The sequence below is a fragment of the Paenibacillus sp. MB22_1 genome, assembly GCF_047200555.1.
GTDB classification, from domain to species: Bacteria; Bacillota; Bacilli; order Paenibacillales; family Paenibacillaceae; genus Fontibacillus; species Fontibacillus phoenicis.
This window is the reverse complement of record NZ_JBLADV010000002.1, coordinates 2,000,528-2,058,198: the sequence shown is the minus strand read 5'-3', so window position 1 is coordinate 2,058,198 and position 57,671 is coordinate 2,000,528. Positions and strand designations below refer to the sequence as shown.

Annotated in this window: 52 protein-coding genes and 1 pseudogene (2 of these 53 running past the window's edge); 10 read left to right on the top strand and 43 right to left on the bottom strand. The window is 54.6% G+C overall.

The window, feature by feature from the left end; translation table 11 throughout:
• The 5 genes from queG to ACL02P_RS21225 all read right to left on the bottom strand — a co-directional run.
• Positions 1–505, bottom strand: the start of a protein-coding gene (queG, locus tag ACL02P_RS21245; protein ID WP_412838029.1) for a tRNA epoxyqueuosine(34) reductase QueG. It extends 686 nt beyond the left edge of the window; the window shows 505 of its 1,191 coding nt (coding positions 1–505); the start codon lies at positions 503–505; its stop codon lies beyond the left edge, outside the window.
• A gap of 53 nt (positions 506–558) precedes the next feature.
• A complete protein-coding gene (rnhA, locus tag ACL02P_RS21240) occupies positions 559–999 on the bottom strand; it encodes a ribonuclease HI (RefSeq protein ID WP_009227070.1) in 441 nt (146 codons plus the stop codon).
• Positions 1,000–1,023: 24 nt separating this feature from the next.
• Complete coding sequence (gene lepB / locus ACL02P_RS21235; RefSeq protein WP_009227069.1) at positions 1,024–1,635, bottom strand: signal peptidase I; 612 nt, start codon at positions 1,633–1,635, stop codon at positions 1,024–1,026.
• Between the two features lie 116 nt (positions 1,636–1,751).
• Positions 1,752–2,192: a GNAT family N-acetyltransferase gene (locus tag ACL02P_RS21230; protein ID WP_028539405.1), complete on the bottom strand. Its 441-nt coding sequence runs from the start codon at positions 2,190–2,192 to the stop codon at positions 1,752–1,754.
• 324 nt (positions 2,193–2,516) lie between these two features.
• A complete protein-coding gene (locus ACL02P_RS21225) occupies positions 2,517–3,986 on the bottom strand; it encodes an IS1380-like element ISPaen1 family transposase (protein WP_009225442.1) in 1,470 nt (489 codons plus the stop codon).
• Positions 3,987–4,394: 408 nt separating this feature from the next.
• Here ACL02P_RS21225 and ACL02P_RS21220 point away from each other — a divergent pair, with 408 nt between their 5' ends.
• On the top strand, positions 4,395–5,009 hold the full coding sequence (locus tag ACL02P_RS21220; protein WP_028539404.1) for a superoxide dismutase: 615 nt from the start codon (positions 4,395–4,397) through the stop codon (positions 5,007–5,009).
• A 35-nt stretch (positions 5,010–5,044) separates the two neighbouring features.
• A complete protein-coding gene (locus ACL02P_RS21215) occupies positions 5,045–5,257 on the top strand; it encodes a hypothetical protein (protein ID WP_333557488.1) in 213 nt (70 codons plus the stop codon).
• A 934-nt stretch (positions 5,258–6,191) separates the two neighbouring features.
• Here the strand turns inward: ACL02P_RS21215 and mutY are convergent.
• Together mutY and acpS are read right to left on the bottom strand one after the other, a co-directional pair.
• A complete protein-coding gene (gene mutY, locus ACL02P_RS21210; protein ID WP_260071315.1) occupies positions 6,192–7,421 on the bottom strand; it encodes an A/G-specific adenine glycosylase in 1,230 nt (409 codons plus the stop codon).
• Positions 7,422–7,433: 12 nt separating this feature from the next.
• Positions 7,434–7,841 carry a holo-ACP synthase gene (gene acpS, locus ACL02P_RS21205; RefSeq protein WP_260071314.1) on the bottom strand — a complete coding sequence of 136 codons (408 nt, stop codon included), beginning with the start codon at positions 7,839–7,841 and terminating at the stop codon, positions 7,434–7,436.
• Positions 7,842–8,119: 278 nt separating this feature from the next.
• On the opposite strand from acpS, the gene ACL02P_RS21200 reads away from it, so the two are divergent.
• Positions 8,120–9,025, top strand: a complete 906-nt coding sequence (locus tag ACL02P_RS21200) for an AraC family transcriptional regulator (protein WP_009227063.1) — start codon at positions 8,120–8,122, stop codon at positions 9,023–9,025.
• 81 nt (positions 9,026–9,106) lie between these two features.
• On the opposite strand, the gene ACL02P_RS21195 is transcribed toward ACL02P_RS21200, so the two are convergent.
• From ACL02P_RS21195 to ACL02P_RS21180, 4 genes are read right to left on the bottom strand one after another with little or no spacing between them, the layout of a single operon-like run.
• Positions 9,107–10,303 carry an ABC transporter permease gene (locus ACL02P_RS21195; protein WP_260071313.1) on the bottom strand — a complete coding sequence of 399 codons (1,197 nt, stop codon included), beginning with the start codon at positions 10,301–10,303 and terminating at the stop codon, positions 9,107–9,109.
• A complete protein-coding gene (locus tag ACL02P_RS21190) occupies positions 10,300–10,989 on the bottom strand; it encodes an ABC transporter ATP-binding protein (protein ID WP_009227061.1) in 690 nt (229 codons plus the stop codon). Before ACL02P_RS21190 ends, ACL02P_RS21195 begins: the two co-directional genes overlap by 4 nt.
• Entirely contained in the window at positions 10,986–12,053 is a 1,068-nt protein-coding gene (locus ACL02P_RS21185) for an efflux RND transporter periplasmic adaptor subunit (RefSeq protein WP_260071312.1), read from the bottom strand. The genes ACL02P_RS21190 and ACL02P_RS21185 overlap by 4 nt, the downstream gene beginning before the upstream one ends.
• 29 nt (positions 12,054–12,082) lie before the next feature.
• A complete protein-coding gene (locus ACL02P_RS21180; protein WP_157273559.1) occupies positions 12,083–12,718 on the bottom strand; it encodes a YIP1 family protein in 636 nt (211 codons plus the stop codon).
• A 615-nt stretch (positions 12,719–13,333) separates the two neighbouring features.
• Between ACL02P_RS21180 and ACL02P_RS21175 the strand changes: the two genes are divergently transcribed.
• Entirely contained in the window at positions 13,334–14,251 is a 918-nt protein-coding gene (locus tag ACL02P_RS21175; RefSeq protein WP_412838028.1) for a transposase, read from the top strand.
• Positions 14,252–14,930: 679 nt separating this feature from the next.
• On the opposite strand, the gene nadE is transcribed toward ACL02P_RS21175, so the two are convergent.
• The 3 genes from nadE to ACL02P_RS21160 form a co-directional block, all read right to left on the bottom strand.
• Positions 14,931–15,740: an ammonia-dependent NAD(+) synthetase gene (nadE, locus tag ACL02P_RS21170; RefSeq protein WP_009227057.1), complete on the bottom strand. Its 810-nt coding sequence runs from the start codon at positions 15,738–15,740 to the stop codon at positions 14,931–14,933.
• 283 nt (positions 15,741–16,023) lie between these two features.
• Positions 16,024–16,458 (bottom strand): BrxA/BrxB family bacilliredoxin, encoded by a 435-nt coding sequence (locus ACL02P_RS21165; RefSeq protein ID WP_009227056.1) that lies wholly within the window; start codon positions 16,456–16,458, stop codon positions 16,024–16,026.
• A gap of 143 nt (positions 16,459–16,601) precedes the next feature.
• Positions 16,602–18,299, bottom strand: coding sequence for a two-component system sensor histidine kinase NtrB (locus ACL02P_RS21160; protein ID WP_412838027.1), 1,698 nt, complete (start codon positions 18,297–18,299; stop codon positions 16,602–16,604).
• Positions 18,300–18,428: 129 nt separating this feature from the next.
• On the opposite strand from ACL02P_RS21160, the gene ACL02P_RS21155 reads away from it, so the two are divergent.
• On the top strand, positions 18,429–19,697 hold the full coding sequence (locus ACL02P_RS21155) for an NAD(P)/FAD-dependent oxidoreductase (RefSeq protein ID WP_009224096.1): 1,269 nt from the start codon (positions 18,429–18,431) through the stop codon (positions 19,695–19,697).
• A gap of 117 nt (positions 19,698–19,814) precedes the next feature.
• Here ACL02P_RS21155 and ACL02P_RS21150 read toward each other — a convergent pair whose 3' ends face one another.
• From ACL02P_RS21150 to ACL02P_RS21100, 11 genes and pseudogenes are all read right to left on the bottom strand, one after another.
• Entirely contained in the window at positions 19,815–20,843 is a 1,029-nt protein-coding gene (locus ACL02P_RS21150) for a LacI family DNA-binding transcriptional regulator (protein ID WP_412838026.1), read from the bottom strand.
• Positions 20,844–21,075: 232 nt separating this feature from the next.
• The gene (locus ACL02P_RS21145; protein WP_080836672.1) at positions 21,076–22,422 is read right to left on the bottom strand and encodes an ISLre2-like element ISTco1 family transposase; all 1,347 of its coding nucleotides are present in this window, start codon (positions 22,420–22,422) and stop codon (positions 21,076–21,078) included.
• Between the two features lie 88 nt (positions 22,423–22,510).
• Complete coding sequence (iolB, locus tag ACL02P_RS21140) at positions 22,511–23,371, bottom strand: 5-deoxy-glucuronate isomerase (protein WP_412838025.1); 861 nt, start codon at positions 23,369–23,371, stop codon at positions 22,511–22,513.
• A gap of 4 nt (positions 23,372–23,375) precedes the next feature.
• The gene (gene iolG / locus ACL02P_RS21135) at positions 23,376–24,425 is read right to left on the bottom strand and encodes an inositol 2-dehydrogenase (protein WP_260071800.1); all 1,050 of its coding nucleotides are present in this window, start codon (positions 24,423–24,425) and stop codon (positions 23,376–23,378) included.
• Positions 24,426–24,454: 29 nt separating this feature from the next.
• Complete coding sequence (locus ACL02P_RS21130; protein WP_260071801.1) at positions 24,455–25,906, bottom strand: CoA-acylating methylmalonate-semialdehyde dehydrogenase; 1,452 nt, start codon at positions 25,904–25,906, stop codon at positions 24,455–24,457.
• Positions 25,907–25,954: 48 nt separating this feature from the next.
• Positions 25,955–26,971 (bottom strand): 5-dehydro-2-deoxygluconokinase, encoded by a 1,017-nt coding sequence (gene iolC / locus ACL02P_RS21125; RefSeq protein WP_009224091.1) that lies wholly within the window; start codon positions 26,969–26,971, stop codon positions 25,955–25,957.
• On the bottom strand, positions 26,968–27,885 hold the full coding sequence (gene iolE, locus ACL02P_RS21120) for a myo-inosose-2 dehydratase (RefSeq protein WP_412838024.1): 918 nt from the start codon (positions 27,883–27,885) through the stop codon (positions 26,968–26,970). The genes iolC and iolE overlap by 4 nt, the downstream gene beginning before the upstream one ends.
• Positions 27,886–27,913: 28 nt before the next feature.
• Positions 27,914–29,778: pseudogene (iolD, locus tag ACL02P_RS21115) on the bottom strand (3D-(3,5/4)-trihydroxycyclohexane-1,2-dione acylhydrolase (decyclizing)).
• A gap of 338 nt (positions 29,779–30,116) precedes the next feature.
• The gene (locus ACL02P_RS21110; RefSeq protein WP_412838023.1) at positions 30,117–31,457 is read right to left on the bottom strand and encodes an ABC transporter permease; all 1,341 of its coding nucleotides are present in this window, start codon (positions 31,455–31,457) and stop codon (positions 30,117–30,119) included.
• 58 nt (positions 31,458–31,515) lie between these two features.
• Positions 31,516–32,235: an ABC transporter ATP-binding protein gene (locus ACL02P_RS21105; RefSeq protein WP_016313578.1), complete on the bottom strand. Its 720-nt coding sequence runs from the start codon at positions 32,233–32,235 to the stop codon at positions 31,516–31,518.
• A 99-nt stretch (positions 32,236–32,334) separates the two neighbouring features.
• The gene (locus ACL02P_RS21100; protein ID WP_412838022.1) at positions 32,335–33,684 is read right to left on the bottom strand and encodes an MFS transporter; all 1,350 of its coding nucleotides are present in this window, start codon (positions 33,682–33,684) and stop codon (positions 32,335–32,337) included.
• Between the two features lie 266 nt (positions 33,685–33,950).
• Here ACL02P_RS21100 and ACL02P_RS21095 point away from each other — a divergent pair, with 266 nt between their 5' ends.
• Positions 33,951–34,418 carry a MarR family winged helix-turn-helix transcriptional regulator gene (locus ACL02P_RS21095; protein WP_009224086.1) on the top strand — a complete coding sequence of 156 codons (468 nt, stop codon included), beginning with the start codon at positions 33,951–33,953 and terminating at the stop codon, positions 34,416–34,418.
• Between the two features lie 168 nt (positions 34,419–34,586).
• Here the strand turns inward: ACL02P_RS21095 and ACL02P_RS21090 are convergent, their stop codons facing one another.
• The 7 genes from ACL02P_RS21090 to ACL02P_RS21060 all read right to left on the bottom strand — a co-directional run bounded on the left by ACL02P_RS21090 (position 34,587) and on the right by ACL02P_RS21060 (position 40,784).
• Positions 34,587–34,760, bottom strand: coding sequence for a hypothetical protein (locus ACL02P_RS21090; protein WP_412838021.1), 174 nt, complete (start codon positions 34,758–34,760; stop codon positions 34,587–34,589).
• Positions 34,761–34,785: 25 nt separating this feature from the next.
• On the bottom strand, positions 34,786–35,127 hold the full coding sequence (locus tag ACL02P_RS21085) for a hypothetical protein (RefSeq protein WP_009224084.1): 342 nt from the start codon (positions 35,125–35,127) through the stop codon (positions 34,786–34,788).
• A 157-nt stretch (positions 35,128–35,284) separates the two neighbouring features.
• Complete coding sequence (locus tag ACL02P_RS21080; protein WP_412838020.1) at positions 35,285–36,808, bottom strand: MDR family MFS transporter; 1,524 nt, start codon at positions 36,806–36,808, stop codon at positions 35,285–35,287.
• Positions 36,809–36,994: 186 nt separating this feature from the next.
• On the bottom strand, positions 36,995–38,656 hold the full coding sequence (locus tag ACL02P_RS21075; RefSeq protein ID WP_339301319.1) for an energy-coupling factor transporter ATPase: 1,662 nt from the start codon (positions 38,654–38,656) through the stop codon (positions 36,995–36,997).
• Between the two features lies 1 nt (position 38,657).
• A complete protein-coding gene (locus tag ACL02P_RS21070) occupies positions 38,658–39,263 on the bottom strand; it encodes an ECF transporter S component (protein WP_009224081.1) in 606 nt (201 codons plus the stop codon).
• Positions 39,264–39,414: 151 nt separating this feature from the next.
• The gene (locus ACL02P_RS21065; RefSeq protein ID WP_260071540.1) at positions 39,415–40,176 is read right to left on the bottom strand and encodes an energy-coupling factor transporter transmembrane component T family protein; all 762 of its coding nucleotides are present in this window, start codon (positions 40,174–40,176) and stop codon (positions 39,415–39,417) included.
• A gap of 2 nt (positions 40,177–40,178) precedes the next feature.
• Positions 40,179–40,784, bottom strand: coding sequence for a GNAT family N-acetyltransferase (locus tag ACL02P_RS21060; protein WP_009224079.1), 606 nt, complete (start codon positions 40,782–40,784; stop codon positions 40,179–40,181).
• Between the two features lie 158 nt (positions 40,785–40,942).
• On the opposite strand from ACL02P_RS21060, the gene ACL02P_RS21055 reads away from it, so the two are divergent.
• Positions 40,943–41,896 carry an alpha/beta hydrolase gene (locus ACL02P_RS21055; RefSeq protein WP_009224078.1) on the top strand — a complete coding sequence of 318 codons (954 nt, stop codon included), beginning with the start codon at positions 40,943–40,945 and terminating at the stop codon, positions 41,894–41,896.
• Here the strand turns inward: ACL02P_RS21055 and ACL02P_RS21050 are convergent.
• On the bottom strand, positions 41,878–42,078 hold the full coding sequence (locus tag ACL02P_RS21050; RefSeq protein ID WP_036644485.1) for an aspartyl-phosphate phosphatase Spo0E family protein: 201 nt from the start codon (positions 42,076–42,078) through the stop codon (positions 41,878–41,880). The two genes, ACL02P_RS21055 and ACL02P_RS21050, sit on opposite strands and share 19 nt — an antisense overlap.
• 222 nt (positions 42,079–42,300) lie before the next feature.
• On the opposite strand from ACL02P_RS21050, the gene ACL02P_RS21045 reads away from it, so the two are divergent.
• Positions 42,301–42,792 carry a GAF domain-containing protein gene (locus tag ACL02P_RS21045; protein ID WP_009224076.1) on the top strand — a complete coding sequence of 164 codons (492 nt, stop codon included), beginning with the start codon at positions 42,301–42,303 and terminating at the stop codon, positions 42,790–42,792.
• 370 nt (positions 42,793–43,162) lie between these two features.
• Here the strand turns inward: ACL02P_RS21045 and ACL02P_RS21040 are convergent, their stop codons facing one another.
• The gene (locus ACL02P_RS21040; RefSeq protein ID WP_260071541.1) at positions 43,163–45,250 is read right to left on the bottom strand and encodes an endonuclease MutS2; all 2,088 of its coding nucleotides are present in this window, start codon (positions 45,248–45,250) and stop codon (positions 43,163–43,165) included.
• Between the two features lie 564 nt (positions 45,251–45,814).
• Positions 45,815–47,161: an ISLre2-like element ISTco1 family transposase gene (locus ACL02P_RS21035; protein ID WP_412837013.1), complete on the bottom strand. Its 1,347-nt coding sequence runs from the start codon at positions 47,159–47,161 to the stop codon at positions 45,815–45,817.
• Positions 47,162–47,441: 280 nt separating this feature from the next.
• Between ACL02P_RS21035 and ACL02P_RS21030 the strand changes: the two genes are divergently transcribed.
• Positions 47,442–49,313, top strand: coding sequence for an LTA synthase family protein (locus ACL02P_RS21030; protein ID WP_260071542.1), 1,872 nt, complete (start codon positions 47,442–47,444; stop codon positions 49,311–49,313).
• A gap of 80 nt (positions 49,314–49,393) precedes the next feature.
• On the opposite strand, the gene ACL02P_RS21025 is transcribed toward ACL02P_RS21030, so the two are convergent.
• On the bottom strand, positions 49,394–50,830 hold the full coding sequence (locus ACL02P_RS21025) for an MATE family efflux transporter (protein ID WP_260071543.1): 1,437 nt from the start codon (positions 50,828–50,830) through the stop codon (positions 49,394–49,396).
• 148 nt (positions 50,831–50,978) lie between these two features.
• Here ACL02P_RS21025 and ACL02P_RS21020 point away from each other — a divergent pair, with 148 nt between their 5' ends.
• A complete protein-coding gene (locus tag ACL02P_RS21020; RefSeq protein WP_009224072.1) occupies positions 50,979–51,884 on the top strand; it encodes an AraC family transcriptional regulator in 906 nt (301 codons plus the stop codon).
• A 94-nt stretch (positions 51,885–51,978) separates the two neighbouring features.
• Here the strand turns inward: ACL02P_RS21020 and ACL02P_RS21015 are convergent, their stop codons facing one another.
• The 7 genes from ACL02P_RS21015 to ACL02P_RS20985 all read right to left on the bottom strand — a co-directional run.
• The gene (locus ACL02P_RS21015) at positions 51,979–52,998 is read right to left on the bottom strand and encodes a phosphodiester glycosidase family protein (RefSeq protein ID WP_397376637.1); all 1,020 of its coding nucleotides are present in this window, start codon (positions 52,996–52,998) and stop codon (positions 51,979–51,981) included.
• A gap of 268 nt (positions 52,999–53,266) precedes the next feature.
• Positions 53,267–53,674, bottom strand: coding sequence for a rhodanese-like domain-containing protein (locus tag ACL02P_RS21010; protein WP_232282242.1), 408 nt, complete (start codon positions 53,672–53,674; stop codon positions 53,267–53,269).
• Positions 53,675–53,679: 5 nt separating this feature from the next.
• On the bottom strand, positions 53,680–54,000 hold the full coding sequence (locus tag ACL02P_RS21005) for a rhodanese-like domain-containing protein (protein ID WP_036644481.1): 321 nt from the start codon (positions 53,998–54,000) through the stop codon (positions 53,680–53,682).
• 12 nt (positions 54,001–54,012) lie between these two features.
• A complete protein-coding gene (locus tag ACL02P_RS21000; RefSeq protein WP_036644478.1) occupies positions 54,013–54,285 on the bottom strand; it encodes a metal-sensitive transcriptional regulator in 273 nt (90 codons plus the stop codon).
• 95 nt (positions 54,286–54,380) lie between these two features.
• The gene (locus ACL02P_RS20995) at positions 54,381–54,668 is read right to left on the bottom strand and encodes a hypothetical protein (RefSeq protein ID WP_260071544.1); all 288 of its coding nucleotides are present in this window, start codon (positions 54,666–54,668) and stop codon (positions 54,381–54,383) included.
• Positions 54,669–54,899: 231 nt separating this feature from the next.
• Entirely contained in the window at positions 54,900–56,192 is a 1,293-nt protein-coding gene (gene ltrA, locus ACL02P_RS20990) for a group II intron reverse transcriptase/maturase (protein WP_009226730.1), read from the bottom strand.
• Positions 56,193–56,791: 599 nt separating this feature from the next.
• On the bottom strand, positions 56,792–57,671 hold the 3' portion of the coding sequence (locus ACL02P_RS20985) for an ABC transporter permease (protein WP_260071545.1). The gene runs 404 nt beyond the window's last position; 880 of the gene's 1,284 nt are visible here — the last part of the coding sequence; its start codon lies beyond the right edge, outside the window — the gene reads right to left on this strand; the stop codon is at positions 56,792–56,794.

Genomic DNA, 57,671 nt, shown 5'->3' with positions numbered 1-57,671 from the left:
TCCCCTTAAAGCCGATCCCTGCACGATCCGCCACCGCCCGGTCCACCAGGGCGCCGGTGTCGACCATGCTCTCGATCCGTGCTACGGGGACGCGCTCGCGGATGAAGGCTTCCAGCTTCGCCATCGCCTCGCGAAGCACCTGATGATAGTCCCGCCCCCAAGCAGAGCGGGCCAAGATGCCCCGCCGCTCGCCGGGCGCTGACTTCGGGGGATTCTCCAGCTTCGACGGATAGGCTACCGCGATGGATATCAATGAAGCCGGCTCCGTAAGCGACAATTCCGGGTACACCCGCTTGTCGAGATCCGGCTCCTCAAAGCCGGATTCATAGCCTTTATCGCGCCGGTCCTGCAAAATCGCCTTCAGCGACAAGAACGGATCCGCGCTGGCAAAGCCGATATCGTCGATCCCGAACTCCGCAGCTGCTTCCTGAATCTCCCGCTTCAGCTGCGCCCAGCGATTGTCTCCTTCCGGTAAACGCGTCATGCCGGTTTCCGCCATAGACATGTGTCCCCCTCCTTCCTGTTCATGTTGCCATAATGGTTGTCTGTTGTATTTTTTTACGAAGATAAACGCTTAATCGCTTCCCGTGCTAACTGGTCGCAATAATTGTTCAGCTCGTTGTCGCTATGTCCTTTGACCTTGATGTACTCCACCTTGTGAATGCCCATGAGCCGCCACAGCTCTTCCCAAAGATCGCGGTTCTCGACGGGCTGGTTCTTGCTGTTCTTCCAACCGTTCTTTAGCCAGCCGCGAATCCAGTTCTGCTGAAAGCAGTTGACCACGTAAGCGGAGTCGCTGTATACCTTAACTTGACAAGGCTCCTTTAATTGACTAAGCGCCGAAATGACCGCCTGGATTTCCATGCGGTTGTTGGTGGTCATTTTTTCGCCGCCGGACAGGTCCTTCCGATGCCCGTTAAACATCAGCACCGCGCCCCATCCCCCTGGACCGGGATTCCCGGAGCAAGCCCCGTCCGTATAAATCGTCACTTCCTTCACTGTTCATCCTCCCAAGCAAACGGCTTATAAACTACGGATCTTCGTAATCGGCCAAAAAACGAATTCGGCGCGGCCAACGATCCATTTCTCCTTCACGCTGCCAAAATAACGGCTGTCTTTGCTTCGTCCGGCGTGGCGGTTATCGCCCATCACGAAATAATGTTCGGCCTCCAGCTTCAGCTCCGGCATGTCGCCGTCCTCGATTACCGAGTCGGTGTATGGCTCGTCCAACGGCTGCCCGTTAATGAACAGTTGGCCGTCTCGCACTTCAACCGTATCCCCGGGAACCGCCACGATTCGCTTCACCAGAAAAGGCTTCCGGTCGGCATCCACACTAGGATCCTTCAGCACGACGATCTCACCGCGCTTCGGATGATGAAACCGATACACCAGCCTATCCACGAACAGCCGCTCCTGCTCTTCCAGGGTAGGCTGCATCGATTGTCCCTTCACCATGGATAAGTTAAAAACAAATAGGTTTAACAGCAGCATAATGACAAAGGCGATAACGATCGTCTTCAGCATCTCCCACAGTTCTGCGGCCCACCGCGGTTGCGTGGCTTCCGCTTGCAGCTCGTTAGCAGAGCGTTCGGGATCTGACGCTGCCTTTTGCTCCGAATCCATGACCGGTTCCATCCTGCACCTCATCAAAATTAAACAATCTATATAAATAGAAAAGCACATCCTTCACCCATTTGCAACGGATGGAAGATATGCTTCAACATTTCCCATTTCTGTCTTGGGAAGTTTCATCAATTGGATCCCGTCAGCGTCCGGGCTGCGATACCAAGCTTCTGGAAGGCTTCCAAAAACTTGCCTGCCCCATAGCCCATCGCCTCGTAGAGCGGCATGATCGCTTTATTGTGTTCATCTCCGGCGACCATAATCCGACGGACATTCCGCTGCTGGAACCGTTGTTCCATTGCGGTTACAAGGCTGCGTCCAACGCCGCGCCGGCGGTAATCAGGATGTACGGCCATGCGGTAGATACACCCCGTGTTCTGATCGATCGTCCCGATCAATACCCCTTTGATCTCTTCCTCGACTTCTGCAACCATAATCAGCTCAGAATCCCAAGAAAGTTGTCTGGCAAACGCGCACTTGGTGTCTTCGTAGCAATCCTCCGATAAGGCCAACTGCAATAGCTCCATCACTTGATTTACATCACTCAACTGAAAGGAACGAATAAGCATGCTAAGATCTCCCTTTTCTTCACGCAAGATAGGCCGATGTAAAACATAACCCCCCTGATTTACATCAACCGAATATTTGATTCCAGACAAAAACGAGAAAAAAACAGCTTTCTTGTCCATTAAACATGAAATCGGAATGTGGATAACTCAGGCCTGTGGATAACCCGCCATCGCACTACGGAATGCCTGTTTCAATGCGTTTTTGGAGCCGGGCTTTTAAGTCTTCTTACGTTCTGATGTGATCCTGCGTTTTTTTGCACAACCCAAAGAAGACCTGATTTTTACAGGTCGAAATGCCGTTATGGCCAGGGATGAATCGAACCGTTAGGCCGCATGTAGAGTCGGAATGAAGCTTATGGCCAATGCTCTGAGCTTTTGCTGCATCGCATCGACGATTCCAGCGAGCGTCGGATTCGGCGCAAGCCGGATATGCTGGTAGCGACCGGAGCCGACCACATTGCCGGGTACCCGGATCACCGCTCGGCGAATCGTTTGGACTTCGCACCGCTGCAAGGTTTCCGGCATCAGCGTCTGTTTGAACCAGACCATCACGTTGTAGGCAATGGCCTTGATCCAGCTGAACAGCAGGTTGCGGAGCATGGAATGTTGGCTGTTTTGTTCCACCGCATAACCTTCTTTCAATTCATCGATGCGATTCTCGATGTTGGCACGCTTGTTGTACGAGCGAAGCAGCATGAGCGGCTTGAGATCGGTATTGGTGACAATGGCTTGGAAGGAATAGGTCGTGAGAGCCATCGTCAATTGGCCATCGGTTGTACGCTCGGTTTCGTGGGCTTCCCGGTAGATGACACAGCGCCTGGCTTTCTCCCAGTTGGTAAGGAGAATCGGGATGTCGGCAGCAGCCCAACGATCATCCTCGTCTGCGAACGTAATGTGCTCTTCCTTTTCGTTCAGCGTCTCCCAAAAGGCGGGATGCTGCTGCAGATAAGCGATGGCCTTCTTGACGGTCGCTTTCTTCGGGAGCTTGAAGATGTACTGCCAGCCGCGTTCTTCGGCGTACGCCATGACAGCTTCGTCGGCAAAACCGCAGTCGGCCCGGATGCCTTCGACGATCCATTCCGGCGGCAGCATCGCTTCGACTTCTTTAACGAACGAGAGCAAATCCTTCATGCCGTTCATGTTGCCGGGATTCAGTTGCAAGTGGATCAGCTCGCCGCTTCCGGCGATGAAAGCAACCCGGATCTTGTACGAGGGACGTCCGTGGTAACGCGGATTGTAGCCGTTTGTCGCGCCTTCCTGCTCCCCGAACAGCGTGATGACCGTGTCGTCGATGTCGATCCAGACCAGGCGCTTTTCGCCCGTCCGCGCCTTATGTGCCAGCAAATCCCGGTTTAACGCGACAAGCTGAATCAGATGGCTCCAGGTGAGTTTGCCCAGGAAATTGCGAAAGGTGCTTTCGTCAGGAAAACGCTCGATGCCGGTAACGATCTGGTAACCAGGGTCCGACTGCAGGGCATTCATATGTGAAAAACGTGTGTGGCCGAGTAGCGCGCAGTCCAGCAGGTGATCGACGAGCTTTTCGGCCGTGTAGACACAGTTGGCTGTTTGTTCCAGATGAACGTGACTCTCGATAAGGGTGTCCAGACCGATGAGTTCCTTGAACCTGGCAAGGAACTGGAAGTTCCCGGCTTCCGTGACGGTGTTGTTGTCGAATGTGACCGGTCTCAACTTCTTCATGATCTGCTTGATTCGGCGACGCTCCGCAAGAATTTCAATTCGGCGTTCGCGGCGTGATTTTCGTTCTGGCGCATGGTTCGTTGCTTGTGGTACCATGTTGCTAGGGACACTTCCTCTCGTTGGTTATTCGTGGTGGTTTAACCTTTGACAAGAGGCTTGCAGTGTCCTGTTTATTTTGCAAAAAAATTGGCAACTTTTTATGACGAAAATGCCTTGTCACAACGTGAATCTCTCAGATTTTGGCTAGGCTACATTCCGAATTCATGTTAAACCATAGATATCTCCAGAATACATCAATTTTCTTCTGAAAGCGCTTTAAATTAAGCGGTTACAATTATGAACTTTTACAAACACCCCTGTCCTGACTCGAATTTATGCATATATTTTTATGTGCTGCCAATAATAGGATTGTTATGCGGGTGTTAACGGCGAGGAGGCGATGCCTTCGCTTAACACTCGGATGACAAAGCGGGATTGAATTATTAACGGGAGGTAAGAACAACCATGGCACATGAATTGCCTGCTTTGCCTTATCCGGCAAATGCACTGGAACCTTATATCGATGAACAAACGATGATCATCCACCATGATCGGCACCATAACACGTATGTCACCAACTTGAACGCCGCGTTGGAAAGCGCGCCGGAACTGCAGAGCAAAAGCGTGGAGGAGCTGATCTCCAACCTGGATGCCGTTCCCGAAAGCATCCGCACGGCGGTACGCAACAACGGCGGCGGTCATGCCAACCACAGCTTGTTCTGGAAGGTCATCGGCCCGGGCGGCGGCGGTGCGCCAACCGGTGCAGTCGCTGCCGCGATTGACAGCGATCTCGGCGGCTTCGATAAATTCAAAGAGGACTTCACAAAGGCGGCGACCACCCGTTTCGGCAGCGGCTGGGCATGGCTGGTCGTTGGCAAGGATGGCAAGCTTGCCGTCACTAGTACGCCCAACCAAGACAGCCCGCTCTTCGAAGGCTTAACGCCGATTCTTGGCCTGGACGTATGGGAGCACGCGTATTATTTGAAATATCAAAACAAACGACCGGATTACATCGCGGCGTTCTGGAACGTTATCAACTGGGACGAAGTGAACCGTCGGTATGAGGCTGCGAAAAAATAACGCTGCGTTCACGACAAACGAAGGAGGATACATCTATGGCAGAGCAAAAGCGTAAATTGACGAATGACCCGGGGGAGCTTCTCGCCGCTAAACACGCGGAGGACGCGCATAAGCAGCAATTCACGAATTTCGCCCACAGCGTCACCGGCGGCGGAGCCACCCCCGACCTCGGCAAAGTCTCGGACGAGGAGCACCGCGAACCCGACACCCAGAACCATATGAAATCTGTGGAGAACCGTATGATGTAATTGCAAAAAAAGGAAGGCGCATGAGATGCGCCTTCCTTTTGTTGTGGTGTGGCGGCCGGATAGCGGTAAAAAGTACCGCTATTTTGTTCACGGATGGGGCTGTGCCGCAAATAGCGGTAATTTAGGGCCTTATCAGACCCGATTAGCGCCTCAACAATCGTTGGCGCTCGCAATAAGGCCAATTTTTACCGCTATTTACTCCCGGGGACGTGCTTCGCCGCAAATAGCGGTAATTTAGGGCCTTATCAGACCCGATTAGCGGCTCAACAAGCGTTGGTGCTCGCAATAAGGCCAATTTTTACCGCTATTTACTCCCGGGGACGTGCTTCGCCGCAAATAGCGGTAATTTAGGGCCTTATCGGGCCAGATTAGCGCCTCAACAAGCGTTGGCGCTCGCAATAAGGCCAATTTTTACCGCTATTTACTCCCGGGGACGTGCTTCGCCGCAAATAGCGGTAATTTAGGGCCTTATCGGGCCAGATTAGCGCCTCAACAATCGTTGGCGCTCGCAATAAGGCCAATTTTTTACCGCTATCCTTCTACGAAGACGTCGGCTAGAAGTAGACTTATTGACTTTTGGAGCTATCCTCCTAACGCACCCATCGTGCAAACAAGTTCCCCCTACCTCAAACCGCGCACTTCTATAAAATTAGTTAGTCTCTTACCCTTGTTTCACCGTGCTGTCCAGTCCCTTTAGCGCTCCACATGAACGTTCCATCCTGCACACCTTACAAACAAGCCGCCCAGTGTAATGGACTTCCTCGGCTAGGGGGTGGCCATATGTGAGGGGACTAGCCTACTGGGCAGTATAACGGTAAAAAGTACCGCTATTTTGCTTATGGGGATTGATCTATCCCTTTGATTCAGAACAATATTAACTTATTGCGTGTATCGCGTGCTGTTAGGCACCCTGCTTCCTGAAGGCTTCGGCGCATTAAGCGCCAAAGTACCCATTCAGAATACGCAGGAACACGTTCGGGAACGCCAGGTTATCCATATCTTCCCGAGTGATCCACCGGTACTCGGCTGCGGTGTCATCGGCGGCGGCCCCGGCGTCCGAGGCCTGTGGCCGGGCCGCCGAGTCGGCGCCGCCCGCCGCGTCATACGCCGCGGCGGTCTCGGCCACGGCCGCGGGCCCTACGCCGCGGCCGGCCGCCTCCATTGGAATCTCCGCGTCAAAACGAAACACGCGGAGATTCCAATGGATATGGCTGAACGTGTGCTCCGCGTTCAGCAACGCCCCGCCCGGCCGGGCGGGCACCCCGGCGGCGGCCAGTGCCGCCGCCAGCCGGTCCATCGCCGGGCCGTCGGGGAGGCCGGCGCCTTCGCCCGGCACGGCGTCGGCGGGGATGTGGGGCAGCTCCCACATCCGTGCGAGCAGCCCCGTGTCCGGCCGCCGGCGCACGAGCACGCGGCCGGCCAGCGCCCCGCCGCCTTCGACGAGGGCGGCGAGCCGGTACTCCGGCCGCGGCGGCTTCGCCTTGCTCTTGACCGGCAGGCGCTCCTCCGCGCCTTCGAGCCGGCCGGCGCAGCGGGCCATCACCGGACAGATCAGGCATTGCGGCGACTTAGGCGTGCAGACAAGCGCGCCCAGCTCCATCAAAGCCTGATTAAAATCGGAGGCCCGCCCTTCCGGGATCAGCTCCGCGGCCAGCTCCTCCATGAGGGTGCGTGTCCCAGCCTTCGCGACGTCTTCCTCGATGAGGAAGTAGCGCGACAGCACCCGCATGACGTTACCGTCCACCGCCGGTTCCGGGCGGTTAAAAGCAATGCTCAAGATCGCCCCGGTCGTATACGGGCCAACCCCCTTCAAGGCGGATACCTCCGCCTTGGTATCCGGCACGATCCCTCCGTGCCGCTCCATCACCTGCTTGGCCGCGGCCTGCAGATTGCGGGCCCGCGAATAATAGCCAAGGCCCTCCCAGCATTTCAGCACCTCTTCCTCCGGCGCCTCTGCCAGATCCCGAATCGTCGGAAACCGCTCGATAAACCGCTGAAAATACGGAATCACCGTATCCACACGCGTCTGTTGCAGCATAATTTCCGACACCCAAATATAATAAGGATCGCGATGCCTGCGCCAAGGCAAGTCCCGCTTCGACCGCTCATACCAACTAAGCAGTTCTGTACTGAAAAATACCCGTGTTTCCCTGTTTCCCCGCATCCTGCTCTCCTTCTATTCCACGCGTTCCACCACGGCAAAGGCCGAAGCCAGTTGCCGCTCATGCGTAATGCTAAGATGTATGGTATACCCGCTGCCCTCCGGTCGGCCGACACCAGACAGACCAAGTCGTTCCCAGGCTCCCGGCGTCAGCGTCACAAACGGTTTCCCGTGCGCATCGGGCAAAATCTCGATATCAGTAAAGCTTAGCACCTGACCGATGCCACAGCCAAACGCCTTGCTGACTGCTTCCTTCGCCGCAAACCGCCCCGCCAAGAACTCCGCCGGTCGGGCAGCTTGTCCAGGCAGCTCCAGCTCCGCCACGGTTAAGATCCGCCGGCGCAGCCGTTCGCCGATCGACTTGTTTAACAAGCGCTCCATGCGCTGGATTTCGACGATGTCATGTCCGATTCCGAAAATCAACAGGCAGCCCTTCTTCCTTCAAAAACTTCTCTCCATGCGCTCCGTCCGAGTCAAGCCCATAAACGTTCGCTTCCCCCATTGTAGCAGGGAACGGGGGGAGGCGCGAGTCTTGCCACAGGGATTGACAAATCACCGGCCAAACGGGAGACAAGCGGCACTGCTCCTCCCCTTCCCCTATGCTATACTGAAGCTAGCTTATCTTCCCAACCGCAAGAATGATCAAGAAGCCAATTTTTAGGTCCGCTATACTTGAACCATAGACCGGTCTGGAGGCAGTTATGAATCAAATCAACACCATTCAAAAAAGCATCGATTATATCGAAGAACGGCTAGGCGAGGGGCTCACGTTGGCTGAGGTGGCCAAGGCGATGTTTTACTCGGAATACCATTTTCATCGCACGTTCCTGTTTTTCGTCGGCGAGACGATGACGTCTTATATCCGAAAGCGCAGATTGTCTCTAGCAGCCGAACTCCTGGCACATTCAGATCTGAAGATAGTCGACATCGCGCTGCGCTGCGGCTTTGGTTCCCATGAGGCCTTTACCCGGGCCTTCCGGAAAATGTACGGAATCCTGCCTACGGAATGCCGCCGCCGCGGCCGCCCGCCATACCTGGTACCCAGGGCCAATCCGCTTCGAGATTTCGTTGCTCAAATTACTTATGATTGGGGAGAGTATGTCATGCAATACCGTATTGAACAGATTCCAGCTAAGCGCATCCTGGGTTTCGCAATCCAAACAACCACGGAGGATGGACAAAATCACAAGGACATTCCAGCGTTCTGGCAAAAATATATGCATGAACAATGGGGCTCCCGCGTCCCCGGCAAACTCCATCCAAATGTTGAACTCGGCGTCTGCACCGCCCTCGATGAAGACGGCACGTTCCGCTATATCATCGGCTTTGAAGTCGACGAAACAACCGAGGTTCAGGAAGGACTCACCGAGTATCGGGTCCCAGCGCAAACCTATGCGATCTTCACCACTCCGCCAGCAGGTGAAGCCGATTTCTCCTCGTCCATTCAGCAGACATGGGACGAAATCTTTACGAGCTGGTTCCCGACGTCCGGCTACGAGCAAGTGGCTGCGCCCGATTTTGAATGGTATGATGAACGCTGCTGGCCGAAGGAAGGTAAACAGATCGACATTTATATCCCGGTTCAGCCATCCGGAGCAAAGGCGTAACCCCGTTGCCCCCAACATCATAGTAACCCGCAACAAAAAGAAACAACCCGGCTCCACCCAACGGAGAACCGGGTTGTTTTGTTATTCGTAACGCAGCGATTCGATAGGGTGCAGCTTGGAGGCTTTGTTGGCTGGGTACAAGCCGAAGAAAATACCCACCGCAGCCGAAAATCCAAAGGCCAGCAAAATCGCCCAAATCGAGATGACAAACGGCCACCCCGAGATCAAAGCGAACACCCAGGCCGCCAATAACCCTAACAGGGCGCCAATCGTGCCCCCGATAAACGAGAGGATGACCGCTTCGATCATAAACTGGAGCATGATCGTCCCCGGCGTCGCGCCAATCGCTTTGCGGATCCCGATTTCCCGGGTCCGTTCCGTGACGGAGACCAGCATGATGTTCATGACCCCGATCCCCCCGACAAGCAGGGAGATGCCGGCGATAGAACCGATGATCGTTTGCAGGATGGAGAACGTGCTTTTTATCATTTGTTCCGCATCCCTTGCCGATTCCGTGACATAAGCATCCTTGCTTACGTTTTTCCGGTCCGCAAGCCAGGACTTGACCGTCTCCACCGTTTCATCCATTCTCTCCGGCGATGTGGGCAGAATCTCGAGCATACTTAAGCGATCGCTTGCCCCTTCCCCGTCCAGCATAGCCGTAATCGGTGTGTAAGCGGAGTAACGCTCTCCGCCAAAGCTGCTCATGAGGCTCTCCTGCGCCTTGTACACCCCAACAATCCGGAACATCCCTCCGGATAATTGGATTTTCCGGCCGATTGCCCCTTGCGGGGAACCAAACGCTTTATTGGCATATTTGGCCTCAACTACAAGGATTTTTTGACGCGCCCGCTCCTCTTGTGAGTTAAAAAACCTGCCCGCCACCACATCGATTTTCTGCATTTTAGGCGAATCCGAGGTCGTCCCAGTGATACTAAATTGCAGCTCTTCCTTCTTAAGCTTACCGGTCATCCCATAGGAAGACGACGACGAAACGTAACGGACCCCCGGGAGCTTACGAATCTCTGCCAATTCACGCTGCCGGAAATAGGTATTGTCCTCGGGTTCTCCGTTGTTATAGTTCGGATAGATCAGAAAATACCCATCCTCATAGTTAGAAATCTCCGACATAATCGAGCTTTGTCCAGCCTGGCCAATAGACACAACCGTGACCACCGCAGCGACGCCAAAAACGATGCCGATCATCGTCAGGAAGGAACGCAGCTTGTTCATTCGGAGATTGTCCAGGGCAACAAGGATGCTCTCCCAAATGCTCATCCGCCAACACTCCCTTTACGCTTGTCGCTTAGGATCCGTCCGTCCCCAAACGTGATGATCCGGTCGGCATGCTCGGCGATGTCCGGTTCGTGGGTAACGAGCACGATCGTCGTCCCTTCGGCGTGAATTTCTTTGAACAAATCCATGATTTCATAGGACGATTTCGTATCTAGGTTCCCGGTAGGCTCATCGGCCAGCAAGATCGGTGCGTTCATCGTCAGCGCCCGGGCGATCGCCACCCGCTGTTTCTGACCGCCGGAAAGCTCGTTTGGGCGGTGCTTAACCCGTTCAGCCAGCCCAACCCTGCGAAGCAGCTCAAGTGCCCGCTCGTTGCGCTTCTCCCGGGGGATGCCGGCGTACATCATCGGCAGCGTGACGTTTTGCAGCACGGTTTGCCGGCCCAGCAGATTAAAGCTCTGGAAAACGAACCCGATTTTCCGGTTCCGTACGCGTGCCAACTCCTCCTCGCTCAGCGACTCTACCGGAGCTCCGTCCAGCTCATAGCTGCCGGAGGTCGGGACGTCCAGGCAGCCGATAATGTTCATCAGCGTTGATTTGCCCGAGCCTGATGAGCCCATGATGGCCACGAACTCGCCTTTCTCGATGTGCAGATCAATGGGGGTCAAAGCCTGTACCTCAAGGGGACCGTTTTTGTATATTTTGGTGATGCCTTTGAGTGTAATCATTTCACCTTCACCTTAGCGCCATCCTGCAGCTTGTCGCCGCCTTCCACCACGACCAGATCGCCTGCGGCCGCCCCGGAGACCAATTCAATTTGATCCTCGCCTTCCTTCCCCGTTGTAACCGGCACCTTAACGGCAACACCGTCCTGAACCTTAAAGACGTATGCCTGCTCACCGTCGTACTGAACCGCGTCGATTGGCGCAAGAAGCCGCTCCTTATCGGGAATCTCCATCTCTACCGTGACGTTATACCCCGGACGAAGCTCCGGCGATACTTGATTCAGGCTGACTTCCATTTCCACCGACGTATCCTTGGATGTTGGATCGGTCACCCCCGCCGTAGGAGCCAAATACGAGATACTGCCCTCATAACTGTCCGAAAAAGCCTCACCGGTAACCACGGCCTTCATCCCTTGCTCCGCCTTGCCTGCATCCAGCTCATTCAGGTATGCACTTACTTTAAGCCGGCTCACATCGGCAATCGTTGCGATTTCGCTGCCTTCGGCCAGCATTTGACCTGCGTTTACCGCAAGTGAGGTGACAACGCCGTCGGCTGGGGCTAGCACCTGCTGATTGGCGAGCTGCTTCTCCAGGGATTGGATCGTCAGCTGACTGGAACGAATACGCAAATCATAGGTGGTAAGGTCCAACTCCTCCGGTTCGAGGTCCGGGTTTTCGAGACGCGCTTGCTTGAAGCTTTCAAAATGCTGCTTTTTGGCCGCCAGTCGTTCCGCTTCGGTCAATTGCAGATTAATCCGTTCCTTCTCCAGTTGCTCCCGCACTTGCTCCATGCTCAGCGTAAGGAGAACCTGTCCTTTCTTGACCGTATCGCCTGACTTCACCTTTACCGCTTCCACCAATCCGCTTGCCGGAGCGTACACCGAAGTCGTCTGTCCCGGCTCCAGCTTGCCGTTCGTGTAGATTTGCTCGACGATTTTGCCCATCTCTACGGCGGTAACCTTCACTTCAGTTGCCCGATTCAACCCAATCAGGTTGGCAACGACCAACGCGATGACCGCCAAACCGACGATGGCGCCCCAAAACCATTTTTTCTTCAACAAGTCCATCACCTATCCTGTTATGTATAATTCCGGACTTAAACCAGCAACAGCGATCCCAGCGATAACACGAGCCATGCTACAATAATCCAACCTGCCACCGTTTTGTAAGGCCGTTTCATCATGACCGAAGAGCCGATAATATACAGTACGAGCCCCCAAATCGAAAATGGATTGATCAAGGATAAGAACTGGTACATTGGGCTGGACTTATCGGAGATAAAGGCCCCCAAGCTCAGCGAAACATCCGTGACGGACTGCACGTCCATCGTCATGATCATAATTCCCGTGATCAAGCTGCCTAACAGCCCCGGCAGAGCGGAATAAGCAGCGATGGAAACAAACTGCATGTATTTGCCTTCACCGCGCACGACTAAATTCAGCAGCAACAACAGCAGGCCTGTCACGAAAATCGTGATAATCGGCATCACTACGCCCATCACGTAAGCAGACGTCTTCGCTGTCGCCATAAACGTCGCCTGCATCGCGGCATCCAACTGTTGACTTTGGATCTGCCGTTGAAATTCCTTCTCCAGCACCGGCATCTGCATGTAGATCACGACAACGGAGACAAGGATCATCACCGCAAGCGCAAAGAGCCAAGCGGTCTTACTCTCCCGCACCCGCCTAAACGTTTCCACCGGAGCTGTAAAAATCGTAAATACGTTTTTCATAGAAACTCCCTCCTCCTCCTCCTCAAATCTCCCAACATCATTCCATTTCATATAAAATGTAAGACTAGAATTATGTTATATATACGAACAAAGTCGCAAAGAGATTCAAGTTAGGCCCAATTTACAACTCATGCTAGAGCTCGTGAACACCACATCCATAGGAAGCTCGCTAGGTTTCCCTGCCATTATACCCTCCTGTCCCATTTCCGCCACAGACTAGGATCACTGCTGGACCTAAGCCCAAGCTCACTCAAATTGTAAAAGATCGGCGTCCCTTTACGTCCCCTGGCGTCCCTTGGCTTCCCCTGCCCCTTGGGCCCTTCTCGCGCGCCACTCTTTTCGCCATTATCCCTTTTGCTCAGAACGGGGGATCGGGGAAGGAGATCTTCTTGCTGCTCCACTTTGCACAATTATCCCTTTTGCTCAGAATTGAGAGATCCATGGACGGGAGTGAAATGAGGTCCCCGGGGAGCTGATCTTTCCTTTTCCATAAAGATAAGAATGACTTTCTGGGATTTTTTTCTTGTAAATAGAACGTATGTTTGGTATAATGAAAAAAAGAGAACATACGTGCGCATTTATTGAGTTAGAGGATTTGAATTGGAGGAATCGGACATGGAGTTAGGTATGAATTCGGAGCTGCTTCAACCTGTCAGCAGCCGTTTTCAAAGTGAGGCGGACTGCATTGAGGCGATCATCACTATGAAGTGGCCAAACGGATTTGTTTGCCCGCGCTGCGCTTATAGCGAGTGCACCCGCCTGTCCTCCCGACGCCTTCCTTTGTTTGAGTGCGGACGATGCGGCTATCAGGCATCGCCTTTGGTCGGCACGATTTTTGAAAGAACCCATCTGCCCCTTGTGAAGTGGTTTCGAGCCCTCGAATTGTTCCTGCTTCCCGACGGCATCTCGGCGCTGCGGTTGAGTCAGGTCATTGAAGTTACCTACAAGACCGCTTGGCTCATGCTGCACAAAATCCGTCATACCCTCGGCGAATGCGATGCCCGGGAACTGCTCTCTGGAGACGTGAAGGTAAACTGCGATCAGTATGCGTATGATTCGTCGCGTTATCATCCGGCTGCTCAGCCATATGCCACCGCGGTTGTAGCCGGCTGCACGGTCACGGAATATGGCGAGCCGGAGCGGGTGAAGATCCAGCTGATATCGCATAAAAGAGGACAACGTGCCGACCGGCATGATCTCGCCGCGTTCATCCATGATCATATCGATGTCCATACCTCCACCGTTCAGTCGTTCCATTTGGCTTATCGGCTGTATTTGCCTTTGCGTAAAGAAGTAAGAGCGGCGTGGAACTCGCTTAAGCGCACGTATATTGCCTTGGGGCTAACACATTTGCAGGCGTATTTGAATGAATACACCGTCCGCCGCCATCTGCGCATGTCCCCTTCCGAGGAAGAAATGCGTCATAATATGCTTCAGATGTGCGTGTCCATTCCAGCGATCCCTTACCGCCAATTAATCGCAAGTCATCAGAACGCACACCATAAGAAGCCGTTCTTTGCAGCAGCCGCGTAAATCGAAGTGTTAATCGAGCCGCTAATCAAGCTACTAATCGAGATACTAAGAGGCTACTAAGAGGCAATGATAGAAGTGCTAATCGGAATGCTGAAAAACACAAATTAGGAGCCTCCCACCTGACTTTCGTAGCTCAGCTGATCGACCATTCACATGATATCCATACTAATGCGCATTGTGGGGATGTATCCGTACAAGGCGGTGTTGACGTAGTTTATCCATATAATACGTGTTGACGTAGTTTTTATCCGTATAAGGCAATTTGCAATAAGGCTTATTTGCGATAAGGCGTGTTTGCGAAATATGTCCGTACCGGGGTTTTGTCGCAAATTATATCCTGCCCATCGAAGTTCTCGCAGCATCTTTTTTGCTATTGGACGTGTTCCCTTCCTTCTTATTTCCCACGAGCTGATTCAACGGGATAATCATCAAAAAGGGGGCGGCAGAGAGACGATGAACGATGAACGATGAACACTGTTCCCCCTGTCGCATATAACCGTACTTATCGTTTTTCTTGCAACATCTTACTTCTACCGTGCATATTTGCTTCTTTCTCTCACTCACTGCCTGATGCAACGGGATAATCATAGAAAGAGAGCGGAAAAAGTACTATGTTACCCTAGAAAAAAGCGGGCTCCGGGCAGCTTGCCCGGGCCCGCGTCTATCATCTATGTGTTAATTAAATGCCCGGGATTGGGCTGCGCTTGTGCTCGGTTTTGCGGTAGAAGGCCTCCAGGCGCTCTTGGACGGCCGGATCGATCTGCTTGCCTTCCAGATAATCGCTGTTATCTTCGTAGCTGATTCCGAGCTCCTTCTCGTCTGTTTGCCCTTCCCACAGGCCGGCGGTTGGCGCCTTGTCGATCACGCTTTGCGGCACGCCGAGGCGGACGGCAAGCTGGCGAACCTGGCGTTTGTTCAGCGAGCTGAGCGGCGTAACGTCAACGGCTCCATCGCCCCATTTGGTGTAAAAGCCGGTAATCGCCTCGGACGCATGGTCGGTGCCCACAACGAGCAGGTTCAGCTCAAAAGCCAGCGCATATTGCATGACCATCCGCGTCCGCGCTTTCACGTTACCTTTGCCTTGCGGGCTGAGGTGACGGGATTGCCCGATATTTTTCAAGCCGTGCTCGACTTCGAGGGCAATTTCGTCTACGGCTTCCTCAATATTCGTCTCTACCGTATGCTTAAGTCCAAACGCCTTGGCCACCTCGTAGCTGTGCTCGATGTCCTCCTGCTTCCCGTATGGCTGGAACACGCCCAACGTCATGTACGGTTGGCCGGTTTCCTGCGTCAGCTCGTCCGTCGCCCGTTTACACAAGCCGGTGGTTACTGCGCTGTCAATCCCGCCGCTGATCGCGATTAATAGGCCGGTCGTGCGCGCCGCTTTGACCTGCTCCTTCAAAAAGTCGACCCGCCGGCGAATTTCCTCATCCACGTCAATGACGGGTTTAACCCCAAACCGCTTAATGATTTCCTGCTGCAAACTCATCTAAATCCCTCCACATCCAAGATATAACACCTTATGTAAGTAGTATGCCCTAAATCGAAAAACGCCCCGAACCATCCAGACAGGCTGGATGGCGGGGCGAAAGCAACTGTCAGATCAGCGGCCATTCGTCGGCTGCAGATTGCGTCGCTGGATCAGCTTAAGGATCGTCTGTCGCCAGGTCGGCAGGCAGATTAGATGCTGCTTCATCCGCTGGCGGAACGGCTGGCTGCTACAAGGTCAGCTGGCTGATCCGCTGCTGCTATCAATCGGAGATCGCTACAGCTTACCGGCAGAAGCGGTCAAACGCGCTGGTCAGATCAGCGGCGATTTCTTCAGCCGAACGGTCTTCAATTTGGTGGCGTTCGATGAAATGGACGAGCTCGCCGTCCTTCATCAATGCGATCGAAGGCGAAGAAGGCGGATACGGTGCGAAGTATTCGCGTGCTTTCGCCGTTGCTTCTTTATCTTGACCCGCAAACACGGTAAACAGGTGGTCCGGTGTCACGTCATGCTGCAACGCCTTCGCTACGCCCGGGCGGCATTGTCCCGCTGCGCATCCGCAGACGGAATTGACAACGACCAGCGCAGTCCCTTTCGCGTTTGGCAGCTTCTCTTCTACTTCCTCCGGCGTACGCAGCTCTTGAATCCCCAGCACGGTTAATTCGTCTCTCATCGGTTGTACCATGTCTCTCATATATTGGTCAAATGACATCGACATTACCCATCACTCCTTATGCATAATCACATGGCTCTATTTTGAGCTCTCGCAATCGCCTCGCTCTTAGCCAGATTAATTTAATTATACATTCATAGGGAAGGAAAGCAACTCTGCCTATCGACGTCAAATGGCCCAACCCCGGCTTAGGAGAGTGGAAAAAGAACGGTAAAAGTTGTGCCTTGACCCTCTGTCGAATCGACGGTAATTTTGCCACCGTGGCGTTCGACGATGCTAAGGCATAACGCCAGCCCCAGCCCTGTTCCCTTCGCTTTTGTCGTGAAAAATGGCTCGAACAGCTTCTCACGTTGCCCGGAAGGAATCCCGGGTCCTGTATCGCTGACCACCAGCAGTCCACCCTGATCGGTCACTCTGGTCTCAAGCGTAAGCTGCCCTTTCTCAGCCATCGCCTCCATCGCATTACGCGACAGATTTAAGATCAGCTGTTTAATCTCCTTGGCATTCAGCAACAATTCCGGCATGGAATCATCCAGCTTGACCTCGATCGTTTGGCCGCGAAGGTTCGCATCTGCCCAAAGCAACGGCGTCAGCTCCTTGATGATGTCGTGGAGATGGCATTTCTCACTTTCAACTGGACGATTCTGCGCCAGGGAAAGAAAATCATTGATGATGCCATTGGCCCGATCGAGCTCCTCCATCACGATCCGGTAATAATGATCAAGCGTTGGCGGGCTCTTCTCCCGCATGAGCTGCAGAAAGCCCCGCACCACCGCCATCGGATTGCGGATTTCGTGCGTGATCCCGGCAGCCATCTGACCCACCAGACTCAGCCGCTCCACATGGTTCAGCTCCATCCGCAGCGTTTCCAGTTCGGTGATATCCTGAACGATAGCTACCGCACCGATCACTTCGTTGGATTTGCTTTTTTGAATCGGAGACGTACTGGTAAAATAAATATGATTATCCGCTTTGATTAAGTCGGTCACTTTCGTTTGCCCTTCGAGCGACTGCTCGACTCGGGAGGCGATGGACTCAATCGGCACGCCGCTGAGCACATCGCTCAACCGGCGCAGCAGCAGATCCTCGCGTCGCGATTCGTTCGGCTCTTTTTGGTACGTCCGATAGAGTTGGAGAAACGTTTCATTTATCGATATAATATAACCTTGTTGATCCAGCAGTACGATACCTAGCGGAGCGGCGTCCATCATTTGCTGAAGCTTCTCCGCTTCGCGGAAGTATTCGCGCGACAGCTGCATCACTTGGCCGCGCAGCTTCTCCTTCTCCAAGGTGCTTTCGATCATGTAAACGAACAAGCTGCCGACCAGCATCGTCACTAACACATTAATGAATCCATTCGTTATAGCGTTGAGGTCTGAATGGAATGATCGGCTTCCGGTCAAAAATGGAGACATACCTATCATCGTCTCCCCGCCCATAAAGTAGAGAGAGAGGATGGCTACTTTGCCCTGGCGACCGGTTCTTTTGAAATAGCGGGAAGTGAGCAGAACAAAAGGATACAGGAGAATTCCCGTCTCCATGATAAACCCGATAAGGGTGTAATTTACTGCAAACAGAGGATGAAGGATGATCTGCAGCAGAGCCAAAGTAACCCCGTCCCGGAGCCGACCATACAGCATGAGAGCAAACAGGGGCAATATCCCGAAATTTAAAGGGGAAACTTCCCATAACCGCGAGGCAAAAATATCGCAAAGCAACATGCTGGTGAAGCAGGTATACATTAAGCCTACGGCATAGGGATGTCCCTCGGCGCTACGGTTGTTGTGAGGCCAGCAGCAATTTGTTTTCTCAAACGTCAACGGAAACAGAAAAGCAGGCAAACTGGCGATCAGCACTTGAAGCAGGATCTCTTTAACAACATCCACGTTCTCCCTCCTCTGGCGGAAGAATACAAAAATACGACTCTAGTTTCGATTAAATCATAGCCGACAAAGTTTTACAATAATTCATGGTTTATAAAATAGTAAGAATAGTACAAATAGAGAGGATATTACATGAAAAAAGCAGATGTCATCGTCATCGGCGGCGGCCCCTCCGGGCTGATGGCCGCCATTGCGGCAAGTGAGCAGGGTTCTAAAGTTCTTTTATTGGACAAGGGAGACAAGTTAGGACGTAAATTGGGCATCTCCGGCGGCGGAAGATGTAATGTCACCAATGCCAAGGAGCTGGACGAGCTCATCCAGTTTATCCCCGGAAACGGCCGTTTCCTCTACAGCGCTTTAACCACGTTCGGCAATAAGGATATTATCGCTTTCTTTGAAGGACTCGGGATTAGGCTCAAAGAAGAAGACAACGGGAGGATGTTCCCTGTCTCCGATAAAGCCAAGACCGTGGTAGATGCGCTGATCAACAAAGTACGCTCCCAAGGTGTTCAAATCCGGGTAAATAGCCCCGTAGCGGAAGTTCTTTACGACAATGGTCGAACCGTCGGCGTCAAGCTGAAAACCGGAGAAGTGCTGGAGAGCCATGCGGTGATTGTCGCTGTTGGAGGGAAATCCGTCCCGCAAACCGGGTCGACCGGTGACGGATATGCCTGGGCAGAGAAAGCCGGCCACACGATTACTGAACTTTTTCCAACAGAAGTTCCGCTCACTTCGAATGAACCTTTTATTCAAAGCAAGGAGCTGCAAGGGCTGTCCTTAAGAAACGTATCCCTTTCCGTATGGAATCCTAAGGGGAAGAAGCTGATCGAGCATCATGGCGACATGCTGTTTACGCACTTCGGGATTTCAGGACCAATTGCTTTACGGTGCAGTCAGTTCGTTGTCAAAGCTCTAAAGCAGTTCGGCACGGGGAATATTGAAGTTTCCGTTGACTTTACTCCCGATAAAAGCAAGGATGAAGTCTACAACGAAACGCTGAAGCTTGCTGAACAAGATCCCAAAAAGTCAATTAAAAACGTATTAAGAGCGTATTTGCCTGAGAAAATCATTCCAATCCTGCTGCAAAAAGCCGAATTAGATCCTCACCTGACTTACGCTCACATTCCGAAGCAAAAGTGGCTGCAATTCGCCCAGTTGGTTAAGCGTTTCCCGATTCGGGTCTACGGTACGTTATCGATTGAAGAAGCTTTTGTAACGGGCGGCGGCGTGAATATAAAGGAAATCGATCCTAAAACAATGCAATCGAAGCTGATGCCAGGACTTTATTTCTGCGGCGAAATTCTGGACGTACACGGCTATACCGGCGGATACAACATTACTGCTGCTTTCGCCACGGGGTATACCGCCGGCCGCAACGCAGCGCTGAGTATAGGGCGTTAACCGACCGGAACAACGAAAAAGGGACGCTGCGGGGTTTATCCCGCCTGCGTCCCGTTTGCCATCATTTAGACAGTTGTTCATCTAATCTTTCTGCCAGTTCGATGCGGCGAGCCGGCCTCAACGGCCGGCAGCTTCGTGTTGTACAGGTCCCGTGGATTCCCGGACGATCAGCTTGGGTTCCATAACGATTCGTTGTTTGATGTTGTCGCTCCCTTCGTCCGGCGAAGAGAGAAGCAAGCCAAAGGCCAGCTTCGCCATTTCGTCCGTCGGCTGGGCAATCGTGGTCAGCGTCGGGTTCGTGACCGTTGACAAAATCGTGTTGTCGAAGCCGATGATCGACAGCTGCTCCGGGACGCGGACGCCGCATTCCCTAGCCGCCTGCAACGCGCCGATCGCCAGCATATCGTTGCAGCAGAAGATGGCTGTCGGCGGATTGGGCCCGCGAAGCAGCATCGTCGTCGCCCGCTTGCCGTCCTTGATCGTGGATTGGCAGGCAACAATCCGCTCGTCGTCCAGCGTCTTGCCGGCCTCGAACAGCGCAAATCGGAACCCTCTCACGCGCTCCTTACTGCTGCTGAACTTGGCGTTCTCCAACAAGATCGCAACGTTCTCGTGCCCGAGCTGTAGAAGATGACCCGCCGCCAGCGAACCGCCTTTAAAGTCGTCCGTCAATACACGATGCACAGTGATATCCGGCGTCTCCCGGGCGATCATCACGATCGGAACGGAATTTTCGGACAGTTGCGCAATAATGTTGGCATTTTCAGCGCCGGTGCCGATCAGCAGGCCATCCACGCTTTTTTGTTCCAGAAGCTTGATGTATTTCTCGATGCGTTCGTCGTTATTATCCGTGCTGCATACAATGACGCTGTACCCTTCCTCATGGGCCATATCTTCCACAGCCCGGGCGATTTCGGAGAAGAACGGGTTCGACACATCGGGAATCAGCAGTCCCAGCGTATACGTCTTCTTCCCCATCAAAGCGGATGCGATGACGCTTGGCTTGTATTGAAGTCGGTCCATCACCTTAAAGATTTCTTCCCGCTTCTTCTTGCCCACGTTGCCTTTGCCGTTAATGACGTTGGAGACGGTCGCAATCGACACGCCCGCTTCCTTGGCAACGTCGTAAATCGTAGTCCCTTTCATAAACAACCTCATTCATTATCGGATAGTAGTCCGAGCGTTACCGCTCTCTATTGTGCTATTATCCGATGATTCATTTGCCTTTGCAAATGTTCAATCGGGTTGGTCAGTGTCAAGCTAGCGTGGGCAGTCATTTAAGATGCCTGGAACGCGAACCCCGAAGGAACCTCTTCCTTGTAAGCGCTTTGCTTCGTTCTTTCATCAAACACAAGTGATTTGTCAGAATTTTTTGCCGTTATCCGCGAAGTGCTTTGAGTGCCATACCCGTTGTGCTGCTTTGCTTCGGTCCTTGCAGCATGCGAATCATTCCAGCGATACAACCCTTGACCGGTTGCGTCACGTTCTTGAGCAATTGCCGCATGTTTATCGACTGCTGCGGCGTTGCCTGCTTACTCGCTTGTCCTTCAACCGTTCTTACCACCGTGCCCGCTTCTTGAATCCTCATCATCGTCCTCAGCATCGCCCTGACGCCTCGCTCACTCCAACTGTACCCGCCACGCTTCGTCCGCTTGGCGAATATACGCATCTGCGATTCCGCGCTTCCCATCGGGCGCATGCCGCTTGTGTCGATCCCCTTCGCCTGGAGTGTTTTTCGGTAGTCGTCCAAATGCTTCTCATGCCGCTTTAGAAATCTTTTATACGGCTTCCAATCCTTCCGGTTCTCTTCCGCTATCTCTTGCTCCGACACGCCTTCCAGGACCGCCATAAGCGCGGCTGCATCCTGTTTGGCCAAAGACCGTCTCACGGTCTCCCACACCTGCGGCAAATGACCGACAAAGCGTTTCAAATCACGCGCCACATGAAAGCGGTCCAGCATGTACAGACATTGGTGAAAGTAGGATGTACATTCCCCGATCCACGCCGCGCCGTCTCCGTTCACCACAAGCCACGTGTTCTCGTCGATTTCGTAACGCTCCACCAGAAAGTCCCCGAACCCTTCCCAGAAGTCGCCGCCGCTCGTATGCAGGTAATGCTGTTTGTTCTTCAGCTGTACCCGCTTGCCGTTCTTCTCCCAGCCTTCGTGTACGACTGCAATTGCGTTCTCCATCCCGCGCTTTTTGCTCCGCTGCAGCTTCGTGTACAGCCCATCCACTTCCACGAACAGCACGCGGGCAGCGCGCCGTTTCACCGCTGGCATCGGCTGTTGCGCACGCTCCATCAGTTTTTCCCTGATCGCTTGGTGGCTCAGCACATTGTAGCCCAAAAGCTGCTCCAGCCGCTTTGCGCTGTCCCGGTACGACGGTCCTTGGCTTGCGAATGCGATTGCTGTCTCTTCCAAATGCGGACTGACTTTCCCGCGCCCTTCGAATTGCAACAGCTGATCCAGCAGATACACGTGTTTGCCGCTTCTACGGTCACAGTACAATCTCCGCTTAAAGCGCACATTCCCGAACACTGTGTTGACGCTTGTTTCACGCTCGTCCTTTACTCGATAACGCTCTCGGTCCCGTTGCTCCAGGATCTGCTGATCCAGCGCCTCCAGTACCTGCTTCATCGCACGAGCGAATTCCTCCTGCATTTTCCGGAAAATCCATTGCTCAATCTCTTTCATCGTCGGCATTGTTGTGGTAAAGTGGCTCACAGGAGCTTCCTCCTTCTTGGTGTGTTGTGCGTCAAACATCACTTTACCAAGGGAGAAGCTCTTTTTCTATATCCGCTTTTTCCAATTCCTACACCCACAGAGATTTTACACTATCATCGGGTTGAGTCTTGCGCATGCCTGCCGGTTCGAGCGTCCATGCGTGGTCCGGGTCGTTGCGGATCTTCCAGGTGCGGACGGGACCGGCCATGACGTTGAGATAATAGACGTCGTAACCCGGAGGCGCAGACACCGGATGATAGCCCTTTGGCACGAGCACCGTCTCCCCATCCTTTATCGCCAGCGTTGAATCAAGCGAGCCGTCGTCCGTATACACGCGCTGAACGGCAAAACCTTGCGGCGGGTTCACCCGGTAATAATACGTCTCCTCCAGCAACGTTTCATCGGGCAGGGCATCCTGATCATGCTTGTGCGGGGGATAGCTGGACCAATGCCCCGGAGGCGTAAACACCTCGACAACGAGCAAGCTGTCCGCAGGCTTCTGTTCCGGCAAAATATGGTGAATATATCGCTGCGTCACCCCTTCTCCCCGGACTTCGCTGTCCATATCCTCTGGCCCGATCAGGCGAGCCGGATGGCCGCCATTCCGATCCGGCGCATGGCAGACCGCCAGCTCCAACTCGGTCACCGCTTCAATTTCGTACCGATTGCCGCCCGGCACATAGACCGCATACGGGGGAATGCGTTCAAATACGCTCATCCGCTCGCCAACCGCCTCCCACCGGGTCTCTGCCGTTGATACGTGGGCCTTCCCTTCCAAAATCACCAGGCAGTATTCCCGATCCTCTGTACTCCGTTCGATTTTCTCCCCAGGCTTCAGCCGGTACACGTCAAAGCCGACATAGCTCCAACCGGCGGATTCCGGCGTCACCGACAGCAGCGGGAGCTCGCCCGACGCTCCCTTGTCAGGACGAACGATTAGATTTGGCATTTTCTCATCTCCCTTCGCGTTCAGCATGGATCGATCCGGCCACATCCAGCTCCGACAGCTTGACGATCCGCCGTTCCTGAAGCGACAGCTTCGCTGCCCGAGCGATCCGCTCCGCCTGCAAGCCGTCCTCACCGTCAACCGGAACCGGTGTGCCGCTTAACACGCAGTCAATAAATTGCTGCGTCTCCAGGATGTACGCCTCGTTATAGCGCTCGAGGAAGAAGTATAACGGCTTATCGCTCTGCACGCCTGACGACGTGCTAAGCGCCACCGTGTTGGCGTAGTCGTTGTCGGCGTATGCCGCGCCAAGCGAGCCAAACGCTTCCGCACGCTGGTCATAACCGTACGCCGCTTGACGGCTGCAATCGATCACGCCCAACGCGCCGTTAGCAAAGCGCAGCGTCACGATCGCCGTATCCACATCGTCGTATTTCGCAAAAGCGGGATCGATCAGCACCCCGCCGTGCGCGGACACTTCCACCACCTCGCTGCCGGACAAATAGCGCGCCATGTCGAAGTCATGGATCATCATGTCCATGAAGATGCCGCCGGATACCGCGATGTAGGCTTCCGGAGGTGGACTCGGATCGCGGGACGTAATTTTAATAAGATGTACGTCACCGATTGCCCCCGACTCGACATGCTCGCGGACGCGGCGGAAATTGTGATCGAACCGGCGGTTGAAGCCCACCTGCAGCTTCACGCCGGCACGGCGCACCTCCTCCAGCGCCTCCTCCGTCTGACGGATATCCATGCTGATTGGCTTTTCACAAAAAATATGCTTACCGTTTCTTGCAGCGCTCTTGATGAGCGGAACATGGCTGTCTGTGGACGAGCAGATGAATACCGCATCGATGTCAGGATGATGAATCATCGCGTCGCTGTCGTTCGTGACGAGCGGAATCTCCCTCTCCCGTGCCCACTTCTCCAATTCGGCGTCCGCATACAAGTCGCTGATCGCGATGACCTCTGCTTGCGGCAGTCTTTTGAGATTACCCACGTGAATTTTGCCGATTCTCCCGGCGCCGATGACGCCGATTCTTAATTTATCCATGTCGTTCCTCCCACTTAACTTCAGCTTGGTTACAACCAGCGAGCGGTCACCATTTTTTTGCGCGTATAAAATTCGACCCCGTCTGTGCCGTTCGCATGCAAGTCGCCGTAGAACGACTTCTTGTAACCGGAGAACGGGAAGAACGCCATTGGTGCAGGCACGCCCAAATTAATGCCCAGCATCCCAGCGTCAATGGTCTCCCGGAAGGTCCGAACGTTGGCGCCGCTGCTCGTGAACAGACAAGCCCCGTTCGCGAATTCCGAGCGGTTGGCGAGTTCGATCGCTTCCTCCAACGTCTTCGCCCGCATGACCGACAACACCGGCGCAAAAATCTCATCTCTGCCGATCGCCATCTCGCCATTCACCTGATCAAAGATCGTTGGCCCGAGGAAAAAGCCTTCGCCGCTTGCCGCCGCATCTTCGCGGCCATCCCGAACGAGCACGGCGCCTTCGGTAATGCCGCTTTCGATGTAGCGAATCGTCCGTTCCTTGTGCGACTGCCGGATAACCGGGCCAAGGAGCACGCCTTCGTCGAGACCGTTGCCGATCTTGATCCTGTCCGCAGCTTCAGACAGTCTGGCGACAAGTTCGTCCGCGATGTCGCCAACGGCAACGACAACGGCGCAAGCCATGCAGCGCTCGCCAGCAGAGCCAAACGCCGCGCTGATAATCTCCTTGACGGCAAGGTCAAGATCCGCGTCCGGCATTACGATCGTATAGTTTTTGGCCCCAGCCAATGCCTGAACGCGTTTGCCGTTGGCCGCACCGGTCTTGTACACGTATTCCGCCACCGGTTGTGAGCCAACAAACGAGATCGCCTTGACGCCGGGATGCTGCAGCAAGCCGTTTACAACATCATGCGCACCGTGTACGACGTTCAGCACGCCAGGCGGCAGGCCAGCCTCATGGAACAGTTCAGCCAGCCGGTTCGCCAGCAGCGGCGTCCGCTCGGACGGCTTGAGCACAAACGTATTGCCGCACGCAATCGCCAGCGGGAACATCCAGCAAGGCACCATCATCGGAAAATTAAACGGCGTGATGCCACCGACAACTCCGAGCGGGTAGCGGTACATGCCGGATTCCAGGTTCGAGGCAATATCCGGCAGCTGCTTCCCCATCATCAGCGAAGGTACACCTGCGGCGAATTCGACGCATTCGATGCCGCGCAGCACTTCGCCGTGCGCCTCGTTAAAGCTTTTGCCGTTCTCTTGCGTAATCAGGCGGGCTAATTCATCCCAATGCTCCACAAGCAGCTGCTGGTACTTAAACAACACCCGTGCACGGCGCGGAACCGGTGTCCGGCTCCATGCGGTAAAAGCTTCGGCCGCAGCCGAAACCGCCTGATCCACCTCAGCCTGCGTAGACAACGGCACCTTCGCCAATACTTCGCCTGTTGCCGGGTTGTAGACATCCTCCGTTAGTTCGGATGCGGACTTAACCCATTGTCCGCCGATCCAGTTGTTTAGCGTCGTTGAGTTCATAGCGCATGTTCTCCCCGTTTCTATAGGCCGGCCCACTTGCCTCTCAAGTTAACCGGCTGTAATCTCCCCGCGCTCGCAGCGCTGAATATAGTCCTCCACCGCTTTGGCAGTGGGCATCGCGTCCGAACAGCTGTGACTCGAAATCACAATACTTGCTGCCGCCCCGCCAAAAGCCATGCTCCGGGCGACATCCCACCCGGACATTAGTCCGTGAAGGAAGCCGGAAGCATAGGCATCGCCGGCCCCAAACGTCTTGATGACCTTTGCTGGATACGACGGAGCGCGATGCTCCAGGCCATCCTCCGTATAGGCGATGGACCCCTCCTTGCCATGCTTGATGACGACGAGCTTCGCACCGCGATCGAACCACTTGGCAGCGGTGTACCGGTCACTGCGGTCGGAATTCTGCTCGAATCGCTCCATGCTGTCGAATTCCTCGCGCGTCCCGAGGATGATGTCGCTTTTCTCCGCTACAAGGTGGCAGTACACCGCCGTTTCCTCCGGCGATTTCCAGGTATAAGGCCGATAGTCGATATCAAAAGCGACCGGAGTCCCGTGAGCCCGGGCATACTCCAGGGCGACGAATACCGCCTCCCGAGACGGACTTGCGGCCAGTGCTGTACCCGAGATCAAGAGCGCTCTGCTCTCCGCAATCAGCGATTCATTCACCTCCAGCGGGCCAAGCTTCAGATCGGCCACATTATCCCGATACATCAGGATGCTGCAATCCGTAGGGCTCTTGATTTCCGTGAACGCAAGCCCGGTGACCGCGCCGGTGTGGTCCGTCGAGACGCCGCTGTCGTCGATGCCGTTATCGCGCAGGTACGTTCGAATAAATCGGCCCATCTGATCGTCGGCCAATTTACCGATGAAGGCGACGCGCCGGCCGAGCCGGCTCATGCCGATGGCAATATTCGCGGGCGAACCCCCAACATACTTGGTGAACGTCACCGTCTGCTCCATCGGGCGGTTAATTTCGTTCGCGTTAAGGTCAATACATAGCCGTCCAAGCGCCGTGAGGTCAAACCTCCGGTTCTCCGGGAACAGCGAAACCAACGTTGTCATGAAGGGTCCCCTCCTTCAGCCGGAATCAGCGAGTGCAGATAGGCAAGCGCCTTCGCTGCATATTCCCGCGGCGGATGCTCCGCCGGATCCTGCTCGCCCTCAAGCATGGCCCAACCGCTGTAACCGCGGCTGATCAGCTCAGCGATGATCGGCCCAAAATCGATGCAGCCGTCGCCCGGAACCGTGAATACGCCTTCACGAATGCAGGTGATGAAGTCGGAGCCGGCTTCTTTTAGCTTACGCAGCCTGTCGTCGCGCACGTCCTTCAGATGAACGTAGGCGATGCGGTCGTAATGCTTGCGGAGCACTGTCAGCGGGTCCGCCCCGCCGTACAGCGCGTGCCCGGTATCAAACAGCAGCCACACCGATTCCGGATCGGTCAGCTCCATCAGCTTGTCGATCTCATCGGGCCCTTCGATGACCGTGCCGCCATGGTGGTGGTAGGTCAGCTTCAGCCCGTACTCGCGGGCGATGCGGCCGGCAGCGTTAAGACCTTCAGCCAAGCTGCTCCATCCCGCATCGTCCAAAGAAATAACGTTCCGCTCGTTTGGCGTTCGTCGCGGATCAAAGTGCAGTGAACCGCCAACTTCACACGTGCTTATCACCTCAGCCCCCATCTCTTTCAGAAACTTTACATGCTTCCGGTATGCCTCCAGTTCCTGCTCCCGATAAGCCGGGTCGGAGAAGAGCACCGACTTCCATTGCGAGACCAGCTGGATGCCGCGTTTGGACAACTCCTGCTTCAGCAAGCCGATCTCGGTTGGATATTTTCTCCCCATCTCCGTTCCCGTCAGACCCAGCGCTTGGATATCATCCAGGATTTGTTCATACGTGGTGTCCGCTCCATGCTCCTTGACGTCTTCCCCCACCCAATTAATGGGATGCGCCCCTAAGCGAAAAGAAAAACCACCCATCCTCATCCCTCCCCGTTGCCGGTTTCGATTAATAAGCTCTTGCCTGCCGAATCCGCTCGTTCATGGCTTCGTGGGCCTTCATAACCCGTTCGCCGGTTGAGACCGCAGGGACGCCTACGTTCCACCAGGACTCATAGCCCTCCGTATTGGTGCCAGGCAGCACCGCGATCTCGATCAGCGTCGTCCGCGTCTCTGCCTGGGCCAGGCGAAGCGCCTCGCGCAGTTCCTCCGCGTTCGAAGCTTTGTACGAAGCCGCGCCAAGACTGCGGGCGTGTGCAGCGAAGTCAATCGGAAGCACATCGCCCGTATAGCGGCCTGTGCCAGCCTCCCGATAACGGAATTCATTGCCGAAGCCATCGCTTCCGTGCTCGCGCTGCAGGTTATGAATGCATTGGAAGCCGTGGTTATTAAACAGCAGCACCGTCATTTTCCGGCCTTCCTGCAGGCTGGTGATCAGCTCGGAATGAAGCATTTTAAATAGCCGCCGTCCCCTACCAGGGCGTAAACCTCCTGCTGCGGTGCTGCCAGCGACACCCCAAAGGCGCCGTTCACTTCATAACCCATACAGGAGAAGCCGTATTCCATATGGTAGGTATCCGGCCGGGACGTCCGCCACAACCGCTGCAGGTCACCAGGCAGACTGCCCGATGCGCATACGATAATCGCGTCGTCGCCGATCACTTCGTTGATCACCCCAAGCGCACGTGTCTGCGCAAGCCCGTCTTCGCGTTCCAGCCCATATAACCGGTCGACCTCCCGATCCCACTCGGCCTTGAGCGCTTCGATCTCCGTTTCGCCGTAAGCTGACGCATACCCCGCCGCCGCCAAAATTTCCGCAAGCGCCGGCAGCGTTGCCTTCGCATCTCCCGCAAGCGGGATCCCGTCCAGCTTGACGCCGTCCAGCCGGCTGACGTTCACATTCACAAACAGTGCGTCTTCCCGGTACGCCGACTTGGATGCGGTCGTAAAGTCGGAATACCGCGTACCGACGCCGATGACGAGATCGGCCTGATGGGCGAGCCGATTCGCCGCGAGGCCGCCGGTGACTCCAATACCGCCGACGTTAAGCGGATGGTTCCAAGGCAGGACGCCTTTGCCCGCCTGCGTCTCCGCCACCGGAATGCCAAAGCGCTCGGCGAATGCCGCCAGCTCAGCCTCCGCCCCGGAATAACGCACGCCGCCGCCTGCAACGATGATCGGACGGCGCTTGGCTGAGATGGCTTCCGCCGCCCGACGGAGCGCCTCCTCAGACGGACGATGCCGCTCAATGACATGCACCCGCTTGTCAAAAAACGCCTCCGGGTAATCATAAGCCTCTGCCTGAACATCCTGCGGAAGCGCAAGCGTCACCGCCCCCGTCTCTGCCGGGTCCGTCAGCACGCGCATCGCGTTCAGCGCTGCGGTCATCAACTGCTCCGGACGAACGATGCGATCCCAATACTTGCTTACCGGCTTGAAGCAATCCGTCGCCGCGATCGTGTAGTCGTGGCCGGCTTCCAGTTGCTGCAGCACCGGATCAGGCTGCCGTGAGGCGAAGTTGTCGCCGGGCAATAGCAGCAGCGGGATACGATTGACCGTTGCCGTCCCTGCTGCGGTCACCATGTTCAGCGCGCCAGGACCTATCGAGGTCGTGCACGCGTAGATGCGCCGGCGCCGCGATTGCTTCGCAAACGCGATCGCCGCATGGGCCATGCCTTGCTCGTTCTTGCCTTGCACGTATACTAGCTTGCCTGGGCTTCGTTCCAGCGCCTCGCCGATGCCCGTTACATTGCCATGGCCAAAGACGCCCATGACCCCAGCCACGAACTTCGTCTCGACACCGTCGACGGATACGTATTGATTGTCCAGAAACCTTAACAACGCTTGTGCCATTGTAAGCCGGATCGTCCGCATTTTGCCCTCCCACTTTTCATTAATCGCTTTAAAATACAACGCTTTCATTTCTAACGGAATGATACAATGAATTTTAGTGAAGCGCTTAATTAACTTTTTACTATAAATTTAAAGTAAGCGCAATCATTTTTTTTAGGCTTGGGTCGATCTCGACAAAGGTTGCGATATATCGGGAATGTCTGAGATATCAAGTCGAAGCGGTGGTTATTGGGACGAGCATGGACAAACAAAAAAATAAAACAACCCGGTATCATATTTACGATCCCGGGTTGTTTTCATGATAATCTAGTAAAGCGCTTTACGTTATATATTATGATTTCATAGAAGGCCTCCCTCGCCTACGATTTCCATCGTCTGGAGGATAAGCCCATTCCACGCGAAAAACTGCCAAGCCATCGGGCGAGCAGCACGCCAAGGATTGCTCCTGCCAGCAAGCCCAACGCCGGAGAATACAACTTGGCGCCCAGCGCCGCTGTCCAAACGATGACCGCAGGCAGCAACAGCAGCTGCATGGCCGGCGCCCCGCTGCGGTATTCCAGCGACTCCTCCAGCGGGAGAATCGACATCAGCTCGCGCTCAAAGAAGGATTTTCGGTGGCCATTCAGCCAGTAGACCAATAGCACAAGCAATGCCACATACACAATCAGATTCACTGCAGGATATGGCGGCAAGACGATGGCAGCTAATCCAGCCAACGTCATTTGGGCGTACAGCTTCCACTCGCTGCCGCGAAAGAACGCCTTGACCAGCGCCTCGGCGATGCGAGCCTCCGGCTGGCGTGAGCGCGTTAGTCGGCGCAGGCGGCGGAATAACCAAGGCTTGGAGCCTCCGGGCCGCGGAGGTTTGGGCCGCTCAACCGCCGGAGCGAGGAGCAGTGCAGTCAGCCTCGTACGCTGCCGCTCCTCCTCGCGAACCTCGGCATCAAAGCGGCCCCGCAGGCGGAAGCGGAACCAGCCGAGCGCGCCGGCAAGCAGCGCCAGCACCGGCAGGGCGATCCCGGTCGCCAGCCCGGCTGGCCGCCCGGCTTCCGCCGACGTTGCGGCCCAAGCGGCCCAAGCCCCGAAGCCCGCCGCCAGAGCCGAATAGGCCAGCGAACGCAGCACCAGCAGGCGCCAGCCTGCGGTTAATACGCCAAGTAACTGCTGGATGAGCATCTGCACGATTTTTGCGGCCCACGCGACGACATAGACGCCGCCAATCATTGCCCAACTCATCCCATAAACGCGAACCAGCAGTGGACTTAGCACAGCGATGGCAAGGGCCAGCACCACGGCTTGAACCACGGCTGATGCGGCCAGTCCGCTAAGCATTAACCTCTTGATCCATTGGGGCCGCTGACGCAAGAATAGAACATCTGCCGCTTCGATATAGAAGGATATCCCGCCGCTGCTATACAGAACTAGCAGCAGCAGGACCGGAATCATCGGGTATGGCAGCCCGGCCAGCCAAGCCGGCAGCTCCTCCCGCCATAATCCGTAATACGCTCGACCGCCTAACAGCAACCCGGGAATGCCAAGATATAACAGGATCGTCAAATCAAACGTAAACTTCAAGACGCCCAGCTTCTCCCGCAACCGGTCACGCCAGCGCCGAAGGAACAAGCGCCTCACCGTCATGGATACCATTGATGCTGCGGATGCCGCAGGCGTCATTGTTGTCATCGATGTTTTGCTGCTCAACCCGCGCCCCCCTCTCTCTGTTTTCCGGGCTCCATCTTTTTTATTGACACCGCTCTCATCAATCATTGACAGTTAAAGCATCGAAGCAATCAAACAAGGAAGCCCCCGGCATCCCCGCAGCCGCACGGATATCGTCCAGCGAGCCGCCCGCTTTGACCTGTCCGTCGGCAACAAGAATAAAATCATCACAAATCCGTTCCGCCGTATCCAACACGTGCGTGGACATCAACACGCCGGCACCGCGGCGGCGCTCTTCTTCCAGCAAGCCAAGAAAATCTTTGGTTGCCCGCGGATCCAACCCAATAAACGGCTCGTCCACAATATATACGTCCGGACGGCCAAGAAACCCGATCATCAGCATCATTTTCTGCCGCATGCCTTTGGAGAAGCCTCCCGGCAACAAGTCGCGCGCGTCAGTCATGCGGAATTTCTCCAGCAACGCCGCAGCTTCCCGCTCAAACGTGGACTCGTCCATTCCATATACGGCAGCAGCCAACCCCAAATGCTCCCATAACGTCAGCGTATCGTAAAATACCGGCTGCTCCGGAATATAAGCATAATGGTTCGCCCCGCCATGAAAGGTCACCTCTGCGTCTGCAAACGGCAGCAAGCCAAGGATCGCCTTCAGCGTGGTGCTCTTCCCCGCTCCGTTAGGCCCAATAAGCCCGGTAAGAACACCGGGCTTCACTTCAAGCGAAATTTGCTTGATGGCGGCCTTTCCTGACTCATACCCCGCCTCATGAATATTCACTTCCAACCATGCTTGTGTTTGTTCCAATAAGAATCTCCTCGAATCTCCAGTCATTTCTTTCATTATAAGGCATGATGGCTTTTTGTACATGTCGCACCGGAAACCAGGAAAATCAAGCTACTTCCGTTACGCCTTCACAGCCTCTACAGCCTCCGCACCCGAAACCGCTGGCACAGCTGCGGCACGATCCCGCTTCATAATGGCGGGAGCAATCGACAAGAGCAGGAAGCCCATAACGGCCATGAGGCTGCCCGATAGAATGAAGGCGGGCTCCGGCCCAAAGGCGGTCACCAGTGAGCCGCCAAACAGCGGTCCAATCAGCGTTGCGGTCGAAGTCAAGCTCGATACCGTACCGAATACGCGTCCGGTCACCGCTTCCGGGGTCCGCTGCTGCAACGTAACCTGAAACGGGATAAACGTCATCCCCGCACCTAACCCGGCGAAGGCGAACAGTGCCAGCATTAACGCCATCACTCCTTCGGTAAACGTGACCTGGCTTGCGATAAAGCCCGCTGCCGCGAACACCAACCCCAGCATGGCACCGCCGATCCCCATTTTATACAGCGGCGTAAGCTTGAGGTGCCTCGTGAGCCACGCTGCAGTTAAGGTCCCTACCCCGCTAAACGTGATGCACCACCCCAGCAAATCGTCGGGCACCCCGGGGATCTCCCGGAACAAGACCACAGCTTGCGAATCAGCGATTTGCAGAACAAGCAAACACGCGCACAAAGTCAACGTGGCAACGGCAAGCAACGGAATGCCGCCGATGATTTTGATGCCGGCCGCCATTTCTGCCCAAAACCCCCGCTTCTGTTTCCCGGATGCCGCTGATTCCCCGGCTTCCCCTTCCACCGGTTTCGACAATGCTGCAACGCTCCGCAACTTGCCCGGCACCTTGGTTAGCAAGAGCGCCGAAACGAGAAAGGTTCCCGCATCCACCACAAAACATACGGTTACGCTAAATACCGCCGTCAGCATCCCGCCCAGAGCCGGACCGATAATTTTGGTGCCCTGTTCAATGATCGCACTGTAGGAAACGGCCTGTTCCAACTGCTCATGCGGCACAATCTCTTTAATTTTCCCGTTCTTCGCCGGGGAGAAGATGACGTCCAAGATTCCCTTGAAGATCAACAGGACGTACACCTGCCAGATCTCCATTACGAACACGAAGCCGAGCAGCACCCCAAACCGCACAAGGTCGGAGAAGACCATCAACTTTCTGCGTTCAAATCGATCCGCAAGCATGCCCGCCAACGGTCCGCCCAACAATACCGGCAACACCATACAAAGCGAGACCATTGTAATTTCCCAAGGCGTGGCCTGCCATTTCAAGCCAACCATCGTCAGCAAGGCGAGCAAATACAACCAGTCGCCGATGTTGGATACCAACTGCGCCGATAACAGCGCTAAATAAGCACGATTTCGCAAGAGGCCGGAAGTTTCCCGGCTGGCCAAACCTTTCCCCAATCTTCTCATCTTCGACATCCCCTACTCCGCTTTGATTTATGAAGTTATCTTAATGAAACGGAAGGGGGATTCCATCCGTCTCGGGGCCGATTCCGTCCCTGCGCCGCAGAATGAAATTTTTGCGGTCCTAAGGCAGAGGGGATTACATTTATTTCCATACAAAAAAGACGCAAATTGTGATAAATTATATTTTTTTTAAATCTCAGGTGGTTTAAGATTACAAGTACTCGATCAAGTTCAAAGATTCACAAATATAAAATAAGGGCGGGATACACATGATGACCACCGAACAACGCGGAACGGATTTGTCACTGCATTTGTACCGGGTTTTTGCCAAATCATTTAAGAGCGTCAACGAGCATGCGGTCATGGGGAGCAAAATCCAAGGATTTAATCCTACGGCCTTTGCCGTTCTGGAGGTCCTGTATTACAAAGGCTCTCAGCCGATTCAACAAATCGGCGCGAAGCTGCTGCTGCAAAGCGGGAACGTGACGTATGTGATCGATAAGCTGGAAGCGGCCGGATTGCTGCACCGAACGCCTTGCCCGCGCGACCGTCGTGTAATTTATGCCAATCTGACACCTAAAGGCAAAGAGCTGATGGACCGGCTGTATCCGGAGTATGCGGAGCGGATTGACCACGCGCTGAGCGGGCTGACCGATGAGGAGAAGAAGGTCATGATTGAATTGCTGAAGAAAATGGGCCGTGAAGCTGAGAAGCTTGCCCCGTTGCTGCGGAAGTAAGATCCAAATAGGCTGTATCCATGGCTCATCGGCATGATGAACCTGGACACAGCCTACTTCGGGAAATCCGTGAGAATTTCCTTACATACAAATAGAGGGATGAAATCACCTTATCTTTAGGAGCTATGGGCCGCCCGATAAGGTGATTTTTTATGGTAGCTCCAACCCTTAATGGGTCGGGTCCATATCCTTGTTGTGATCACGGTTTTCCATATTGGTGTGCCGTCGGTCATTCACCTTTTGTTGCATCTGTTGGGCATGATGGGCGTTGACCGGGGTCCGGTCCAGATCCTCTACGACATTCGTCAAATTTTTATCGATTCCCGATTTGCTTCGTGCCATCGCATAGGTCCTCGCTTTCTCGTTGTTAAGGGTTCGTCAGCGGCGCCAAAGCTTGCGCGCATTCATGAATATGACGGACATAGTCTCCGGTTAACTCCTGAATTTCCTGGCTGTTCTCCGCAATGGCCTGCCCATCCCGCTCCACATCTACCAGCTCGACACGAACCTCGCGCGGGTCCATATAAGAGCATTGAAAATCGAAGGAATAAAGCTGATGTCCCGCCGCATTGATATGAATCCGCAGCCCCTGGGGGTCCGCCCCATCAGCTTGCACCTGTACGGAGTCTCCCGGGTTCAAGTATTCCGGCAGCTGCTTCTGCCAAGCGTTGACGAGCGTGTGTTGGTCCACATTCATGACCTTGTTCATAGTTACACCTCCCCTTTCCTATTAAGGTGCGGAGAGGCAGGCTTTTTTATACCGTTTCATGTAAAAGATACGGCAAACCGCGGTCCACTCAAAGGTCGCTGGAAAGCCAAACGGGCCGTCCCCATTTCGCAGAGACCGCCCGCAGCAACAACATGATTTAAGCTCTATCGATGGAGGGTTCCCCCGCCTCAACGTCCTCCTCTTGCTCCGGTGCTTGGTTGCGCAGCCCGAAAGCGAATAAGATGCCCACGATCCCAAGCACAGCCATGACGATAAACAGCGTATCCAAGCTTTGCGCCAGCACTTCCTTTAGCTCGCTCCACAGATCAGGGGCAAGCAAGTGGACTTTCTCTGGTGACAGCAGTTGGTCGATATCATCCTGGGAGATTGGAATCCCTGACGCCGTGCCGTTCTTCGTCCGGGCGACAATCTGCAGATTAATCAAGGTACCAAAGGCGGTGACCCCAATCGTCTGCCCAATCGATTTGACGAAGGAATTTAGCGCCGTAGAGGCGCCGCGCAGGTTATAACCAACGGAGGATTGGGAGATGATCGTAAATACGGTAAACGAAAAACCAAACCCGATCCCGTACAGCGCGTTATAAATCAACAGCGGCCAGATCGGTGTTCCGCCTTGGATCGTAGCCAATCCTAACGCACCGAGGGCGATGATCACCATTCCGATCAGCGAAGTGTTACGGGAGCCGCGGGTAATGATCCAACGGCCGCCCAACACCGAGCCAAGCATCCAACCGATGGACATGGGGGCGAGTACGAGACCGGAGGTCGTCGCATTTTGCCCCTGCACTCCTTGAACCCAGAGCGGCAGATACGAGGTTAACCCGATGAGCAGGGCGCTTGCCAACAGACTGGTGATATTGGAGAAGGCGATATCCCGGATACGGAACAGCTTCAGCGGCACCAGCGGTTCCTCGGCCCGTTGCTCAACGACGAAGAACAGCACCAGGAAGCAGGCCGCCACAGCAAAAATCCCGATCAGCCAAGGCGAAACCCAATCAAACTGTTGTCCGCCCGTCGCCAGCCCAATCAGCAAAGCGGAAACGCCAATCGTAAAGGTGACCGCTCCCAAATAGTCCACCTTCACCTTCCGATTTTCAATCTGTTCATGCAGATAGACGATGATGAAATAGAGCGACAGCAGGCCAAACGGTACATTAAAATAGAATGCCCAACGCCAATTCAATGAATCCACGACATATCCGCCCAGCAGCGGCCCGATCAAAGAAGAAATGCCCCAAACCGAGCTGATCCAGCCCTGAATCTTGGAGCGTTCCTCGATGGAATAAATGTCGCCGATAATCGTAAACGTCACCGGCAGCAGGCCGCCGGCTCCGATCCCCTGCAAGGCGCGGAACCCGATCAGCTGTCCCATGCTGTGCGCCGTGCCGGACAGGACCGAACCCGCCAAGAACAGCAGGGAACTGATCACAAACACCGGTTTGCGGCCGTACAAATCGCTGATTTTCCCAAAAATCGGCGTAGTGACGGACATGGTCAGCAAATAGGCGGTAAACACCCAGCTCAGCAGCCGGGCGCCGCCCAGATCGCCAACGATCCGCGGGCCTGCCGGACCGATGACAGTCCCTTCGATCGCCGCTAAAAACGTGGACAGCAGCAAGCCCGTTAAAATATAATTCCGTTTCAATTGCATTGGTTTCATGATGAATAAAACTTCCTTTCTTTACTTTCCGGGCAAGGATTCCATAAACACTCATTATAATTCAACCCTCTGAAAAAAGAAAGCGGACAACAAACACAGGCCCTTTCCTGGTTTGTCGTCCGCATGTTTACGTATCGTCTATTGGATCGTCTGCTTCATCGTTATCGTACCGTTTCCTGTCCAGCTTTAATCCCGCTCTTCGTCCTGAAGCTGCCCTTCCGCGATCCGCCAACGCTTGACCCGTTGGCCTTCAAACAACTCCGGCTCATGGGTGATCATGATCAGCGCGGCACCTTGGTCCAGCGCCTCACGGCACAAAGCCGTTAACAAGCGGACACCGCTGTAATCGATGCCCGCCGTGGGCTCATCGAGAATATACAGCCGCTTCGGGCAGATCATGACAGAGGCTGCGCTCAGGAGCCGCTTCTCCCCGCCGCTTAACCAATACGGGGAATCGCCGGTTTTACCGCTTAAGCCGATCGCCTCCAGCATCCGTTCCGCGCGCTGCCGCCATTCCTCCGGCACAGGATCCCGCGGCCGCAGCCCAAGCTCAGCGCGCGGGCTGTACAGCAGCTCGTCCAGCACCGTCGAAGCAACGAATTGCTGCTCCGGCTGCTGGAACACGTAGCCGATCTCGGACGCCAGATCGTACAGCGTCCGGCGAGCGGTATCCTTGCCCTGCCAGAACACCGTCCCTTTGGGCGGGCGCAGAAGGCCCATCAGCAGGCGGGACAATGTGGTTTTGCCGGAGCCGTTGTCCCCGCACAGCAGCCGCCATTCGCCAGGGTACAGCGTGAGGCTAACATCCCGCAGCACCGGCTCGGCCCCGCGGGCGAAGGCGTAGCTGAGCCCGCGCGCTTCGAGCAGGGGGGTGCGGAACACCGGCGCAGCGGCCGCGGGAGCCGGGGCGGGCGCTGCGGGACGCTCGGCGGCGGGCGTGTGCTCGGCTGGAGCTTGAGCGAGCTCAGCCGAGACGGCCGAGACACGCGCCGGGGCTGGGGCCGGCGCTGAGGCGAGCTCCGCTGCCGTCGCCTTAGCAAGGGCGGCGTGCCCCTCCGGGCCGCCGCCGCTTGGGCCTGGGCCTGCTGCCGCCGCCGATGTGCCGGCCGGCAGCAGGCCCAGCGCTTCCAGCCGCGCGCTCGCGCTGCGGCGGATGCGCTCCGCCGGACCGTCCAACGCGACGGTTCCGGCGTCCAACACGACGAGCCGCGGCGCAGCCAGCGCGAGCTCGTCCATCCGGCCGGACATCGTCACGATGGTCCGGCCTTCGCCGTGCAGGCGGCGCAGCAGCGCCAGCAGCCGCCGGCGCGAGGCGGCGTCGAGGCTGGCCGCCGCCTCGTCGAGCACGAGCAGCGGCGGCTCCAGCGCCAGCACCGCCGCGATCGCCGTGCGCTGTCGGCCGCCGCCGGACAGCGCGTGCACGGGCGTCAGGCGGCGAGGCGTCAACGCCACCGCCGCCAGCGCGTCCGAGACCCGCCGTTCCAGCTCGGCGGCGGGCACGCGCAGGTTCTCCGGGCCGAAGGCGACTTCGTCTTCGACCCGGCCCTGCACGAGCTGCGCGTCGGGGTCCTGGAACACGACCCCGACGCGCCGGGCGACCTCGCCGATCTCCGCTTCCGCGGGATCGACGCCGTGCACGCGCACTCGGCCCGAGCGGCTCCCTCCCCCGGCGCGGGGAAGATAACCGCTGATCAGCTGCGCCAGGGCCGATTTGCCGCTGCCGCTCGCGCCGACGACCGCCATCCACTCCCCGCGTTCCACGGTGAGCGTCACGTCGCGCAGCGCCGGGACTCCGCCGGGCTCAAACGCATAGCTGACGTCCTGCAGCTCCAATGCCGGTTCCGGCATTTTACGCCTCCGCCCGGCGGCCGACCGCGAAGCGGCGAAGCAGCCCGCTGCTAGCCAACGCATCGCCCAGCAGTTTGACCAACAGCCCGCACAGGATCATGCCGCTTAATACCCGAACGACGAGGGCGATCAGCAGAACATCCATGCCCCACTTCGTATAACCGTACATCTGGGCCGCAAAAAAGAACCACAACGGCACCATCGCCCCGCCGGTAATCAGCAGCATCGGCAAGCTCCAGTTTTTATAACGTACGAGGGCAAAAGCCGCCTCCACAATCACCAAATAACAAGCCGCAGCCACAAAGCAGGACAAAATGCCATACGCCGTTCCCATAAACGCTTGGACAACCGCACCGATACCATAGGTGATCAGGGCCGTCCCCGGTTTGCGGATAATATAATACGCCAGCAATCCGTAAATCATATACAAACCGGTGATCGTTGAGGTGAGGATCGGTCCCCCCAGCCCATTCAGCGCTTGATTCACCGGTGACAGAAACACCGTCATGACCGCGTTAGCCGCTGCCAGCATCGCCATAAGTACAATATCAAGCGTCGTAAAGCGCTGAAGCACTTTGTCGGAACTTCCTTCTTTCACTTGAACCATCCTCTCATCCATTTGAATTGTTAACCACAAGTGATAATTTAGGTTAACAATTTGTCCGCGTCAAGTCCTTTTTTTCAAATTTAACCTGAACTGCCTTATCTCTAGGGCCCGCATGCTTGTAAAAAGTGAACATCCAACAAGTCAAAATCCGTTACAGCATCCACAGGCCCGCAGTCAACACCAAGCTTGCCAGCATCGTCCATACGCCAACCGCCTTCAGCGGCACATCCCGCAAAAATGTGCGCTCCCGGTACGCACCAAAGCCCTTCACGTCCATCGCTCCTGCGGTTTGTTCCACACGCCGAATCGCTCCGGTGAACACGGTGACCAACTGCCCCCGCCACTGCGCAAGCCGTTCTGCAACCCCCCGCGGTTTGCGACCCAACCGAAGTTTACGGGCGGCTGCCGCCTGTCTTCCTTCCTCCGCAAGCAACGGCAAGAACGTCATCGCCAGCGAAACGCCAAACACAAACCGGTAAGGCAGCTTCAAACGGGTCGACATCATCACAACAAAATCCTTGGGATTCGTGGACTCGATATAAGCCAGCGAGGACAAAAACAAATTCACCAGCCGCAAAGTCACGGCGGCAGCGTCCTCAAGCGCAGTGGCCGAAATCGGCAGGAATCCCCCGCCCCCGGCACTTCCCTCCCGAAGCTGCACCGCCAGCGCGGTAACCACAAATAACGGCAGACCAAAGCCTAAGATCCAGGCGATGCGCCGCAATAACCGGGCCCAGCCAATCCCGGCCCCCAGCTTGGCCCCCGCCACCAATACCAGCAGCAAGATCACCTGCCGCTGCAGCTCGTCCCAATGCATGGCAAGCGCAGCGATACAAGCTAATGCGACCAGCTTACTGAGTGGGTCCAAGTGGTGCAGCATTCCGCCGCCATATTTTTTTTCAGACTTCATCATCGTTAGGTTATTCCTCCCGAGTAATACTCTTTCTTCAACAAAGAATACATCAACAAATCAACAAAACCGTTCTCCGTCTTCTGATACTCCCGCAACAGCCCTTCTTCCATGAACCCAAACGCTTTCAGCAACTTGCGGGAAGCGTTGTTGCGTGGATCTACCAGCGCTTCTATCCGGTTCAGTCCCATCGTCTCGTAGCCGTACGCAAGCAGCATTCGCAGCGCCTCCGACATATACCCGTGCCCCCAATATTCCCGGCCTAGGTCATAGCCGATTTCCCCGCGATAAGCCCCGGCCAGCTCCCAAACATTAAAGCCGCAGCTGCCAATCAGCTTCTGTTCATCCTTCAGCTCAATGCCAAAACGTAGCGTATCCTCGCTCTCAGATAAACCATTCAGCAGGTTAATCATTGCCCAAGTATCCTCCACCGAGGCAAACGGCGGAAGATTCATATACTTAATGACTTCCGGATCGCTCCAATACCGAAACATCACCTCGGCATCGCTTCGCTCCATCCGCCGCAGCCTTAGCCGTTCGCTTTCCAGCACAGGAATGTCTCCGCCGCATTTGTACACGCCCGCCTTCTCCCCCTTTCCACCTGTGGTCATTAATCGCTACATCCTTTACTAGCTAATCATATCGGAATGGGCTCGTCAAAGGGACGGGGTAAATTTTCCGTATGGCGATTTTCCTTCCAACTTTTCGGTGATACTATAAAAACGTAAGAGAGCTTCACGGATAGGCTCGCAAGGAGGAACCCAGCGACATGGTATTTACGATCGTTATTTTGTTCTTCATGCTGATTGTATTGGCATTCGTAAGCGGCTTGCCGCGGTTTGCGGTGCGCCAAATCACCCAGATGCGGCTGCAGACGAACGAGAGCATTTACGAGTATTTGGAACGAACCGGGGTATTTACCCGCGACCAATTCGAACGGCTGCCCAAACGACAGGTTCAAGTCCGATCCCGAGATGGGCTGAAGCTCAACGGGTATGTTTTGGAACTGTTTCCTGGAAGCCAACGCTGGATGATCATCGTACACGGCTATACGGTTTCCTTGCTCGCCTCCACGCAATACATTGACGTGTTCCGGAAGGCAGGGTTTAACATTCTGCTGGTCGATCAACGTCGACATGGCGGCAGTGAAGGAAACTACACGACCTATGGATATCAGGAAAAATACGATGTCCAAGCCTGGGTAAACTGGATTTTGGAGAATTACGGGGAGAATAGTGTGATCGGCCTGCATGGCCAATCTTTGGGGGGTGGAACGGTGCTGGAGTATCTTGCCATCGCCCATCCGAACGTGAAATTTGTGATCGCGGACTGCCCTTACTCGGACTTGACGGAGCTCATTCGACATCAGATCACCAAGCTGAACAAGCTTCCGGCCAAACCGCTCTTGCCGCTGGTCGATAAGCTGCTGCATCGCAAAGCCGGCTTCCGGCTGCACCAGGTCAGCCCAATTAAAGCCGTTGAGAACAGCAAGCTGCCGGTGTTATTCATCCACGGTACGGAGGACAACTACGTTCCGACTTATATGAGCCGGGAAATGTACCAAGTGAAGCCTGAACCTAAAGAACTGCTGCTCGTGGAAGGCGCGGTCCATGCCAATGCCTACGGCATCAACCCGAAGCGGTATGCCGAAGTGGTACATGGCTTCATCGAGAAGGTTCTTGGCGCGGAAATGCCAGAGGCCGCTTACTTGCCGAGCATTTGACTTTGGGCCATCACGATATACTGGTCCAGGCGCTGGCTTATTTCCAGAATGGCGCCGCTGCTGAAGTTATCTTGAGTAGCGGCATTCATCAATTCCGTGCGCAGGTGCTCGATGGTCGCCTTCAAGTCGTTGCTGATTTTATTATTGGTACGGCTTGTGCCTCGGAGAGATTGAGGTACCATAAAAATCACCTTTTCATTAATCTTGTCCCTATTTTACCGCATGATGCCAAAAAACATATTTTGCAAATTTGATAAAAAATAGCACTGAGTGTCGGACTTTGTAAGATATAAACGGTTCTTCGCTCTTAGGGATGCTATCCCTCGACAAAAAACTTCTTTATAATAGTTGTATCGCTGCCGGCAACCTTATCTCGCCCGCAGTTTTTAAGGAGGGAATCATGCATGTTTCATGCCAATGAATATAGCGGTACCCGCGAAGAGCGGCAGCAAGCCGTCTTGTCGCAGCTTCAAGCGCTCATCAGCGGGGAGACTAACCAGGTAGCCAATCTAGCCAATGCGGCTGCGCTGTTGAACCATTACCTGGAGGATATCAACTGGGTCGGCTTTTACTTATACGACGGCAACGAGCTGGTGCTCGGACCGTTTCAAGGCCTGCCGGCCTGCATCCGGATCCCGCTTGGCAAAGGGGTCTGCGGCACCAGCGCAGAACGCCGCGAAACGCTGCGGGTGGAGGATGTCCATGCTTTTCCAGGCCACATTGCCTGTGATGCGGCATCCAACAGCGAGATCGTCGTACCGATCGTTAAGGAAGACCGGCTGATCGGCGTCCTGGACATCGATAGTCCGCGGAAAGGACGCTTTGACGCGGAAGACCAAGCGTTCCTCGAACAATTTGTGGCGACGCTGGCCCAGCAGCTGCCGGTTCCCGCTTAACGGGGATTACACTTCAACTGCGACTGTTACTCAGACTGGGATCCTTACCCCAACTCACTCTCACTGTAGCCGCTGCGATTCCTGCAAAAGTGCAGTTATTTTAGTCAAAATGGGAGAAAATCACGAAATTGATGCAAAAGTGCAGTTTTTTTCGCTCGAAACGCCGGATTTCCGGAAATGGGCAGAAAAAGCCTGCACTTTTGCAGTTTTTTAGCTCCAAATCGTACTTTTGACAGAAAAAACTGTACTTTTGCAGCTATCTCCCCCCTAGCGAACAAAACTAAAGCGCGAGCCTAAGGACCGAACGAAACGGACCTCTAAACTCGCGCTCTTTCATTATGCCTGACGCCTGGCTAACTACCGCGCAAAGTTAATCCTCCCCCGGTTTCTTGATAATCATCAAGCCTTCCACGTGCCGTTTGCTCATCAGCTTGCGCTTTTTCCGGTTTTCCTTCGAGTCGAACACGATATCCAAATCGTAATCCTCCGGATACAGAGACTCGCTCTTAAGATAAGGCTTTAATCGCTTATGGTTCACCTTGATTTTCTGCTTCTGCACCTGAACTAACGCCATTCCTCGCAAATCCGGCGGTTCCACGACGATACCAATCTTCCCGATGGAAGTGACGAGAACGGCGTCGCCCACCTCAAACTTGCGGGACGGCGGAAGGGCTGCTTCTCCGGTTGCCGCCTCAGCGTCAGCGGGTTTCCCGGCCCCCGTTACGGTCTCCGTTCCTCCGCCGTTCAAGCCTGCTGCTCGCTGGGGCTTCAGCTGTCCCTTAGCTCCCGAACCTTTCCCCGGCTCCCCCGCTGCTCGCGAACTCCCGGGCACAGAAGCTGCCTTATCCCGTGCATCCCGCGCAGCCGCTGATGGCTTCGCGGGTACGATCTCATCCCAACGCAGACCGCCGCTGCCAGAGCCATCGGTGGATTGCTGGCGGCTGACGATATGCTGCGAGCGTTCGATGATCCCGCCGGACATCCCCAGCTTGCGGGCGATTTCGATCGCATAACTGCGGCCGGACTGCCCGATGGTCAGGCGGTACAGCGGACGCAGCGTCTCGGCGTCGAATTCCATCCGCGCGTTCTCAAATCCCTCCGCCCGGGAAGCGAAGGTCTTGAGTTCGTTGAAATGGGTCGTGACCATTACCGTCGACCCTTTCCGGGCGAACTCCTCCAGGATCGCAATCGACAAGGCGATCCCTTCGCCTGGATCGGTGCCCGCCGCCAGCTCATCGATCAGCACCAGGGTAGCGGGGCCCGACTCTTTCAGGATTTGTACCAGCGCGCCGATCTGAGCGGAGAACGTGCTGAGTGACTGCTCCAGGTTCTGGCCGTCCCCGATGACAGCGCGGATGCCCTGGTACACCGCAAACCGGCTATCCGGCGAGACCGGCACCAGCAGACCCGATTGCACCATCAATGTCAGCAGACCAAACGTCTTCAGGACGACCGTTTTCCCGCCGGTATTGGGACCGGTGATGATCAGCGTCCGGTAATCCGTACCGATCGCCATATCCAGCGGCACCATCGTCTGCAGCAGCTTCGGATGCTTGGCGCCGCGAATCACCGTCTCTCCGGTCTCGCTGAGCTGCACCTCGGTCCCGCCGATTGCCGCAGCGTATTTTGCCTTAGCGAAAATAAAGTCATACAACCCTGTAATCTCGATATTCCGAATCAGGTCAGCCGCTTCCCGTTCGACCAATCCGGCGAGGTATCCGAGGATTTTCGCTTCCTCCCGGGCCTCTTCGCCTTGAAGCAGCTCCAGCTCGCTTTGCAAGGCTGCCACCTCCTGGGGCTCGATGAACGCGGTCTGCCCGCTGGTCGATTGGTCCAGCATACGCCCATTAACTTGCTTGTAGTAGTCTTTTTTCACCGGGATCACGTATCTGCCGCCGCGTACGCTTACGATGTTCTCCTGCAAAATCGAGGCGTGACGAGCCATAACAGCCTGAATCCGCTTCTGGATCCGCTCTTTGACGATGCTGATTTTTTTACGTATCTTCTCCAGCTCCCGGCTGGCGTCATCCATAATCACTCCGTGCCGAATACAACGGAGAATCTCCTGCTGCAGTGCAGGCAAATCCTGCAAATCGGTCGCATAAATGCCGATTCGCCAGGCCAGCTCGCCTTTGGCAGCCATATATTTCTTGAGTTGCCCGCAGCTGTGCAGGAACATCTGCACTGCCGTCAAATCCTGCTCCGTGAACAGATACCCTGTGCCCAGCAATGAGACGACCTGCTCGATCCCTTCCAGCGAAGGCAGCGGGACACTGGCTCCCTTCCTGTACAGGGCGACCGCCTCCGCCGTTTCCGCAATCGCCCGTTCGATGGCCCGCTTCTCCACCATCGGTGCGAGCTCTTCGATGCGTTTCCGTCCGGCATAAGATACCGCGTATCCCAGCAATTCCCGTTTGATGCTTTCATATTCCAATGTACTTAGCGAAAATCTCTCCAAGGGAAATCCTCCTTCAAAATGGTTGATCTTCCTTCTTTCCGGAATAAAAAAAGGCAAAGGACGCACGTATGCCATCCTTTGCCTATACTTCTCCCGCTCTCTGCCGATCCGGGTAATCAAAAAAGCCGTGCTGAAAACAGCACGGCTTGATCGTTATCAAGATAACGGCAGCTAATGGGGAGCTGCAAGATGCTTTCGCGTGTGTTCTTAACTATTCATAGACCGAAACAAGCGTACGGAAAAATACATGCGCGCTTAAAACTCAAGCGGCACGTTCCTGTACTCGTGTCTCTGTCCCTATGAAATTACTAGTTAAGAACCTTCACCGACATCAAGATCTCTCCTCTTTCGATCACGAAGCATTATTCCGAAAAGAAGGAATACGTTTAATTTACCAAAAAGGGGCGTTATCCGTCAATAATACGGCTTTCGACGTCAGTGTCAAGCTAGCGTGGGCAGTCATTTAAGATGCCTGGAACGCGAACCCCGAAGGAACCTCTTCCTTGTAAGCGCTTTGCTTCGTTCTTTCATCAAACACAAGTGATTTGTCAGAATTTTTTGCCGTTATCCGCGAAGTGCTTTGAGTGCCATACCCGTTGTGCTGCTTTGCTTCGGTCCTTGCAGCATGCGAATCATTCCAGCGATACAACCCTTGACCGGTTGCGTCACGTTCTTGAGCAATTGCCGCATGTTTATCGACTGCTGCGGCGTTGCCTGCTTACTCGCTTGTCCTTCAACCGTTCTTACCACCGTGCCCGCTTCTTGAATCCTCATCATCGTCCTCAGCATCGCCCTGACGCCTCGCTCACTCCAACTGTACCCGCCACGCTTCGTCCGCTTGGCGAATATACGCATCTGCGATTCCGCGCTTCCCATCGGGCGCATGCCGCTTGTGTCGATCCCCTTCGCCTGGAGTGTTTTTCGGTAGTCGTCCAAATGCTTCTCATGCCGCTTTAGAAATCTTTTATACGGCTTCCAATCCTTCCGGTTCTCTTCCGCTATCTCTTGCTCCGACACGCCTTCCAGGACCGCCATAAGCGCGGCTGCATCCTGTTTGGCCAAAGACCGTCTCACGGTCTCCCACACCTGCGGCAAATGACCGACAAAGCGTTTCAAATCACGCGCCACATGAAAGCGGTCCAGCATGTACAGACATTGGTGAAAGTAGGATGTACATTCCCCGATCCACGCCGCGCCGTCTCCGTTCACCACAAGCCACGTGTTCTCGTCGATTTCGTAACGCTCCACCAGAAAGTCCCCGAACCCTTCCCAGAAGTCGCCGCCGCTCGTATGCAGGTAATGCTGTTTGTTCTTCAGCTGTACCCGCTTGCCGTTCTTCTCCCAGCCTTCGTGTACGACTGCAATTGCGTTCTCCATCCCGCGCTTTTTGCTCCGCTGCAGCTTCGTGTACAGCCCATCCACTTCCACGAACAGCACGCGGGCAGCGCGCCGTTTCACCGCTGGCATCGGCTGTTGCGCACGCTCCATCAGTTTTTCCCTGATCGCTTGGTGGCTCAGCACATTGTAGCCCAAAAGCTGCTCCAGCCGCTTTGCGCTGTCCCGGTACGACGGTCCTTGGCTTGCGAATGCGATTGCTGTCTCTTCCAAATGCGGACTGACTTTCCCGCGCCCTTCGAATTGCAACAGCTGATCCAGCAGATACACGTGTTTGCCGCTTCTACGGTCACAGTACAATCTCCGCTTAAAGCGCACATTCCCGAACACTGTGTTGACGCTTGTTTCACGCTCGTCCTTTACTCGATAACGCTCTCGGTCCCGTTCCTCCAGGATCTGCTGATCCAGCGCCTCCAGTACCTGCTTCATCGCACGAGCGAATTCCTCCTGCATTTTCCGGAAAATCCATTGCTCAATCTCTTTCATCGTCGGCATTATTGTGGTAAAGTGGCTCACAGGAGCTTCCTCCTTCTTGGTGTGTTGTGCGTCAAACATCACTTTACCAAGGGAGAAGCTCTTTTTCTATATCCGCTTTTTCCAATTCCTACACCCACAGAGATTTTACACTATCGCTTTCGACGCGTTGCATACGGCTTTAAGTGGAATATCTTGCTAATTGAGTGAATTGATTAATTTTATTCTTGCGGCCATTTCATGTATTATATATGGGGTGTTAAAATTGTAAACTCGGCATTAATTTCAACTAAGGAGTTTTTACGGAAAGGAAGGAAACGAAGTGTCACAGTTCAATCGCATCCGGCTCGCCAGCATCAAGCCGTTTGTCTTTTTCTCTGTCATTATGATCTTCAAGATTTATCTCGTCTGGACGGCTATCTTTGATGTAGTACCCGCTTGGGGGCCATTGTTGAAGGAAATCCCGTTTATCTGGATTTTGTTCTGCTTGATTGAATGGTTCTCCTCCAAACGTAAGATCGGCCTTTATTTAACCGTCAATTTGATCGTTACAGCCATTTTCTTCGCCGCTGTTATGTACCATAAATATTATGGGGTTATCGTGAATTACACTGCCCTGCAGCAGGTGAATCAAGTCACCGCGGTGAAGAACAGCGTGTTCTCCCTGCTGGCGCCTTATTATCTGCTGATCTTTATGGACATCGTGGTGATCGGCTTCTGGTTGTTCCGGAAGAAACGCGCCGAGAAGCTAAAAGCTTTATTTAATCTAAGAAAAGCCAGCACCGGCGTCATTACCGGAATTTTCGCCTTTTCCCTGCTGCTGTGTATCTTTAATGTATGGCCGAACCGGGCCAGCATGAATGAGATCAAACAGGCCGAGCAAATGGGCATCCTGAACTATGAAACGTACACGATTTTCTCCAGCGCCAAGAAGGAAGAACTGGTTGACAAGGACCAGATCTCGCAAGAGAAAATCAATAACCTGAAAGGCATTACCATCCCAGCGGAACCGAAATATTTTGGTGCGGCCAAAGGCAAAAACCTGATCATCATTCAGATGGAATCGTTCCAGAACTTCCTGATTGACCTGAAGATCGATGGTCAGGAAGTCACGCCAAACATGAATAAACTTGTTAAGGAAAACACCTATTTCAAGCATTTCTATCAAATGGTCGGACAAGGGAACACCTCTGATGCCGAGTTTGTTGTGAACACCTCGTTCTACATTCCGTACAATGAGGCCGCAACGCAAAACTATCCGGACAAGGATCTGCCAAGCTTGCCGAAGCTGATGCGGGATCAAGGGTATGATACGGCAACGTTCCACACGAATGTCGTTGATTTCTGGAACCGCGGCGAATTGTACAAAGCGATTGGCTTCAACCGCTATTATGACCAGAAATGGTTTGGTACCGAAGACACCGTCTTCTTTGGCCCTTCGGATGAAGTGCTCTACAAGAAGACAGCTGAAGAGCTGGATCGCATGCAGCAAACGGGACAGCCTTTCTATACTCAAGTGATCTCGATGACGGCTCACCATCCGTTTACAACACCGCATGACAAGGATAAGATTCAGTTGCCTGAACGTTACCAAGACAATATGGTTGGCGATTATTTGCGGGCGCAAAGCTATGCGGACTACGCACTCGGTCAATTTATCGAGGATCTGAAGCAAAGAGGCATCTGGGACAACAGCGTGGTTGTCATTTACGGTGACCATCTCGGCTTGCCAATGTATTCGCTAGACAAACATGGACTTGAGCTAATGAAAGAAATTTATGGCCGGGATTACAGCTATATTGATATGATCAATATCCCGCTGCTTCTTCATGTGCCGGGTACCGATATGCCAGATGTCATGGACAATGTCGGCGGCCAAGTGGATATCCTGCCGACGGTAGCCAACCTGTTTGGCATCAATCTCGATAATCATATTCATTTTGGTGAGGATTTGCTGAACCAAACATCTTACAACCTGTTACCGCAGCGTTACTATCTGCCATCCGGCTCGTTTATCAACGACCAGGCGCTGTTTATCCCAGGGGTTTGGTATGATGACGGTACGAAGTATCCGCTCCCCAAGGACGGTGTGACCCAAGCGTTAACGACGGAAAGCGAATATAACCGTGCGCTTGAACTGCTCCGTCTCAGCGACAGCTACGTGAAGCAGCTGCCTGACCGAGAGAAAGAGTAGGATATCTTGCCACAAAAAACAGAAAGAGCCGCAGGCGCCCTTCCCGGGCCGCCCTGCGGCTCATCTTTTATTCTCACACTTTATAACGCCGAAGGAGCAACTCCGTCCATCGCCTGATTTCCTTGCCCCTGGCCTTGGTCTTCCTGGGCCCATCCCCGTTCTTGAAGCAGCTCCTGCTCTTTTCTGCGCAGATACTTACGCCCTCTCCAGCGGAAGAACGAAAAGACGCCCCGAATATATTCGTCGCTGATCATACAAGCGTAAATGGCGATAATGCCCCAGCCGAGCGAAACGCCAAACAGATACGAGCAGCCGGTCGCAACGACGGACATAAAGATCAAGGAAATGATCATCGTATATCGCGTATCCCCTACCGCATTCAACGAGTTCCCGAGGGCCATGTTGATCATTTTGCCCGGCTGCAGCAACAGATTGAGCCAGAGCAATGCCGCACAGAGGGCCAAGATATCGGGATCCTGTGTAAACAATCCCAACAGCTTCGGACCAAACAGAACAAGGATAAACGCATTAACGATAACGAGCGGCAGCCCAAAGGCCAGCACGCGGTATACCGCGCGGTAAGCTTCTTTGGTTTTGCCCGCTCCGTACAGGTGAGCGATCTGGATTTGCGCCGCCATCGCCAGCGAGAAGCCGAGCATAAAGCAGAACGACTCCAGCGTATTCATATAGGTTCTGGCGGCCAACTCGGTTGCGCCAAGCATCGCCAGGAAGGAGAAAATCGCCAGCTGCGAGAACACCCAGCTCGCCGAATTGACTCCCAGCGGCCAGCCAATGACCAGAACCTCCTTAAACAGCTTGCCATCGTAGACAGACATGTCCTTGAAGCCGATCCGCCGCTGGAACGTGCCGAGGAAAATGAAGAGCAAGACAACCGTAGCGACCAAGCGGCTGATTACCGTTGAAATCGCCACGCCGGTCAGCCCCCATTGCGGAAATCCAAAGGCCCCAAAGATAAAGCAATAGTTCATCAGGATATGCAAAACGTTCATGCCCACCGCCGTGTACATCGGGCCTTTCGTATTTCCGGTGTTGCGGATCGCCGTACCCAGCAGGGAAATCATCGCGGTTAGAATCATGCCTCCGCCAACGATGGAGATGTAGATTTTGGCCAGAGGCAGCAGCTCATCCGGAAGCTGCAGCATGGTGGCGATCGGTCCCGGAACCGCAATCAGCAAAATGCTGAGAACAAGACCAATCCCAGCCGTCACCTTGAAAGCGATAATCGCGACGGTTCGCGCATCCTCTTCGCGGCCCGAACCGATCTTCTGGGCGATGACAATCCCCGCCCCGCTAGCGACAGTTGCAAACAGCGTCGTCAGCGCATTAAACAGCTGGTTCGAGAACCCCACGACCGCCACCGCATTGTCGGAAATGCGGCTAACCATCAGCGTATCGACTGTCCCCAGCAAAATTTGCAGGAACAACTCGATAAAGATGGGCCATGCGAGCAGCCAGAGAGAGAACTTATTCTTCTCGCCGCCATTGACTTTCTTCATTATTACAACCTCCTGGAGATTGGAGAATCCCGTTGATTCCCTGTCATCGTGTTAGCATGAAACACATTATAGATGGTAACGCCGTTTTGATGTATCATTGAATCAACTCAATTTTTCAATATTCCAACCTAAGAGGAGTGGGTATCCTTTGCCTCCCATCATTGAATTTACCGCGCCTCCACTTCCCCATTACATCGTCAGCGGCTCGGCGGTGATCCCGGTCGGCGGCAAGCATCCCAGCCGGCAAAATATCGGGGCCTTCGACCTGCTGGTCGTCGAGTACGGATGTTTATATATCAGCGAGGAAGGCCGCGATTACGAGGTGACCGCCGGACACTCGCTCATTCTCCGCCCGGACTGTTATCACTATGCGCTGGAAGGCTGCCGGGAAGATACGCTGCACCATTGGCTGCATTTTCAACTCTTGGGCGATTGGCGTGTAGTTGAGGAGGAGGAATACCGGCATTGCGGATGCAGCCTGACGGATCAGGGCACCCCTGGCTCGATTTCCCTGCCGCCGTTCACGGCGACGTCATATACAGTCCCCCTTCCCCAATATGCGAAGCTGGCCCAGCCGCAGAAAATGATCGCGCTGCTGAAGGAACTGACGGATTTGAACCGCGATATCCATTTGGACAGCGTCCGGTTGCGCCAGCAAGCTCTATTTCAAAACGTGATCGTTGAGCTGTCGGCTTTGTCGACCAATACGGGACTCTCTCCGCAGTCGGCCTGCGCCGAAAAGGCAGCCTCCTATTTGCGTGAGCATTATGACGAGCCTTTCTCTGCGCAAAAGCTTGGGGAGAGCATCAATTTCCATCCGGTCTATATCGCCCGCTGTATGCAGAAGGTGTTTGGCTGTTCGCCCGCCGTCTACTTGCAACGGCTGCGTATCCAGCAGGCCAAGCTGCTGCTTCTGCAAACCGATCTGACCATCGAGCGGATCGCCGAGCAGGTGGGCTTTAATCAGGCCGCTTATTTCACCGCTTGCTTCAGCAAGACCGAAGGCATGTCCCCGCGAAAATATCGTCAACGCTTCACTTGGAGCAAGGACTGATCGATTTACTTCATACAAAGAGGCCGGGCAAAAGGGGATAATTCCCTCTGCCCGGCCTCTCCTTCTATTTCGTCACCAGGAACCGCTAACTTCATCACTTCTTCCCGGGATCAATGTCCTGCGGACGCAAACCTTCCCAAATGTTCGGGATGTTCACTTTGGACGGATCCTCAAAGACGAGAAACGCGGTTGGCAAATAACGTTCTCCGTATTCGGACGAAGGCTTGTTAACGATCTCCCCGCCTTCCTTGACCAATACGGTTGACGACCCGCCGTCCAAATTGGCAGCGATCACCGCGCCGCGTTCCAGCATGATCTGCTGAACATCGTACAGGCTGGCGCCGATGCTGTATCCCGGCTGACGTCCGTCGATGACGACGAACAGGATCGCGCCGTCTTCGCGCTGCCCCATGGCCGTCCGCGGTGCGATGCCCCAGCCTTCTTTTTGACTGCGGATCTGTCCTTTGCCGTTTACGATAATTCGCGGTTGAAACGTCACCGCTTCCTGAATGCCCAGCTTGTCCAATTCCTCCAGCGTATATTTACCAGCGATCATTTTGCCTTGCTTGTCCAGGCCAACGATCTGCGTCGCTGCCCCTGAACTGATGCCGTTGTAATACAGCTTCCCTCGGGAAATGACCACCCCAATCGGCTTGAAGCCGTTGCCCTTCCAGTTCGGGTCGGCAAAGCCGCCGCCGTTCACACCGGCAAGGGCACCGGTCCGCGCCACCATGCTGGAGACCTTTTCTCCTTTGCCTCGTTTCGCTGGAACTCCTAAACGGATTTTGGTCGGGTCGTTTACAGTTAACACGTACCCGTGATAGCTTTTGCCGGAGATCTCTTCAATTTCAATCAGCGGCTTCTCCGCTTGTGTGTCTTCTTTATCATCCGGGTCGGGTAAGTCAATCGTATGGGTGTCCTTCTCCGTCCCCATTTCCTCGAATTGAGCCTGGTAAGCGGCGACCCGTTTGTCCAGCTCAGCTTGTCCGATGATATATTTGGCCCAATGGCGATGCTGCGTCGTAATCAGCGTATCGGCCATTAAATAGCGCATATTGTTCCCAGACGGGGTAAAGAACAACCAGAATAAGGCCGCCGTCCCGATCAGCATCATCGTGAGGATCAGCCGGGATAACAGATAGAAAAATCCACGCTTCCGCCGTTTCTTGGCGGACGTACGCTTCTTAGCCCCCGTTGCCCGCTTTGCCGACGCGGGGCTTGTCCGGCTCGCGCGGCTGGGTAATGTAGGCGTTGGCATGATGCTTGTCTCTCCCCTGCTCTCTAATATACTTGCTGTACATTAAACGTTCATGTTGTCTGAAAGTTTCATTTTCGCAAGTAGACCCATGATCGCTTCACTGTACACCAAAAACCCGCCTGCATCAACAGGCGGGTTCTTTCTCTAAACAATGCTGCCGCGAAGCTCCTTCCCGGCAAGCTTCGCCGCGCAAGGCGTAAAGCTGCCGGAAGCCTCGTCTGCGTAAGATTCGTGCTGCTTTTATCACCGCAGACCGACGGTCCGCGACAATCAGAACAGGGTCCGAAGACGAAAGCTCCTTCGCCCATACAAAAGGTAATCGACCTAACGAAATGTTGATCGCTCCGTTCAGGTGGCATTCTTCATAATAAGACGCGTCCCGGACATCCAGTATCTTCGTCTGCGGCGGCAGGTCGAACCCGCATAAGGCCCTCTCCTCCACGAACTTTAGGCCCGAGACAGGCCATACCAACCGCAGTACATATCCGATTATCCAGGCGGCAAGCAATATTCCTCCTGCCATGGTCAGCATGTCGCTCACTCCACTTCATCCTGCCAGGCCAGCATTCCGCCGGTCATGTTGACCACACGGTAGCCTCTTTCACTGAGCAGCTCACACGCCAGACTGCTCCGCCCGCCGCTGCGGCAGACGACGATCAGCTCTTCCTCCGGATCCAGCTCCACAAATCGCTCTGGCAGCTGCCCCAACGGAATATGTTTAGCCCCTGAAATATGGCCTTCGGCCCACTCAAGCGGCTCGCGTACATCCAGCACATGAACCTGTTCGCCCCGTTTCATTCGCATGACGAGCTCGGCCGGAGTTATTTCCTTTTCTGGCTGAAACGCCACCGTGATCATCTCCTTTTCGAATTACCGGCTCTTAACCAGCAGCTCTACCGCTTCCTTCACCAAATGGGCGGTGTCTCCCCCTTGGGCCTGCTCCTCCAAAATACACTGCTGCAGGTTATCCGCAACGATTTGGGCCAAAGCCTTATCCGCAGCACTCCGCACTGCAGATAGCTGGCACACCACTTCCTTGCATGGCTTCCCTTCCTCCATCATGCGAAGCACCCCGCGCACCTGACCTTCGATTCGTTTCAATCTGCGTTTGACTTCTTCTGCATAGTGATGTTCTTCGGACATGTCGTGCACTCCTTTCAATTATCCCTCGTGCCTGACATCGCATTATTACATCATACCCCCACGGGTATATATTTTAGTTAATAATCCCCCTATCGTCAAACCGAACATGCCCTAAAAACAGCCCAGCCCGCGCCTTCGTAAACGAGGGTGCGGGCCGCCGTCGTATCTGCTGCGTTATCGTTTGTCCCCGTCTCCTGATCCGAAGCGGCCGCGTTATTTCCCGATTCGGAATTTGCCGATGTCTGGTCACTGACCCCTGACGTATTCGTCGTCGTATTTTGCTCTTGTGGTGCTCCACTTAACGATTTATTGCCGCATGCGCTCAGCATCAATACCGCTGCCAGGGCTGCCATCAAAAGTACCAGTGTTTTATTAGGGTTCATAGTGAAGCTGCACAAAATCCCGATTCAAAATCGCGATGCTGGCGTCATGCCGGTTCATGTATTCGCCTAACAGCCGGGATACTCGATGGTCCCGCGAGCTTCTGGAGCATTACGCACCATAACTCCGCGCTAGAGTGAAAGGCTGGGCGGGGCCCAGCCCCTCCTCATCAAACCGTACGTGAGGTTTTCCCTCATACGGCTTTCCGATGTTCGTCATCATGAGCATGCAGATTACAAGAGCGTTTTAAGTCCATATTGAATAGACAAAGACTTCACTTCGCGCAGCGAACTCAACCATCGTCTGCGTTTGTGTTTCTTAGCATACCACTTCGCAAACCGCTGCCGGATATACCAATCCAACTTCGCCATCTTCCTCTGGCTGTAAGCTGTGTAGTAGTAATTGCGCCAGCCTTGAATCTTTGGATTCAGGTACTCCACGTGCTCTTCGAAACTCAGGCGTCGCATACCTGGCGGAGCTAATCGCTCTTTTACCCCTTCCCGTATTCGCTCTTCCGCCTTCCGGCACAACCACTGCTGGGTTGTGTAGTACACTTGGCCTTTGGATGTTTCGGCCTTCGTCTTTCGATGATGCATGCCCAGAAAATCGAAGCCTTCTTCCCCAGTCCAAAGTCCAACGATGCGCGTTTTCGTGGGGTGCAGGGTTAATTCCAGGCGTTCCATAATCGCTCGTATGAGTTCATAGGCCCGCTGTGCGTCCTTCTTCGTCTTGCAGATGATCACCAGATCATCTGCATAACGCGTCAGTTCCCCAAGCTTACCGCCATGTCGTTCCCACAGAAGATCAAAGTAATTCAGGTAGATGTTCGCCAGCAGTGGTGAGATCACTCCCCCTTGCGGTGTACCCAAGTCTGAGCGTCGGATGTTTCCTTCTTCCATCACTCCCGCACCTAACCACTTCCTCACCAACTTCAAGATTCGCCTGTCACTGATCCGCATTTCGATCAGCTTCATCAGTTTCTCCTGATTGATGTTGTCGAAGTAGCCTTGGATGTCGACGTCGACCACCCAATTTCCTTTGCGGTTGCATGCTTTCCGGATTCGCTCCAACGCCTGTTTCGCGCTCCGCTTAGGCCGAAAACCGAAAGACGTGTCCTGAAAATCCGCCTCGAAAATGGGTTCCATGACGAGTTTGGTCGCCATCTGGATGACGCGGTCTCTCACCGTCGGGATCCCCAGCGGTCGCAGTTTGCCATCTTTCTTCGGGATGTAGTGGCGTCTAACGGGTTGTGGATGGTACTTCCCTTCTTTCAGTAGCCGTTGACATTCAAGCACAAAACGCATTTCTCCCTGTTTCTCGATGTCTGCCAACGTCTCTCCATCCACTCCTGCCGAGCCCTCGTTGGCTCGTACCCTTCGCCACGCTTCCCATAAGATGTCTACCCGATAGACCTTGTCGTACAGCGCGTGAAATCTTCGCTTCTTGTTCTCCTTGGCCGCATGACCGAGTTTCCCTTGGAGTTCTTGAACGTTTTCCTCTGGTGTTGTTAGCCGTTTGGCATTCACTGACTCGTACCTCCTCAAGAAACTTGAACAAAGCAGGGCTCCTTCCCTCCCGCAGGTTGTGTTGTCCTGCGTTCCACGGTACTATGAGCCCCTCGGACTCCCTTCCTGCAGACCGTTCACTTCACCTCTGGGGCTTATAGAAGGCCTCTTTACGGTTTCTGCAACCGTGCAGGGGAGGGCCTCCCCAGTTCACTGCATCCTCTTTCATACCATGCCGTTCCCTCTACGCCGGAGGATTCTTCACTGCCGCTCCAAGTTCTAGGCAGCTTCCATGGCCTTCGTCCATGTACGCGGGACTCGGCTTCCTCTTTTCCCTCTTGCGAGGCCTTTTTGACGACGCGGCAGGATTCACTTTCATGTTACGGCCTGGTATGTTGCTCGCCCTGCCTCTGACAGGTACTTTCGTCGATACGCTTCTACGTACAGATTTCGCCATACGTAGGTATCCTAGCTACGCGGGGGCTTGGCCCTTCCCGCGACCGGACTTTCACCGGCTAGAAGATGCGTGCTTAGCTGGGCACGCCAAACAAGAAAAGCCTTGATAGACGAGAGTACGTCTACCAAGGCTTAATACACTTTGATTGCTTAGCGCAGTTAATCTAGATCTTATAAGCCTTCATCGCTTTGCGCAGCTCTTTGAAGGTCGGACGTTTACCGTACAGCAGGACGCCGGTGCGGTAAATCTTCGCCGACAACCAGCCGAACACGAAGATGGCAATAGCCAGGACGATCAGCGAAGCCGCGATTTCCCAGACCGGCGGCTCCCCGATGCCGATCCGCACGATCATCGAGACCGGCGAAACGAACGGGATGAAGGAGCTGACCTTCATCAGCAGCGAGTCTGCCGTGCTCAAGCTGAAGATCCCGATATAGAACGCCGCCAGCGACAGCATCGTAATTGGCATCACCGCTTGCCCCAGCTCCTCGGTCCGGCTGACCAGCGAGCCGATCGCGGCAAACAGCGTCGCATACAGGAAGTAACCCAAGATGTAGAAAATCAGGCCAAGCACTAACACTTCTACGCGGATGTCGGACAGATGCAAATTGAAATCCGCCAACACCGGCTGGTTATACGGCAGCGAGATATTGATCGCAATCACCCCGGCAAAAACGGCGATTTGCAGCAGCCCGATAAAAAACATCCCGATAATCTTCCCGAACATTTGCGCCAGCGGTGATACGCTGGTGATGAGAATTTCCATAATGCGCGAGCTTTTCTCTGCGGTGACTTCGGCCGAGATCATATTGCCCGTCATCATAATGGTCATGAAGAACAAGATGATGAGCACATACACGATAACGTAATTAATCGCCCCCATCGCTTTCGCCTGATGACCCGATTCCTCAGCGCCGGATTCCGGTGAAGCCTTCACCGCATCGATTTGGACCGGCGCGCTTAACGCGGCGATCTGCTCCTCAGTCAGCATGCCTTTCGTGATATACTCCGCCTTAACGTTCTGCAGTGCTGCCTGCAGCGCA

Excerpts from the sequence above, each read along its gene's own strand:
- ACL02P_RS21150 (WP_412838026.1), bottom strand. The coding sequence starts at position 20,843 with ATGAAAGGGACTACGATTTACGACGTTGCCAAGGAAGCGGGCGTGTCG.
- ACL02P_RS21060 (WP_009224079.1), bottom strand. The coding sequence starts at position 40,784 with ATGACCACAGGTGGAAAGGGGGAGAAGGCGGGCGTGTACAAATGCGGC.
- ACL02P_RS21050 (WP_036644485.1), bottom strand. The coding sequence starts at position 42,078 with ATGGTACCTCAATCTCTCCGAGGCACAAGCCGTACCAATAATAAAATC.
- ACL02P_RS21080 (WP_412838020.1), bottom strand. The coding sequence starts at position 36,808 with ATGAAACCAATGCAATTGAAACGGAATTATATTTTAACGGGCTTGCTG.
- ACL02P_RS20995 (WP_260071544.1), bottom strand. The coding sequence starts at position 54,668 with ATGAACCCTAATAAAACACTGGTACTTTTGATGGCAGCCCTGGCAGCG.
- ACL02P_RS21100 (WP_412838022.1), bottom strand. The coding sequence starts at position 33,684 with ATGAGAAGATTGGGGAAAGGTTTGGCCAGCCGGGAAACTTCCGGCCTC.
- ACL02P_RS21090 (WP_412838021.1), bottom strand. The coding sequence starts at position 34,760 with ATGGCACGAAGCAAATCGGGAATCGATAAAAATTTGACGAATGTCGTA.
- ACL02P_RS21025 (WP_260071543.1), bottom strand. The coding sequence starts at position 50,830 with ATGAAGAAAGTCAATGGCGGCGAGAAGAATAAGTTCTCTCTCTGGCTG.
- iolE (WP_412838024.1), bottom strand. The coding sequence starts at position 27,885 with ATGGGTGGTTTTTCTTTTCGCTTAGGGGCGCATCCCATTAATTGGGTG.
- ACL02P_RS21215 (WP_333557488.1), top strand. The coding sequence starts at position 5,045 with ATGGCAGAGCAAAAGCGTAAATTGACGAATGACCCGGGGGAGCTTCTC.
- ACL02P_RS21130 (WP_260071801.1), bottom strand. The coding sequence starts at position 25,906 with ATGAACTCAACGACGCTAAACAACTGGATCGGCGGACAATGGGTTAAG.
- ACL02P_RS21200 (WP_009227063.1), top strand. The coding sequence starts at position 8,120 with ATGAATCAAATCAACACCATTCAAAAAAGCATCGATTATATCGAAGAA.
- ACL02P_RS21175 (WP_412838028.1), top strand. The coding sequence starts at position 13,334 with ATGGAGTTAGGTATGAATTCGGAGCTGCTTCAACCTGTCAGCAGCCGT.
- ACL02P_RS21000 (WP_036644478.1), bottom strand. The coding sequence starts at position 54,285 with ATGTCCGAAGAACATCACTATGCAGAAGAAGTCAAACGCAGATTGAAA.
- ACL02P_RS21155 (WP_009224096.1), top strand. The coding sequence starts at position 18,429 with ATGAAAAAAGCAGATGTCATCGTCATCGGCGGCGGCCCCTCCGGGCTG.
- ACL02P_RS21010 (WP_232282242.1), bottom strand. The coding sequence starts at position 53,674 with ATGCTGACCATGGCAGGAGGAATATTGCTTGCCGCCTGGATAATCGGA.
- ACL02P_RS21095 (WP_009224086.1), top strand. The coding sequence starts at position 33,951 with ATGATGACCACCGAACAACGCGGAACGGATTTGTCACTGCATTTGTAC.
- ACL02P_RS21195 (WP_260071313.1), bottom strand. The coding sequence starts at position 10,303 with ATGAGCATTTGGGAGAGCATCCTTGTTGCCCTGGACAATCTCCGAATG.
- mutY (WP_260071315.1), bottom strand. The coding sequence starts at position 7,421 with ATGCGGGGAAACAGGGAAACACGGGTATTTTTCAGTACAGAACTGCTT.
- lepB (WP_009227069.1), bottom strand. The coding sequence starts at position 1,635 with ATGGAACCGGTCATGGATTCGGAGCAAAAGGCAGCGTCAGATCCCGAA.
- ACL02P_RS21075 (WP_339301319.1), bottom strand. The coding sequence starts at position 38,656 with ATGCCGGAACCGGCATTGGAGCTGCAGGACGTCAGCTATGCGTTTGAG.
- ACL02P_RS21070 (WP_009224081.1), bottom strand. The coding sequence starts at position 39,263 with ATGGTTCAAGTGAAAGAAGGAAGTTCCGACAAAGTGCTTCAGCGCTTT.
- ACL02P_RS21165 (WP_009227056.1), bottom strand. The coding sequence starts at position 16,458 with ATGTCGATGTCATTTGACCAATATATGAGAGACATGGTACAACCGATG.
- ACL02P_RS21185 (WP_260071312.1), bottom strand. The coding sequence starts at position 12,053 with ATGGACTTGTTGAAGAAAAAATGGTTTTGGGGCGCCATCGTCGGTTTG.
- ACL02P_RS21005 (WP_036644481.1), bottom strand. The coding sequence starts at position 54,000 with ATGATCACGGTGGCGTTTCAGCCAGAAAAGGAAATAACTCCGGCCGAG.
- ACL02P_RS21190 (WP_009227061.1), bottom strand. The coding sequence starts at position 10,989 with ATGATTACACTCAAAGGCATCACCAAAATATACAAAAACGGTCCCCTT.
- ACL02P_RS21220 (WP_028539404.1), top strand. The coding sequence starts at position 4,395 with ATGGCACATGAATTGCCTGCTTTGCCTTATCCGGCAAATGCACTGGAA.
- ACL02P_RS21180 (WP_157273559.1), bottom strand. The coding sequence starts at position 12,718 with ATGAAAAACGTATTTACGATTTTTACAGCTCCGGTGGAAACGTTTAGG.
- iolG (WP_260071800.1), bottom strand. The coding sequence starts at position 24,425 with ATGGATAAATTAAGAATCGGCGTCATCGGCGCCGGGAGAATCGGCAAA.
- ACL02P_RS21230 (WP_028539405.1), bottom strand. The coding sequence starts at position 2,192 with ATGCTTATTCGTTCCTTTCAGTTGAGTGATGTAAATCAAGTGATGGAG.
- ACL02P_RS21045 (WP_009224076.1), top strand. The coding sequence starts at position 42,301 with ATGTTTCATGCCAATGAATATAGCGGTACCCGCGAAGAGCGGCAGCAA.
- ACL02P_RS21015 (WP_397376637.1), bottom strand. The coding sequence starts at position 52,998 with ATGATGCTGATCGGGACGGCGGCCTTATTCTGGTTGTTCTTTACCCCG.
- ACL02P_RS21055 (WP_009224078.1), top strand. The coding sequence starts at position 40,943 with ATGGTATTTACGATCGTTATTTTGTTCTTCATGCTGATTGTATTGGCA.
- iolB (WP_412838025.1), bottom strand. The coding sequence starts at position 23,371 with ATGCCAAATCTAATCGTTCGTCCTGACAAGGGAGCGTCGGGCGAGCTC.
- iolC (WP_009224091.1), bottom strand. The coding sequence starts at position 26,971 with ATGACAACGTTGGTTTCGCTGTTCCCGGAGAACCGGAGGTTTGACCTC.
- nadE (WP_009227057.1), bottom strand. The coding sequence starts at position 15,740 with ATGAGTTTGCAGCAGGAAATCATTAAGCGGTTTGGGGTTAAACCCGTC.
- ACL02P_RS21225 (WP_009225442.1), bottom strand. The coding sequence starts at position 3,986 with ATGGTACCACAAGCAACGAACCATGCGCCAGAACGAAAATCACGCCGC.
- ACL02P_RS21085 (WP_009224084.1), bottom strand. The coding sequence starts at position 35,127 with ATGAACAAGGTCATGAATGTGGACCAACACACGCTCGTCAACGCTTGG.
- ACL02P_RS21065 (WP_260071540.1), bottom strand. The coding sequence starts at position 40,176 with ATGATGAAGTCTGAAAAAAAATATGGCGGCGGAATGCTGCACCACTTG.